A 57,671-nucleotide genomic window follows, 5' to 3' on the forward strand; every position below is an offset into this window, starting at 1 on the left:
ACTTCATAACTCACTGCGGTGTACTCAACGGGAAGCGGATGACAATCAGGAATCATATCCGCTGTACGCTTGGCGGCAAAAAGTCCCGCGACACGGGCGCACTCAAGAACGTCTCCTTTTGGAACAGTTCGATGTTGAATCGCTTGGATCGTTTCGGGCAAACTGACTTTGACTATCGCCTGCGCGATGGCTTTGCGAAGGGTATTACTTTTTGGCGTGATGTTGACCATTTAATTTGGACTTAAACTTTTGGAAGATACCAAATCGTGGATAAAATCCTTTAGATGCTCGATTTCCACATGATCCATCAACACGATTTTTAACCATTGATTGGATTCATCATGTGATTGGGGAACGAGATTATACTTGTGGGCTATTTCGATAGGCACGCACTCAGACCGGATGGTCACGATGTTCATTTCGGGTTCTCGAAAATAGCTTACTCCCAATTGATCCAATTGCTTGCATAGCCAGTTGGTGCGCATCTTGATCACCGAGATTTTTTCATACCACTTATGCGGACCATAGGTCGTCAGAATCACCCACACAGCGACAGCGTTTGCTCCGGACCGGCTACCGCAAAGAGTGAGATCCATGCCTTCCACATACTTGGCTTCGGAGGTAAGTACATTTTCGATTAGCCCTTTTCGACACACAAAAATCCCTGTCCCATAGGGAGCCTGAAGCATTTTGTGTGCATCGATGGTAATGGAAGAGACGTCAGGATTGGTGAAGTTGATCTGATTTTCAAAGTCGCCAAAAGGATAGACAAAACCTCCATAGGCCCCATCTATGTGCAACCGAAAGGGAACCTGATATTCTTTTAGCACATCGGTGTAGACAATAGGATTATCCACCGAACCAAACATCGTCGTTCCCATATTGGATACTATGATGAAATACTTTTTGCCTTTGGATAGACTGGATAGCAGGCCTTGTCTCACTGCATCCGAAGTCAATTCACGGGTGACAGGATCGACGGCAATTTTTTCCCAATCCAGCATCAGCAGATTCGCTGCTTTGGGGATGGAATAGTGGGTATCCTCGGAAGCTAATATGACGATCTCATCCAACTTGGCTCCATGCTTTTTCAGGTATTCATTTCGATAGATCCAGATAGCCTGCACATTGGCTTCTGTGCCACCTGGAGAAATGTATCCATCATATTGACCATCCTCTATTTTAAACAAGTCAACCGCAATCATACTAAGTACTTCCCGCTCGATGGCTTGGGTACCTTTGAAAGCAAACTCCGAAGTTCCGAAAGTATGGCAGCCGATGTGGTTGGGATTGGCAATGTAGGTGCTAAGCACCGGCATTTCTCTGAGGAAAAGGGATTCGTTGGTAAAAACCTTTTCATCCAACTTGGACGCCGGATAGCCGAGACTTGCGTCCTTGGAAAAATCCACATTATCCTTCAATGCCTGCTGCACCCGAGCGAGCCGCTCCTCGGGAGTGAGCTTTTTCCAATATTTCATTTCTATTTTCATTTCAAGGATATTTATCCGGGCTTATTCGGACAAAAATATCGGTTCTTTTTGAGTCAAAGCCTGACCATTGTCATTTTCTATTTTTGCCGCTCATTATTAGGCAAGAAAATCCTGAGAAAAATCACATTTTATTTAGAAAAATATTAAAGGATTTTTTTGTCTTTTATTTGATTTCAAAATAGCTTTGATAAGCTAAAAAACAAGCTGAAAAAGAAATGAAAAGCTGAAATTCAGGACAATTCAATCTCCATCTATCCTTTAATCCCATCCCTATGAAAAAGTTGTTTTATCTCACTAGCTTACTTTTGACGCTGTTCCTCTACTCGTGTGGAGGACAGCCTCAAGAGGGTAATTCCGATGCGACCGCAACCGATCCCGGACCAGGTCAATCTGCAGTACAGGACGATGTATCCAACCCCAACATTGTTCAGGTGGCTGTCGGATCCGTTGATCACAGTACATTGGTGGCTGCCTTGAAGGCCGCAGATTATGTAGATGCCTTAACCAATGTAGGACCTTTCACCGTTTTTGCACCGACCAATTCGGCATTTGATGCCTTGCCAGCCGGCACCTTGGACGATTTGGTCAAACCGGAAAATCAACGAAAACTCCGCGATATTCTTGAGTATCATGTCGTATTGGGGGTGTACAAACCCGTGGATTTTGTAAACGGAAGAAATCTCGGCACTGCCGACGGGCGGTCTGTCACCGTTGCTGTGTCTGAGGACGGGACTGTCACTATCAACGGAGCAAAAATCATAGGCACTGTATCCGCATCCAACGGAATCATTCACGTCGTAGACCAAGTGCTACTGCCTAAATAGTCTTTTAGTTTAAACAAGGTTGTTATGGTTTTTTTCGGAAAGGCCGGAGTTATGTGACTTCCGGCTTTTTTCCTTTCGTAAGAGCCAATTATATTACGGACAAATTTATCCACGATGTTTTCCCAAGCCTCTAAATATGCCATCAAGTCCGTGATTTACATCTGGACTCAAAGTCTCGAAGACCGTAAAGTAGGAGCCAAGGAAATCGGTCATAACATTGGCGCACCTGAGGCATTTACAGCCAAAATCCTCCAAAATCTCACTAAAGCAAAAATTGTGGGTTCGATCAAGGGTCCCAATGGAGGGTTTTTCGCAGATGAATCCCATGCCAAATACACCCTAAAAGATGTGGTCAAAATCGTCGATGGAGATCATCTTTTTTCAGGATGCAGCCTAGGGCTTCCCAAATGCTCAGAGAAAAACCCCTGCCCCCTGCATTTTGAGGTGGTCAAGGTGAGAAAGGAAATCGATCATATGCTCACTTCCAAAAGCCTCAAGCACCTTGCCGTAGAAGTGATCAAAGGTCAAACCAGACTGGCGGATATAGGATCGGGACTTTAACCTACTCTTTTGTTTTTTTAGTCTTTTGCGAAGTGAAGTGATAAACTTATCACTTTAGACTCTACTTCTTTGCCCTATTTTTTAATTCCACCGCACGCTCTTTGCTGATTCCCCAAACCTTCCCCTGTACCGCATCATCTAAGAGCCTGTCAATGTAGCTTTGACTTATCTCCGAACTATCCTTGTATTTCACCCGAAGTGCTTCCAATCGGGCATGAAGGTCTTTTTTCACTGCAGCATAAGCAGGATCGTTGTAGACGTTTTTCAGCTCCTGAGGATCCTTGATGCGGTCGATCAATTCCCATTGATCCTCCACGAAGTAATAGTGAATGAGCTTGTATTCTTGGGTCACGATGGCGTAGTGCCGATTGACCATGTGCTCGGCGGGATATTCGTAATAGTGGTAATACACTGCATCCCTAGTCCATTTTTCGGCATTTCCTGTAAGCAAAGGAATCAAACTTTCACCTTGCATATCCGCAGGGGCAGGTACCCCAGCTGCGTCCAAGAAAGTCTGTGCAAAATCCAGGTTTTGAACCAACGCATCAGAGCGGGTTCCGGCCTTGGTTTTCCCAGGCCATGCCATCAAAAGCGGTGTTTTGAAACTTTCATCATAGACAAATCGCTTGTCATACCAGCCGTGCTCGCCCAGGTAAAACCCTTGGTCGGAAGTGTATACGATGATCGTATTTTCCATCAGTTTATTCGCTTCCAGATAATCCAACAACCTCCCTACATTTTCATCCACGGCTTTGATCGTACCCAAATAGTCCTGCATGTAGCGCTGATATTTCCAGCGCATCTTATCTTCATCACTCATGGAAGGATACTTTTTGATAAATTCTTCATCGATCCGACCATAATATTTTCGGAAGTTTTCAGCTTGGGAGGGAGTAAATCGAGCAAATTCACTTTTGTACCGTATGGTGTCATACCCACCTACATCGGCAATGCCCAGTTGCTTCATGATAGCTGGATGGAGTTTGTTGTCACCCGACCATCCCATGTGCTTGAGAATGTTCATCTCTGCTTCTCCTGCAGGGGAAGTTCGGCCTGAATAATCATCAAAAAGCGTGGACGGTTCAGGGAAGGTTCTCTTGGTAAACTCTTCCATGTGCCGCTCTGCCATCAGCCAGGGCCGGTGAGGTGACTTGTGCAGGTACATCAGCATAAATGGCTGATCGGCTTTTCGTTCATTTTGCAGCCATTCCAAAGTCATGTCTGTCACGATATCGGTCACGTATCCTTCTACTCTGATGTTGCCCTCATTTTTGGTGATAAAGTCCGGATTGTAATAGGAGCCCTGCCCAGGCAAAATCTTAAACTGATCAAAGCCTTTGGGATTGTTGCCAAAGTGAAGTTTGCCAAACATCGCTGTCTGATATCCCGCTTTCTGCAAAAGCTGAGGGAAAGTCACATTGGTGGTATCAAAGGGAAAATGGTTGTCAATCTTACCATTCAAGTGAGAGTGCTTGCCTGTCAAAATCGTCGCCCGACTTGGAGCACAGATGGAATTGGTCACCGAAGCTTGGGTAAAGAGCATGCCCATTTTGGCAATCCGATCGATATTTGGAGTCTCGATGAGTTTGTTATCATAAGCTGAAATAGCCTGATAGGCATGATCATCCGACATGATGAAAATGATATTCGGCCGGTCAGATTTTGGATTGGGTTGAGCCCAAACTGTTAAGGCGAAGGCCAAAAGCCCCAACGTCAAAAAGAGTAATCGATTTACCATCTGCTTATTTTTTATAATTCTTGGGGAAATCATCACTTCGATTTTTTCCTGTTTTCCAGGATTTGTTTGGTCACTTCCTTGTTAGCTCCTCCAAACTGCTGAGTCTGCTCCAAGCGATCCAGGTAGCGATCGATATAGCTTTGTGAAAGTTCTTTGCTGTCCCCATATTTCTCCCTAAGTCCATCAAGTTTGCGATGCAATTCTGCCTTGATTTCGGCGTAGGCAGGATCATCGTACACGTTTTTGAGTTCCTGAGGATCCTTGATTCGGTCAATCAGTTCCCATTCATCCGTGTCAAAATAATAGTGTGTCAGCTTATACTCCTTGGTCACGATGGCGTAATGCCGCTTCACCATGTGTACCGAAGGATACTCGTAATAGTGATAATACACCGCATCTCGAGTCCATTTTTCGGTATTGCCTGTAAGGAGCGGAACCAGACTCTCCCCCTGCATATCTGCTGGGGAAGGGATTCCTGCCGCCTCCAAAAAGGTCTGGGCAAAATCCAGATTCTGTACCATTTCGTCGGTACGGCTTCCGGCTTTTACTTTTCCGGGCCAGGCCACGAGCAAGGGTGTCTTAAAGCTCTCGTCATAGACAAAGCGTTTGTCAAACCACCCATGCTCTCCTAGGTAAAAACCCTGGTCAGAGGTATAGACGATAATCGTATTATCCATCAGATTATTTGCCTCCAGGTAATCAAGGACCCGACCGACATTTTCATCCACGGCCTGAATCGTCCCCAAGTAGTCCTGCATGTAGCGCTGGTAGCGCCACTGCATTTTTTCCTTTTCGGTCATCTTGGGAAAAGCCTTTTTGAATTCCTCATTCATCGGTCCATAGACGGCATCCCAATTGGCCCGCTGGGCAGGATTTAAGCGGCCCACCTCCCGATTAAATGCACCTTTGTCCCAACCGGAAGCATCGGGAATCCCCAGTTCGTCCATGACTTCAGGGTAAATCTTGGAATCCCCGGCCCAGTTCATGTGCTTCAACAGATTCATTTCCGCCTCTTTGGCCGCCCGTCCACGACCGGAATAATCATCAAAAAGCGTGGCAGGCTCCGGAAAAGTGCGTTTGGTGAAATCAGCAATATGACGCTCCGCAGGCAACCACTCGCGATGGGGGGCTTTATGGAGATAGAAAAGCAAGAAAGGCTGATCTTTCTTTCGCTCATTTTGCAGCCAATCCAAGGTCATATCTGTAATGATGTCGGTGACATAGCCTTCGACTTTGATATTCCCCTCGTGTTTGGTAATAAAATCGGGATTGTAATAAGCGCCCTGACCCGGTAAAATCTTAAACTGATCAAAGCCTTTGGGATTATTGCCAAAGTGAAGCTTGCCAAACATAGCTGTCTGGTAACCGGCTTTTTGGAAAAGCTGAGGAAAGGTCACGTTGGTGGTATCGAATGGAAAATCATTGTCAATCTTCCCATTCAAGTGACTGTGCTTACCTGTCAAAATCGTCGCACGACTTGGTGCACAGATCGAATTGGTCACCGTGGCATTGGTGAATAGCATTCCCATCTTGGCAATTCGGTCGATGTTTGGTGTCTCGATCAAGTGATTGCTATAAGCCGATATGGCCTGATAAGCATGATCATCGGACATGATAAAGATGATGTTGGGGCGCTTGTTTTTTTCTTCTTCTACCTTGGCACAGGCAAATGAAACTAATACTATAAAAATCGGAATAAGACGGAAGAATGACTTTTTCATGGACTGGTCTTCAGAAATTAGGCGGGTTTAGGGGTAAGATATCAACTTGATTTTAGAAGGACTAACCAACAATCAAATTTTGTCCTATTGAGGTCTTTCTTTTGCAAAAAGGTCTTTCATGACCTTAATTTTTTTTGGATCCTCCACCAAGGACTGATCCGAAAACATCATGATCCCGGAAGACGGTGCTTTTGACCCCTCGATCATGACTCTTCTGAACTCTTCAGGGCTAACGATCCCGGGATTGTTGTGGGACTGCACAATCGGCCAAATTTGAGTTTTTGAAAGCCTTTCAGGGCCTAGGGTTTGACCCAACCAAGCCACATATTCACCCACCCAAGAAGTAGGCCTTCCCTTCATATGGTGAAAAAGCATCGGGGACAAGACATCCGCTCGCTCAGCCAATGCTACAGGATCCAAGCCCATGGTCCGATACAAGGCCGAATCATAATCAGCCGGATACCAGGCACAGTGAAACACGCCCAGTTTGGCCGTAGGCTGTTGAGACTTGAGGATTTTGCCCATATCCTCTACCCATCCGTTGAGAATTTCTACTCTCCAGGATCTCCATTCCGGATCTGCATTTTCCAAAATCCACTTGGCTTTCTGAGGAATAGTCTCTCCGGGAATAACCTTATTCAAACTTGCACCAAAAGCACCCGTGCAACGATCACAAAAGCAAGTCTCGGGCAAAATAGGCTCCGGGGTCTCAAACTGAGCATGCCAATGCACGTAATCCAGAAAGACTCCGTCCACTTGGTATTCCTTCAACATCTCTCTCAACTGCATTGACCTATATTCCTTAAAACCAGGATGAGTCGGACAAATCCCCATGAACCAATCCGCAGGAGGTGACTTTTCTCCTTTCTCATCAATAGGCCAAGCACCGGGGTGATCGATCAGATATTCTTTTCCATTCAGGGTGGGAAACTCCACAAAAACCTTCGCCCCCTGCACTTTGGACGTCTCATAAAATTCCCGATTGAGTGAAACACTTCTGACAAACACTGCATTCATCCCCAATGAATCAAAGGAATACCCCGCTTTCAACAAGGTACCCGGATTGCCATAGACTCCTTTGACAAACTCTTCAGAGACTTCTTTGGAAGGATTGGGCTTGCATGAGCAAATGCCAATAAGCAAAAGAAACAACAGGAAATTCTTCATAGTCAAAGGGATGATTTGGGCTAGGCTAATCTGTACAAAAGAAACCAATCTTGTTTCAAATTCCCATCCCTTATTTTATCTGAGAAATCCTGTAAGAGAAATTCCGCCCAGGTGATTTGGAAGGGACTCGAATGAAACCAACTTTTTACCGTTGGTACCATCAGAAGATGAGAAAGTTTAGTATGTTATCCTTTGTAATCCCATCACCTTGTACCAAAAATGAAGAATTACCTCTTGCTCTTTTTGGCTTTTCTGGCTTGGTCTTGCCAAGAAAAGAAACCTGTTCAACCCAATATCCTATTTCTTTTTGCAGATGATCAACGGGCAGATGCCTTGGGGATTTCAGGAAACCCATTCCTCCAAACCCCCACAATCGATCATCTAGCTCTAAATGGAGTTCGATTTACCAATACCTATGTCATGGGGGGACATCACGGCGCCATTTGCATGGCTAGCCGGGCTATGCTTTTCAGCGGAAAGCAGCTTTTTCAAGTTTATGACCGCCTTCAAGGACTGGAAACGATGACCATGGATTTTGCCAAAGCGGGTTACACCACCTTTGGCACCGGAAAATGGCACAACGAAAAAGAAGCCTTTGAAACCAGTTTCCAACAGGCAAAAAACGTGTTTCTGGGAGGAATGGCCGATCACTACGCCGTGGCAGTCCGTGATTATGATTCATTGGGCAGACTAGGCAACCCCAAGATCAAAGGTTATTCCACAGACATTTTCACCCAAAGTGCCATTGAATTTATCCAATCACAAAAAGATTCAGACAATCCATTCTTTTGCTATGTGGCCTTTACAGTACCCCACGACCCCTATTCTCCAAAACCGGATCACATAGGAGACTATCCGGATGGAAGCATATCTCTCCCTGCTAACTACCTTCCCCTTCATCCGTTCCAATTTGACGATCTGATCGTGAGAGATGAAAATCTCACAGGTTGGCCACGAAAGCCTGAAGTGATTCAGATGATTCTTTCGGACTATTACAGCATGATCACTGATCTCGACACACAAATCTCCAAAATCATCGCCACACTCAAAGAAACCGGCAAATTTGAAAACACAATCATCGTCTATGCCGCAGATAATGGCCTTGCAGCAGGTAGCCATGGACTTTTGGGCAAACAATCTCTTTATGAACATAGCATCAAAGTGCCACTGATCATCCAAGGTCCTGGGATTCCCAAGAATAAAAGTTTTGACGCTTTTGCCTACATCCATGACATATATCCAACCTTGGCAGAGTTGGCAGGACTTCCTAAGCGAGAAGATTTGGATGGGAAAAGTTTGGTTCCGGTTATTGACGGTGAGCAGGAAGAAATCAGGGAAGTCATGTTCAATGCATACAGACACACGGTAAGATCTGTAAGAAAGGAAAATTGGAAACTGATCCGCTACCCCGAGCGAGATTTCACGCAATTGTTTGACTTGGCCACAGATCCCCAAGAGATGACCAACCTTGCCGACGACCCAAGCTTGGCCGAGACGAAGAATGAGCTAATCAGTCTTCTTGAAAAAAGTCAATCCTCCGCAGGGGACACAATTTCTTTCACCGCAAAAACCATCAAACCTCTCGCTTATAATCCGGATACCTTGGTCAGAAAACCAGACCAATGGCAGCCACCCTACATTTTAAAAAGGTATTTTGACCAATAAAGAGTACAGACCTCAACCCAAGCGCTCCGAATTAGATGAATTTTCGGGGCTTATTTTCCCACAAGTCAGACCAATCTGTTTTCAGAAAACTGATCTGTCGTAAGACGGAAAAATCCCAAACCTCTCATGAAAGAATCAGTCTTGATAATGATTTGATCTGTTTGGGAAAAGAAATAAAAAAACCAGCCCCGCAGATCGAGACTGGTTCCCATTCGCTTGAAACTTGAATTAAAACTTCAGCGCAAAAGTCATATAGAAAGTACGCCCATCGGCAGGCATAATGCCCGGACCGGGATAACCACCCGCTCTTCGGGTAAAGTAGCGCTCATCGGTCAAGTTATTGACACCGGCTTTAAAGGAATGCTGCTTCCAGACATTCCAGCTTGCAGAAAGGTCCTGTACACGATATGCAGGAACCAATCCCACAGTGGCGGCAGCATTGGGCACCTCGGTATTGGAAGCATCAGAATAGGCTTTTCCAATATCACTCATCTGCCAAGTCATAGAGAATTTGCCTAGGGTATAGGTGGCACCGTACCTGTTGATTTTTCTTGGTGCATTTTCTACTTGGTTGCCTTTAAGATTGGTCCGAATGATCTCACCATTGCTGACGGAGGTTACGTCAAAGTCACCATACGTCGCATCAATAAAGGCCAAAGAGGCAAACAGGTGAAGGTATCCCACATTGGAACTTCCAAAGAGTGCTGTAACAGGATCAAATTCCACATAGCCTTCAAATCCTCTGCTGACAGAATTGCCCAAGTTGGTACGGAACTGGTAGATGCTGCCATCTTGTCTCCTTTGGGCAATAGTACCAATTCTATCGGCATAGTTGAGGTGAAAATAGCTTACGTCAAACTTGAGATAGGAAGACAAGGCACCTCGATATCCAAAATCGATATTGTATCCTCTGGAGTCCTGCAAATTAGGATCAATCACGTCTGTGGTCGCAGGTGGAGTTAGATCTGAAATCAACACCGGTCTGTAGGCTTGGGAGAAGTTTGCATAAAACTCAGAGCTTTTGGTCACATGGTACTCCGCCCCTAGGCCAAACAGCGCAAAGGAACGAGTTCGACTGATCTGATCCAGAAGCTGGGGATTGCCATTGACGATGTTAAACTGGCCCTCCATGATGGATCGGATATTTTCCACACGGACACCAGCCGTAATCAAAACTTTGTCTGAGACACGGAAGACGTTTTCTACAAAAGCCGCCAAATTGATATTAGAAAAGTCAAGGTCTCTTCGGTAATCCCCCGCTGCCACGGAGAAATCCATATCGCTTCCTGTCGTACCTACACCAAGCTGCTTTCGGTCGATGTGACCGTTGAAGTACCGGAGTCCTGACATCAAGGTCTGCTCTTTGCCAAAAAGCCGATAGGAAGAACTTAGTCGGATTTCGGAACCATAAGTGGTGTAGTAATCACGGTCCACTTGACGATTTCCCATGTCATCTTCCAGATTGATCGGTCTCATAAACCCGACACTGTTTCGCTCGGCAAAAGTTCCGAAAGCCTTCCAACTCAACTTGGTGTTGGAAGAAATCAAATATTCAGCAGAGAAGGATGGAATAAACCAAGGTGTGCTAAACCAGTTTCTTGCACGTGAACTTTGACGGGAATCTTCTGCAAACTGTGCATCGGTCAATCCTCCCGGCTGTTGACTTTCTGTATCCATGTAGGTCATTTCCATCCCTAGCTTCAGTCGGTTACTAGCCGCATAATTGATCTCCACATGCGCATGATCGGTATTAAAATAGCCGTTTTCTCTCCAGCCATTTCCGACTCTTTTTTGGTAATAGGCCGCGTAATTCCATTTTCCCTCGGTACCTCCCACATAGTTGAAGGAACTGAAAAGACCATTGCTTCCCACAGTATTGATCGTTTCTGCTGTGAAACGGGTAGATTTATCAGGTCTTCTGATCACAAAATTCATTAAGCCACCGAATTGGGAGCCATACTGCAAAGAAGAGGCTCCTCTGACGATTTCGATTTGCTCCACCACTTCCATTGGAGGGGTAAAATAAGCTTCAGGATAGCCCATGGGATCTGGGGTGATATCATATCCGTTCATCCGCACATTGAATTCCCAAGAGCGGTTGGGACTCAAACCTCTGGAAGCAACGCCAAGTTGAATTCCAGAACCGTCATTTTCCCAAATGGTAATCCCGGGGGTTTTGGCAAAAATCTGTCGGCTATTATTCATGGCCAGGTTGGCATTCAGCTCGGCAATTTTGATTACCTCGTTCTTTTTACCTGCATTGATTCGAAAATCCTCAACTTCGGCCAGGTGATCCTGCCCCAGAATTCCCCTGCTTGCAGAAAGCCTAAACTCATCCAACAACACCGCTTGCTCTTTAAGTGTCAAGTTAATTTCCTTGGTTTCTCCGGCTTCGATAGAAAAATCCTGAACCAAGGGTTCAAAACCTACGAGGCTAATTTTTAATTGATAGGTGCCTTTTGGAAAATCCTTGAGTTCATAATTCCCCTTCAAATCCGATTGAACCCCTCTCACTGTTCCGTCCAAGACTACTGAGGCTCCTTGTACAGGCAATTGGTTTTCATCTACGATTTTTCCTTTCAACACATTTTTCTGAGCCAATCCGGGAGCTGCAAGCACGAGAAATAGTCCTACAAACAAGTAAAATGATTTCATCTTTATCTAGACTTAGTATAAATAACGATGCAAACTTAAGCCCCAATCCAAAACCAAGCAATCTTTATTTAGACTTTTTCTAATTAAATTTTTTATGGGCATTCAGAACCTTTAAATCAAGGTTTCAATTACCAGAATTTCAGTGGATTGCACCGGATGCTAAATCCAAAATCAAAAACACCCACAGTCCACCTGAACCCCTTTTTTGTCAAAAGAGACGAAGAAAGTCCCTACTTTTCCGGACCTATTCTTGTACTTTTCTAGAAAATCATCCCACCATGAATCGATTTTTCACCACCATTTCAGCCTTTCTTATCTCCATCTTCAGTCTGGCCCAAGATCTAATACCGGTTTTTGAAGGCGGAAAAGAAGGTCACGCTATCTACCGAATACCTGCCATCATTTCCCTTCCCAATGGGGACCTGCTGGCATTTGCAGAAGGAAGGGTGAATGGAAGCGATGACTTCGGCGACGTTAATTTGGTCATGAAGCGAAGCCAAGATCAGGGAAGGTCATGGTCTGAAATCCAGACTTTGGTGGATTACGACACACTGCAGGCAGGCAATCCGGCTCCCGTGGTGGATCTTTTTGATCCGAATTATCCACAAGGGGTCCTATTTCTCTTTTACAATACCGGCAACAATCATGAGTACGATATCCGCTTAAATAAGGGCGTAAGGGAAGTTTGGCTGATCAAATCGTTTGATTTAGGAAAAACATGGATCGAGCCACAAAACATCACCACACAAGTCCACAGACCCAAGCATCCGAGTTTTAATCCGGCTTATGCTTTTGAAGAAGACTGGAGAAGCTATGCCAATACTCCCGGCCACGCCTTCCAATTCCAGAAAGGACCCTTTGCCGGAAGGATATTTGTTGCAGCCAATCATTCGGCAGGAGCTCCCAAGGAAGAGTTTGCCGAATACCAAGCCCATGGCTTTTTCACCGATGACAGGGGAAAAACCTTTGACATCTCCGAGTCCATCCAATTTCCGGGTAGCAATGAATCTATTGCAGCTGAACTATCCCAAGGTCGAATGATCATGAGTATCCGCAACCAAAAAGGAGATGTAAGACAGAGGATTATAGCTTTTTCCTCAGATGGAGGGAAAACTTGGGACGAACAATACTTCGAACCTCAACTTCCCGACCCCGTCAATCAAGCTTCTATTATAGATATTGGTGAAAAAGACGGAAAAACAATTTTGGCTCACTCCAATGCATCAGATCCGAACGACCGAAATAACCTAACCCTCAAAATCAGCTATGATGAGGGTAAAACTTGGACAAAATCCATCTTGATCGACCGCACCGACGATTCAAACAAACCTTCCTGGACGGCTTATTCTGACCTAGTCAAGCTCAGCGACTCTACCATCGGCATCCTTTACGAGAGAAACAATTATCAGGAGATTGTCTTCAAAACAATTCAATGGAAATGACCCTAGATGTGACCTACCATTTTTACCCTCGAATATGGAGTCTATATGTGACTAAAATCATTTTTTAAGTACCTGAATTTCACTTCCTTCAATACAAATATCCAGTACGACCATGAAGGAGGTGATTCACTTAAAGATGGAAAAACAGCCTTGGGAAGGAGATCTTTACCTTCCCCAAAGCCCAAAAGCTGTTGTCATTTTTGTACATGGAAGTGGAAGCGGGAGGTATAGTGCACGGAATAATTTCTTTGCTCAGTACCTGTTCAAAAATGGGTTTGCCTCTTTCCTTTTTGACCTCACGTTTCAAGCAGAAAAGGAATCCGGCTATTTTGAGGTCAATACTTTTTCGCAGCGACTTTCCCTGTTAACAGAGCAACTGAAACACCATAAAGGCATTTCCCATCTCCCCTTCTTTTTCTTTGGAGGAAGTACAGGTGCCGCAGTGGCCATGGCATCTGCCGCAAATCATCCCCAACTCATTAAAGGAATTATCAGTAGAGGCGGACGCGTGGATTTGGTTGCAGCTATTACTCCAAAAGTCAAATGTCCAGTCCTTCTGATCGTGGGTGAGCTGGACAGGGAAGTGTTGTACTTCAATCAAGTCGTATTCTCAAAGCTTCCCGGAAAAAAGGAATTGAAAATCATCCCGGAGGCAGGTCACCTGTTTGAAGAACCGGGGAAGCTCGAAGAAGCGGCTGTAGCTACTAAAGACTGGCTTTGCTCTCTTCTCCCTTGCGAAGAGCCCTCATTTCACATGAATCTGCATTTTTAAATCCTACTGAAATGTTCAAAGACCGAAAAGATGCCGGCATTCAACTTGGACTTGCGCTGAAAAAATTCAGCAAGGAGAATCCGCTTGTGATTGGAATCCCCAGGGGAGGAATCGAGACGGCTTACTATGTAGCCCAAGTACTTCATGCAGATATGATTCCTGTTATTTCCCGCAAACTTGGCTTTCCCTACAATCCTGAATTTGCCATGGGAGCCATTGCTGAGGATGGCAGTCTTTACCTGTCTACCTTGGCACGGTCTACTGTCAGGGAAGCGGAAATCGAGGAGATAAAAGACAGAGAAATTCAGGAGATCAAACGAAGAATAGATTTGCTAAGAGGAGGAAAACCTCTTCCCGCACTCAAGGACAGGACTGTCATCGTAGTGGATGACGGTATCGCTACCGGAGCGACGCTTTTTGCCACTCTGGAAATGTGCAAAAAACAACAGCCTAAAAAATTGATCGCAGCTGCGCCAATCTCTGGAAATGAAGCTGCTGAGAAGGTAAAATCCATGACTGATGAATCCGTCATTTTAGAAATCCCTTTTGATTTCTATGCGGTATCGCAAGGATATGATTCCTTCTCAAACCTAAGTGACGAAGCCACCATTGAGTTTATAAGAAAGTTTGAAGAGGAAAGAAAAGAAAAATAGCAAGCGCTAGAACCGGGATTAAAAATCTCTTTAATCCTTAAAAAGTAAACGAATCAACACCCAGACTTAACCATCAGATTGACAAGACCATGGAATCTAACGAATCAAAAAAAATCGGACTATGGATGGATCAAAGCCATGCCATTTTTGTAAGCTGCCAAAACAATGAAGCCTATGTAATGGAAGAAATAGAATCACCACTGGAAAGCCATGTGAGATTTCCGGGAGAAGGAAGCGATATGACCCGCTTTGGAACAGCCCTGGGTGGAACCTCAAACAATGAGAATAAAAAGAACAACACCTACACCAATCAGCTAAAAAAGTATTTCAATCAACTGAAAAAAAAAATACCTGCCAAAGGGGAAGTTTTACTAGTGGGGCCAGGCGTCCTTAAAAACCAATTCTTCAAGCAGGTGAGTGAAAATAAAAATCTTTCTTCAGTGAAGATTCATATGAAAGACGTAGACAAGATGACGATTAATCAACTCTGCGCTATGGTAAGGGAGCATTACCATTCCAAAAAATAAGTGGCTTCTTAACTGGGCAAACACGTGGTTTGGGCGGTCCTCAGGCCAGGATAAAGCATCTGCTCCCTCCCGGAGGCCGTCCTAAAAACAGTCACTCCTTTAAGTCCCAACTCCCAGGATTGCCTAAAAATCCGATCCACATCTACAGGCTTGGCAGATGTGGGCAGATTGATTGTTTTTGAAACCGCATTGTCGGTGAATTTCTGAAATGCGGCCTGATGCTTCAGGTGCCAGATCGGATCTATCTCTGTGGCCGTCTGAAGCAAGCGTTTGGTATCCTCATCCAATTCTCCACAGGTTGAACAGGAACCTGTCTCGGTGATTTTTTCGGCTACTTCACCAGACAGCAGACCTTTTGCTTTCAGGAACTCCAAGACTTTGGAGTTTACGCTTTCAAGTGTTTCTTCTCCCAAAACATTTCTTCGCTCAAAGGCCAAGGCAAACAACGGCTCAATAGAAGAAGAGGTATCCGCAAGTACAGAAATGGTGCCGGTAGGCGCAATGCTGTTGACTGTGGCATTTCTCCTGAGGTCATGAGGATAAAACACACTTTGTTCCCAAGCCGGGAAAGCGCCCCTTTCTTCTGCCAATGCTTTGGAGGCTTGCACACAGTTCGCCCGGATAAAACTCATGAGTTTTTCTCCAAGAGCCACCGCCTCCTCACTTGCATAGGGAATCCTCAACTGAAGGAGAAATTCGGCCCATCCCATCACTCCTAGACCTATTTTTCGAGTTTCCAAAGTGGCAGTCTTGATTTTGGAATTGGGAAAATTATTGACCTCAATCACATCATCCAAAAACCGGATAGCCACAGGGATCACCTTCTCCAACCTCTCCCAATCCGGAATTGCACTCTCCTGATTCGACTTTACAAACCGGGAAAGGTTGATAGAACCCAGATTACAGGATTCATAGGGCAAAAGTGGAACTTCTCCGCAGGGATTGGTGCATTGAATTCTACCTGCCCCTGGGATAGGATTGGCCTTGTGAATGGTGTCTAAAAAAACCAGACCCGGATTACCGGACTCCCATGCTCTTTTCACCAGCTCTTTCCATAGGTCTACTGCTTTGATTTGATTCACCGTTTTCCCTGTCCTGGGATTGACCAAGTGCCAATCTTCGCCTTTTTGTAATTGCGTCATAAACTGATCGCTGATTCCGACAGACAAATTGAAATGCCTCAGTCGGTTTTCTTTAGATCCCAATCTCAAGAATTCAAAAATATCGGGATGGTTGGCGTTCAATATCCCCATATTCGCCCCTAGTCTTTTGCCTCCTTGTTTTACGTGGCCAGTAGAAAAATTATAAAGCTCGATGAAGGATACAGGACCGGAAGATGTACCTCCATGAGTACCTACCCGGTCTCCTTTGGGTCTAAGATCTGAAAAATTAAATCCCGTACCTCCTCCCTTTTGCTGAACCATCGCAGCCAGCTTCAATGTATCGTAGATACTGCTTAAGCTATCATTGATCGGCAAGACAAAGCAAGAACTGAGCTGTCCTGATCCTGCACCGGCATTCATTAAGGTGGTAGAATTGGGTAAAAAATCCAGATTGGATATCAGGTCAAAAAATCGTTCCTCCCAGATGCCCCACTCTTTCTTTGTGCCCCAGGTCAGTTCGGCCATGGCTACCGATTTTGCCACCCGGTGAAACATCCCTGCAGGGGTTTCTTTTATCTGCCCCGCCTGATCTCGGATCAAATAGCGGTCATTAAGAATTTTGATGGCATTTGGGCTAAGCTTTTCCATTTTCCCAAAAGTGATTTCCTGAATTTAACTATTCTGCCTGGAAAGTGAGGCATTCCTTTATCGATTTACTGCATAAAAAAAGGAGACCTTCGTCTCCTTTGTTACTTTAACTTTTTTATCCCCTTCAACTCCTCTTTGCTTACTTCTCGAATTCGGATGGCATACCCTCCACCAGGAGCGGAATATTGCTTCAAGACTGAATCAGAATTGACAGCCACTCTTCGGATTTCATAGGCCTGAGGATTGGTCTTATAGTGAGCACTCGCTTGGTCTGCATAGATCTCTGCAAGATAAGTTTTCCCCACCTCAAGGAAATCAAACTTCAGCTGACCGGTTCTACCTTCCATCCCATTGACATTGCCGACAAACCATTCTCCGGTTCCTTTTGCCTTCCTGGCGATGGTCAAATAGTAACCCGGTTCGGCCTCTGGGTAAAGGCTCTTTTCCCAGTCCAAAGCCACGTCTTTGATAAACTGAAATGCATCCGGGAAGCGGTCATAGTTCTCAGGAAAATCCGCTGCCATCTGAAGCGGAGAATACATCGTCACATAAAGTGCCAGCTGATTGGCCAAGGTGCTGTTGACGTGGCTCCCATTGAACACATCCATTTCAAATACTCCCGGAGTATAATCCATCGGGCCTCCAATCTGACGGGTAAAAGGCAGAATGGTCACGTGATTGGCCTTGTTGCCTCCAAATGCCTGGTATTCGGTGCCGCGTGCAGATTCATTGGCTATCAGGTTGGGCCAGGTACGAGCCAAACCGGTCGGGCGAACTGCCTCATGGGCATTGACCATGATTTGATACTCAGCCGCTTTTTCGACGGCGTATTGATAGTGATTGATGAGCCATTGGCTGTAGTGGTATTCGCCTCGGGGAAGCATGTCACCCACATAGCCGCTTTTCACTGCAGGGTAGCCATAATCTTTCATCAGCTGATAGGCTTTATCCATGTGACGCTCGTAGTTGCGGGCAGAGGAAGAGGTCTCGTGGTGCATGATCATCTGTACTCCCTTTTCTTTTGCATAAGCAGAAATCCCCTTCAGGTCAAAGTCTGGATAAGGAGTCACAAAGTCAAAGACGTAATCTTTTGAATTGCCAAACCAATCCTCCCAGCCCACATTCCAGCCCTCAACCAAGACTCCGTCAAAGCCATGCTTGGCAGCGAAGTCAATGTATTTTTTCACATTTTCGGTCGTTGCACCGTGTGTCCCGTTGGGTTTTGCCTTGGTGTAATCGGTCTCTCCGAGTTTGATCGCCTTGTAGTCGTTGGTATAGGACCATGAACTTTTTCCGGTAATCATTTCCCACCACACCCCCACGTATTTCATGGGTTTGACCCAGGATATATCTTCGATTTTGGAAGGTTCGTTGAGGTTGTACGTGATGCGGGAGGCCAGAATTTCTCCGGCATTTTTGCTGGCAATGATGGTTCTCCAAGGAGTTTGGGCAGGAGTGTACAGATAGCCTTTGTCCCCGATCGCATCCGGCGTGAGATGGGAAGTAAACACCATCCGCTGATCATCCAGCTCCAAGTGCATGGCAGGATAATCAATCAAAGCCGCCTCGTGCAGGTTGATGTAAAGTCCATCCGCGGATTTCATCATCAACGCGGTTTGTACGCCAGTATCTGAGAAAGGTGTCTGAGAAGCATTGGGCGTAATGGCAGACTTCATCAGGTCGCGAATTTCACTGAGTTTGGATTCAGTAAAATCATACTCTTGCGTATCGTAATCTCCCGGAATCCAAAAGGCCGTGTGATCTCCTGTCATGGCAAACTGTGTCTTTTCCTCCTTCACCACGAAATAGCCCATCTTTTCCTGCAAAGGAAATTCATAGCGAAAACCCAAACCTTCGTCAAAAGCCCGGAAACGGATGATCATCTTTCTGCCCGTTTTAGCTTGGGTAAGCTCGACCATAAGCTCGTTGTAGTGATTTCGGATTTGACTTTCCTCACCCCAAACTGGAGTCCAGGTTTCATCGAAATAGGAAGTTTCCGTCTTGGATATCTGAAAGCCGTCCAGCAAATCGATGTCGTCATTTTTTAAATCAAAGCCCAGTTTACTGGAAAGGACCACCGGGGTATTTTGCCAATCCATCCGATAGGTCGGCTCTCCTTCCCCCGTAAGGATAAATTCCATTTTCACCGATTTCCCGGGAGATTCCAATACCTGGGAACTGACTTCCCCAAAGACGAGAAGAAAAAACAGAAAAATGAGACTAATTCGCTTCATATATGTTAAACTAGGTTGAAAATAAAGGTCTTGCGACCTATGTGTTTGAACAGGTTTAAATTCTTAGATTTATTCAGTTTCAAATCTAAGATTAATGAGGACCTCTAAAAATTATTTTCTGCCTATCCTTTGGTTAAACCTCGCGATCAGTTTTTCCTTTTTCTCCTGCGGGCAAAAAGCATCCGTTGAATTCATGGAAGAACAAGACTTTGCCATTCCTAAATTCCGCTTAGTCCAGACCGACACTTTCCACTTCAACAACTTTGTGGACTGCAACATGGCTGAAGTGTGGGTGGGTGACACGTTACGGATTTTCCCCGGAAAGTACGGAGAGGACCCGGTTTGGGGCTTTGCAGAGGATCTGAAGTTTGCATCCGGAGCTAATGCAGACGAGGTTTTCAGCACTCCTGCAGAAAAGTATATCGCACCCAGGATGCCTAAAAATGCCCCAGTGGGCCAGCCCGGCCTTCATGGTGCTGTCTGGTTTGAAACCGTCTACCAAGACCAGACGGATTCCTCAGGCCGCACACTTTTTGCCATCTATCACAATGAAAACTATCCCGAAACGCTCCCTTTCAATCCACAAACCGGTGAAGGATATATTGATCAAAACTGGCCTCTAGGACTGACCGAGCGAATTACTCCTGCCGCAGTGCCGAGAATTGGGGTAATGAAATCGACTGACGGAGGCTGGAGCTGGGAAAACAAAGGGCTTTTCTTGGAGGACAAGCAGCCTCGGATGATACTTAAACCTCACAACATTTCGAAAACTTTTGCAGGTGGAGTAGGTGACCCAAGTGCCGTGGCAGTGGATGATTACCTGTATCTTTTCTATGGAGAATACGGCTACCCCGGCGAATACCATCCGGACAACTACTCTCCGGAAACAGAGGCCTCAGGACAGTGCATCAGCGTGGCCCGAATCAAAATCAGTGACCTAGACAATCCCCAAGGTAAAGCCAAGCGTTGGGATGGAAAGGGTTTCAATGCCGACTGGGACGGCATAGGAGCGCCTATTTCAACGCTTCAAATTCCCAAAGAAAAAGGCGGGGGACCCGCTTCCTCTCCTCAGGGAGGATTTCATTGGGGACCATCGGTCAGCTGGAACACCTACCTCGAATGCTGGGTCATGCTCATGGGACATGTGGAAGGCCAATCCTGGGTGGGAGACAAAATCTACATCTCTTTCAATCCTCACCGAAACTTGGGTGAAGGTGCAAATTCCCAATCCTGGACGACTCCACAGCTCCTGGTGCAAAAGCCCGGTCATGTGATTTGGTATCCCTCACTTCAGCCTCTCAACACCCCCGAGGATATCGCTGAGAAAAATACCAGTCTCAAACTGGGCAAAAAGGCAAGGCTATTTTTTAAGTATTCGAACCTGGGCAAATACATGTCGGAATACCTCGTGGAGTTTGAAAAATAAGCATGTTTTAAAACACACTCTTAACTTCTTAACCAAAACTTATCGCTATGAAAAAACAACCGTTTTTGAATTCTCACCTGGGGATTCTTTTAGCCTTTGGGCTACTTTTCACTTTTTCCTGTAAGAGCAAGACAGATCAAGCCCCGGCAGAAACCCGTTCTGCCACGATTCTAAAGGATTACGTTCAGGCTCCCGACAGCACCTTCCGTTACGAAATTGTGCACTCAGTACCGGGAGAGCAATACGATTACCATGTCCTTAAAATGTACACCCAGCATTGGCTAAGTCACGACATTGTGGATAAAACAGAATGGTGGCACTGGGTTTCGATGATCGTTCCAAAAGATGTTCCATTTCAAACAGGCATGCTTTGGATCAGTGGAGGAAACACCAACTCCAAACTTCCCGAAAGCCCCAATGACTTGATTCTCGCCGCCTCTACGCGCACCAATTCCGTCGTGGCTCAAATCCACAACGTGCCATTTCAGCCTATTACTTTTGCCAATGATACCTTCGGAGAGCGCTACGAGGACGAGATCATTTCCTATGGTTGGAGAAAATTCCTCGAAGGCGGAGCCAAAGATGAAGATGCCATCTGGCTCGCCAGACTGCCAATGACCAAATCGGCCAAATTAGCCATGGATGCGGTAACAGATGTAGTCAAAACCAAATACAACAAGGATCTGAATTCATTTGTAGTAGGAGGAGCTTCCAAGCGTGGCTGGACCACCTGGACCACTGCTGCCGTGGACGATCGCGTGATTGCTATTGTACCCGTGGTCATTGACCTGCTCAATCTGGTACCGTCTTTCCAGCATCACTGGAGGAATTACGGATTCTGGGCACCTGCCGTTGGCGACTACGTGCGTGAAGGGGTGATGAATTGGGTGGGTACACCTGAGTTTGACCGGATGATGGAGATCACCGAGCCGTATTCTTTCCGCAAAGATTACGACATGCCCAAATTGATCATCAATGCTGCCGGGGATGAGTTTTTCCAACCTGACAGCTGGAAGTTTTACTGGGACAGTCTACCAGGGGAAAAGCACGTAATGTATGTGCCCAATTCGGGTCATGATGTGGGAGATTCGGATGCCTTACCCAACCTGATTTCTTTTTATAAATCCATTTTGGATCAGGCCAAACGCCCTACCTATGACTGGAAAGTAGAAGGAGAACAAATCAAGGTCACCTTTGACCCAGCCCAAAAACCTGAATCCATCAAACTATGGTCGGCATTCAACCCGCTGGCCAGAGATTTCCGGATAGATGTATTCGGACCCAATTGGACTTCGGAGGATATTGCAGTGCCAGATTCAGGTGAACTGACCGTCAACATGACCACCCCAGAGTCTGGATATCGGGGATATTTTGTGGAATTGACCTACGGAGGAGATCACCCTTTGAAAGTGACTACGGGTATTGATGTCCTTCCTAGGACTTATCCGTTTGAGCCGTTTGTTCCTAAAAAATCAGAGTAAAAACTTCTTCAGGAGGCTATTTAAATGCCTCCTGAAATTTTCCACCCCACTATGAAAAGCTTAGCAGTTCTCCTTGCCTCAATCCTGATTCCACAGATTACCATGTCCCAAACTCAACCCAATTACGACGAAAGCAAAGTCCCTGCCCTCCACCTGCCAGATCCATTTGTCAGTGAAAAAGGAAAACTCATCAGCTCAGTAGAGGATTGGGAAAAGCTGAGAAGACCAGAGATTTTCAGCCTGTTTGAATCTGAAGTATATGGACAGCTTCCAACCGATTTTAATGCGATTTCATTCGAAGTGGTGAAGGAAAACCCAAATCCTTTCCCGGAATTAGCAGATTTGGAGGAAGTAACTATCACCGTCAGTCGAAACGAAAAAAACCACACGATGCGGATCAATTTTTTCCTTCCCAAATCCCAAAAAGGCCCTTTTCCCGTGATTCTCCTGATCAATTACCTTCCCAAATATCCTGATGGCAAACTGGTCGATGAGTCCTTTTGGCCTGTCCGGGAATTGATCCAAAGAGGGTTTGCCACAGCTTCCTTCCATGTAGAGACCGTTGCCCCAGATGATGCCAAGACCTACCAAAACGGAATCATTTCCACTCTTTATCCCGAGCAGATCGGCAAAGCAGATGGTTTGAAGGCATTTGGTGCATGGGGTTGGGCAGCTATGCGGGCAATGGATTACTTTGAGCAACATCCGAGGATCGATTCCAAAAAGTCCATCCTCGTTGGACACTCCAGAACCGGTAAAACTGCCCTTTGGACATCAGCCAACGATCCGCGATGGGCCATTACCTATGCCAATGAGTCAGGCTGCGGGGGTGCAGCACTTTCCAAGCGGAAATTTGGAGAAACCGTGGAAGCCATCAACAACCGCTTCCCACATTGGTTTGCCGACAACTTCCGCAAATACAACGGAAAAGAGGAATCCCTTTCGCTTGATCAACATCTCTTACCGGGATTGATTGCCCCAAGAGCAGTCTATTATTCCAGTGCAAAAGAAGATCAATGGGCTGATCCTAAAGGGGAATATTTGGGAATTCAGCTGGGAAGCCGGGTAGCAAGTGAGATCTACGGGAAAAAGGCTGTTTTCGAAAAAGAGTTTGAGGAGTTGGATGGGCCCGTTCACTTGGAATCTGTAGGCTACCATATCCGCGAAGGGGCGCACGACCTGACTTGGGAGGATTGGAGGATATTTTTGGAGTTTGTAGAAAAGAATCTTTGAAACTCTCCCGCTGACATACAGGTCACTGCCGGATAGTTTTTCCGAAAAGGGTGAAGATCTTATAGTTTTAAAGTAGTTAGAATCCACCTACCCGCTCAACCATGCACTATTTAGTAGTACTTTTTTTCCTCACCTCTTTTTGGGGTGAGGTTTTTTCTTCTGAAAAACCCAACGTTCAAATCCTTGCCTCCGGATTCATCTACCAATCTGCCCCATTTCCTTCCTGCCATGCCTCTACCTTGGTAGAAACTCCGGAGGGAATTCGTGCTGCCTGGTTTGGAGGCACCTACGAAAAACATCCGGATGTAAGCATTTATACCTCGTTACTTCAAAATGGACAATGGTCCACTCCCACTTTGGTCGCTGATGGTGTTGAAAATCAAACCTTCAGAAATCCCACCTGGAATCCCGTTCTCCACCAAAAAGAGGACGGCACTCTTGTTTTATTTTACAAAGAAGGGCCAAATCCAAGAGAATGGTGGGGACTGTATAAAACATCCGTGGATGGAGGTAAAACCTGGTCAAAGGAAATCCAGATTCCGCCGGGTTTTTTGGGTCCTGTCAAAAACAAAGCCGTGGTGCTATCCGATGACCGACTACTTCATCCCAGCAGTTTTGAAGTAAACGGCATATGGAACTCCCATGTAGAGTTTACGGACCAAGAGCTGCAAAACTGGGAAAAAGTAGCCATCCAAGGCCCATTCAGTGCCATCCAGCCTACTGTACTTTTTCATCCGGGAGGCAAACTTCAACTGCTTTTCCGCACCCGAGAAGGCGAAATCGCCACCTCGTGGTCAGAAGATGGCGGCAAATCCTGGAGCACCATGACTGGAACAGGAATAGTACACAACAATTCAGGAATAGATGCTGTAACTCTTAAAAACGGCTATCATCTTCTCCTTTGCAATCCTATATCCAAAGGAAGGAACAAGATTAGTCTTTTTGGCTCATCAGATGGTATTACCTGGGAAGAACTAGTGGTGCTGGAGCAAGCCGAGCAGGGAGAGTTTAGCTATCCGGCAATAATTCAAGCAAATGACGGGACTGTCCACCTCACTTACACCCACCACCGCACCAAAGTGAAATACGTTCACTTGCAACTTTAATCTCTATTCTCTCAAACCTATGAAGACCCCCGCAAGCTTTTACGGAATCATCCCTCCGATGATTACTCCTCTAAACCCGGATTACTCCTTGGATGTGGACCACACGATCGTTATGGTAAACCACCTCCTGGAAGGTGGAGTCCATGGTATTTTCATTTTGGGGACTACCGGAGAGTCGGCGAGCTTGAGCTCTGATGTGAAGAGTGACCTGATCCGACAAGTCTGCCGACAGGTCAATGGCAAGGTTCCGGTACTGGTAGGAATCACGGATTGTTCCTTTGTGGAAAGCCTTGACTTGGCTGCTATCGCAGCGGATTCAGGCGCGTCGGCTTTGGTGGCCGCTCCACCCTTTTACATGAATATCGGACAAGAGGAATTGATCGCCTATTACCGCAAACTGGCGGATTCGGTTTCCCTTCCGCTATTCCTTTACAACATGCCCTCTCATACCAAGATTTTCATCGATATAGCCACAGTAAAAACACTTTCTTCCCATCCCAACATCATAGGAATCAAAGACAGCAGTGGAGATTTGGAAAACTTCGAATCGCTTTGTTTTGCATTTCGGGATCATCAAGACTTCAGAATCTTTGTAGGACCAGAGGAAATCCTTACCCAAACTCTGGAAATGGGCGGGCACGGGGGAGTGACCGGGGGAGCGAACTTGTTTCCTGAATTGTATGTACAAGCTTATGCGGCTTTTCTTTCAGGGGAAAAAAACAGACTAAGAGAACTCCAAAACACTATCCTCTTTCTCAGCAAAAACCTCTACGAAAATCACACCTACAAATCCTGCTATCTCAAAGGACTCAAAGCAGCAATGGCCTTCGAGGGACTTTGCAAAGGAATTTTGGCTCCTCCCCTTTTTGCTTACAGTGAAGAAGAAAAGAAAGTCTTGCATGAAAAATACCTTCGTGTAAAAGAAAAAGTATCCTCAACAGTTACTCCTTAACTTCAACCCAAAGCAAAACCCGCCTTTTTTCCGAAATGCCGATTATCGACTTATCCATTTTCCTGGTGTACATGCTGGCCATTGTAGGATTTGGGATTTCTTTTTCTTTCCGAAAGCGGAGTGCCGCTGACTTTACTACCGGCGGGGGGCGGCTGCCATCCTGGGCGATTGGCATGTCCATCTTTGCCACGTTTGTAAGCAGCATCAGCTTTTTGGCTTTACCGGGTAATGCCTACGGCGGCAATTGGAACGGATTCGTATTCAGCCTCTCGATTCCCCTAGCTGCTTGGGTAGCAGTTTGCTTTTTTGTCCCGCTTTACCGCAAACTCCAAAGTGAATCGGCCTATTTCTACCTCGAACAGCGATTTGGAAGCTGGGCTAGGATCTACGCTTCGCTGTGCTACCTGCTTACCCAATTGGCCAGAATGGGAGCAATCATGTACCTCCTGGCCTTGCCGATGCATGCACTTTTGGGATGGAGCATTCCGATGATCATCATCATTACAGGGGTCAGCGTAGTAGTCTATTCCATGTTTGGAGGCATCGAAGCGGTAGTCTGGACCGATGCTGTACAGGGCATTATCCTGATTGGAGGGGCATTAGCCTGCTTGGGGGTGATCTTTTTAGGGATTCCAGGAGGGCCGAGCGAAGTCATCCGCATCGCTCAGGAGTCGGACAAATTCAGCTTGGGTAGTTTCAACCTGGATTTTACCACTTCCACTTTCTGGATGATTTTGGTCTACGGGCTGTTTATCAACCTGCAGAATTTCGGCATCGACCAAAGCTACGTGCAGCGCTACCTGGCCGCACGCACCGAGCAGGAAGCCCAAAAATCCACCTGGTTGGGGAGCTTGCTTTACCTGCCGGTTTCCTTTGTGTTTTTCTTTATCGGCACGGCTCTTTTTGCCTTTTATCAGGCGCAGCCCGAATTGCTCCCTGAAGGCACTTCCCCTGACAAGGTATTTCCCCATTTCATCGTCCATCAGCTTCCGGTCGGTATTACCGGTTTGTTGATCGCTTCCATTTTCGCAGCAGGTATGAGTACCGTGTCCACGAGTATCAATAGTTCAGCTACGGTCATCCTGTCCGATCATTTCAAAAAGTATATTCACCCCAATCCTTCCGAAAAGCTTTCCCTTCGGGTACTACGGTTTTCCTCCCTCGGGATGGGATTAGCAAGTATTTTGGTGGGTTTAGCCTTCAATGGGGTGACAAGTGCCCTGGATGCTTGGTGGGCACTTTCTTCGATTTTTAGCGGAGGAATTTTGGGATTATTCCTCTTGGGCTTGCTGTCCAAAACCCAAAAACCACAGGCCGTACTCGGAGTCATCTTGGGTGTTTTGGTCATCGCTTGGATGAGCTTGTCCAGCATCTTAGTCAAAAACGGCATGGACCCTTCTCTTGCCAATCCCCTTCACACCAATATGACGATTGTGATCGGCACCGCGGTGGTGTTTTTGGTGGGGTTTGGGTTAGGGAGATTGGTGAAGGGGAAGTAGGCTGGAAAAATGAGCTTTTTTGCACTTCACAGAATAACCACAAAGAGATCTGCGTCTCCTAGTATCCGATTTACTAGACACAAATCTGAAAACCCAATTCTGAAAACTCTCAATCCCTACCCAATCACCCTACTCTCCAAAAAAGGCAACCACTCCTCAGCCTGTCGCTCGGCGTACTCGGAAAGAAAATAGGATAGGGAGGGTTTGAAGGGTTCGCTTCGCAGGATCATGCCGGCTTGTTCGGGAGTCTTATCCCCTTTGCTGACATTGCAGCGGTTGCAGGCGGTGACCAGATTGGTCCAGGAGGTCTTTCCTCCTTTGGATCGGGGCAGCACGTGGTCGATGGTGAGGTGACGCTTACTGCCACAGTATTGGCATTCTCCTTTGTCCCTACGGAAAAGGTTGGCACGGTTGAGCAAGACGCCTTTGAAGGGAATGTTTTTGTATTGGGAAAGCCGGATAACGGCAGGATATTGGAAGCTTCGGGACACCGTGCGGATTTCGAGCAAATCATAGGTAGAGAGCACATTGGCTTTCTCCAAAAGTACCAAGACAATAGCCTTCTGAACCGGTACCACTGCCACCGGTGAATGATCTAAGTTCAACACCAATACCCTCTTTTCCATACGCTTAACTTACGATCGACCGCCAATCCAAAACGACCTGTTCACTGGAATTGTTTCTCAAAAAGTCCTCCCACTCATCCACATCGGAAATCTTCATCCGGTTGTCCATCCAAAGGATTTCTTCGGCCCCTAGGTAAAGCCCGTAGTTCGTTTTTTGGGTTGAAAGGTCTCTAAACACAACTAAATCCCCTGCTTGTACCTCCTCGGGTATCACGCTTTTCCCGGGAATTTTTCCCGAAATCCAGGAATATCCTCCAATAAAAAAGATCAGGGAAAAGGCATGGGCTTCATCCAACCCGAAAATACTTCGTCCCCCTGCCTGAAAGGGAGCATGAAGGTATCGGAGGCCGATTTCGGTAATCTCTTCTCTGGATGCTTTGGAAGCATGTGGCCGGAAGGTCCCTGCAAAACCGATATGGTCCTGCCAGTTGAAGAGTTCGAGTTCGGAAAAATGGAGCCGGCTACCCGGAAGCAGATAGAGATTGGCTCCCAAATACTCAATGGCAGCAATCGGGCTAGTGACAATCTGAAAGTCCTGATTGAGAAATTTCTGGTACTCTTCAGTCGTGATTTCCTTGATCAGCTTGGCCCAAACCCATCCTCCGATGCCAGTATCTTCATGGTAAATCCTGAACCATTGCCTATCAGAGGTCAGTCCGTTGATTTGGTAACATTCTCCGAAAAGCAATTGGGTAACTAGGGCAGAATCAAAAGTCGGCTGGTGATATACCGGGAGGATCGTTTGCCGACATATCCCGTACGCATCAATCAAAGGCCATTCGCTGGAGCTCCCTTTTTGCATCTTTTTCCTTTAGGTCCTGTCGTTTATCGTGAAGTTTTTTACCTCTTGCCAGGGCGATTTCCATTTTGGCTTTGCCGCGGTCATTGATAAATATACGAACCGGAATGATTGCAAGCCCCTTTTCCTGGGACTTAGTTTGGAGCTTTTCCAACTCTTTTTTGCTGAGCAGCAGTTTTCTATCCCTCACCGCTTCATGATTGTAGCTCGCAGCCATGCTGTAAGGTGCGATGTGCATCTGACGGACAAAAAGTTCATCATCCAAAAACATACAGTACGCTTCCGTCAAGGAAACCTTCCCCTCACGGATGGACTTGATCTCGGTGCCTTTGAGCATCAGACCGGCCACATAGGTATCAATGAATTCAAACTCGAAGCTTGCCTTCTTATTCTTGATGTTGACGACCTTTTCGAAGCGATTGGACTTAGTGGACATATCAGAATTTCATTTTGGCCAAAGGAGTCACGTCCATTCCGACGAATTCTCCCTTGAGGTACTTGTAGTGAGCAGCCATGGCGATCATAGCCGCGTTGTCAGTGCAGTATTCGAATTTGGGGATATAGAGGTTCCAGCCTTTTCGACGGGCCAGTTCAGAGAGTGTGGACCTCAAGCCAGAATTGGCAGAGACACCGCCTGCGATAGCAATTTCTTTGACTCCATACTGCTTCACAGCTTCTTTGAGCTTGATAAGCAGCATCTCGATCAGGGTATATTGGATGCTGGCGCAAAGGTCAGGCAGGTTTTCCTCGATAAACTTGGGATTTTCCTGAAGCTGGTCCCGAAGAAAGTAAAGCACGGCAGTTTTGATCCCTGAGAAGGAATAATTCAGTCCCGGCATTCGGGTGATGGGAAACTGGAAAGCTTTGGGGTTTCCCTCCTTGGCGTATTTATCCACCAAAGGTCCTCCCGGGTAAGGCAAACCTAGTAGCTTGGCTGTCTTGTCAAAAGCCTCTCCGACGGCATCATCCTGAGTCTCTCCGATCACCTCCATATCCAAGAAGTCTTTCACCAATACGAGCTGTGTATGGCCTCCACTGACGGTAAGGCAAATGAAGGGGAAGCTAGGCTTGGGATCTTCGATAAAATGGGCAAGCACGTGGGCCTGCATGTGGTTCACATCGATCAAAGGGACATTCAAGGCTCTGGCAAACGCCTTGGCAAAACTCACTCCCACCAGCAGTGAACCCATCAAGCCGGGACCACGGGTAAAAGCTACCGCAGAAAGTTGGTCCTTTGAAACACCGGAAGTGGAAATCGCCTCGTGGATGACGGGAATCAGATTTTCCTGATGGGCACGGGAAGCCAATTCGGGCACTACTCCCCCATATTTTTCATGTACTGATTGTGTGGCCACAATATTATTGAGTACTTTGCCATTTACTATCATGGAGGCGGAAGTCTCGTCACACGAGGACTCAATTGCTAGTATAGAAATATCGTTTGTACCCATTGGAAAAGAAGGCGAAAGTTACGGATTTTTTGCACAAAGCTTTCCGAGTGATTCTTTGGGTTGTCTTTTCTACCCTTCTTCTTCTGATTGGGTTGGCATTAGCTCTCCAGGTTACCGCAGTCCAAAACTGGGCTATCGACAAAGTCGCCGGCTATCTTAACACTCGTACTAGTTTTCGGACGGAGATTGGTTCCATCCGTATTTCTTGGTGGGATGCTCTTTCTGTTGAAAACATCAACATCTATGACCAAAAAGACAGCCTGATGATCGGGGCGGAGAAGGTCTATGCGGATTTTGCACTTCTCTCGTTGATCCCTCCAGGAGATCCGACAATAGATGCCATCCGACTGGAAAAGGCAAATGTCAACCTGATCACTCACCCGGGAGATTCACTGATCAATATCAACCGGTGGATTGAGGAGTTGTCGGATATTTTTGGGTCTGATCAACCAAGCACTTCAGAAACCCGGTTTTTCATCTCAGGCATTGAACTGCGTCAGTCTGAATTTTCCCTTTTAGACTTAAATGCACAGCCTATTACAGAAGGCTTGGACTATACGCGATTGGAGTTTAGGGAAATTACAGCCAATGCTGAAAAATTCAGCTTTAAAGGATCCACCTTAGGTCTCCACATCAAACTGTTGACTGGAGTGGAGGCCAATTCCGGCCTGAAAATCGAGGATCTAAAAACCAACCTGACCTACAGCCCAAAATTCCTGGAACTGGATCAGCTTAATCTTCGCTCAGAAAACAGCCATATCAAAAACTACCTCCGGATGGACCTGACCGGACCGGATGGTTTTTCGGATTTTCTGAATCAAGTCAAGATTACCGCAAGAATGGAAGAGACCAAGCTCCACTTGTCTGACTTAAAGCTTTTTGCCAATTCTCTTCCTGAAATCGAAGATGACATTTACCTCAGCGGTGAAGTCACAGGATACATTTCGGATATGAAATCCGATGAATTCCTTATCAGAATAGGTCAAAAAACGGCCCTGTTCGGCTCCTTTTTGATAGATGGACTTCCTGAAATCGAGAACACCTATTTCAATCTGTCACTAAAAAACTCCGTCATTTCGGCCAATGATCTCGCCCCCTACCTAAGCCCCGAGATCCAAAAACAAATCCGAAAATTCAACACTATCCGATTGGATGCGGATTTCGCAGGATTACTGAGCAGGTTTACTACCAATGGAGACTTCCGAACAGGCATTGGTAACGTCAGCGGTAGGGTCAATTATGATCTAGTCAATGATATTCCCACCCTAGTCTCACGGGTTAAAATCCAAAATCTGGATCTGGGCATTCTGACGGAAGACAAGGAGCTACTGCAAAAAGTTTCTTTGCAGGGAAATGTGAATGTAAAAGGCGCAACAATCGAAACTGCCTTGATCGATCTCAATGCTAACATCAGCGAACTTGGCATCAATCAGTATAACTTCACCAATATCCAGACCGATGCTACCTATGGCTTGAACCTGTTTCGTGGAAACCTGAAAGTAGATGACCCTAACCTGAAAACAACGGTAAGAGGATATGTCAATTTAAAGGAGTCGGTGGATTCTGTCCGACTGAGTGTGCAGTTGGATACCGCTTTTTTGGATCAGATCAACTTGATTGAAACCCCTTCCTTTTTAAGTGGCAACCTCAGTATTGACACCAAGGGAATTACCTTGGATAAAATCCAAGGAATAGCCCGATTTACGGACATCAAGGCTGGCTATGAAGACCGTTTTCTGGATGTGGGTGATTTCTTTTTCCAATCGCTATTTGCAGGAGGTACCCGCACCCTTTCACTCAACTCAGATTACCTGGTTGTGGCTGCATCCGGGCAATTCAATCTGGAACAGATGGGCAAGGATTTGAATATGCTCGGCCAACAATACTTAGCCATTCTTCTCAATGAAGAACAGCCCATTGCTGATTTGGACGAGTATTTTTCTGAGACTTACAATCTGGATCTAAATATCCGAATGCCTAACGTCAATCCATTGATCCAACTTTTTCAACCTGACCTTAAAATCTCGAAAAACAATATTCTGGAGGGGGCTTTTTACCAAACTCCCGAGAATACGGTATTCAATTTCTTCACCTCCATCGATACCATCAGCTTTCAGGGTAATACTGCTTTCGGTACCAATATTGACTTTAACACCTCTAAGATCATCAACAGTAAAGACATCCTAGCCTCATTTTACGTCTATTCCAAAGTGCAAAAAGTGGGAGAAGACCTCAATTTTAAAAATTTGGGTATGGAAGCCATTTGGGATCAGACCAATCTGGACCTGTTGATCAGCTTGGATCAGGATTCCACTCAGAGTAAGGCAAGAATCGAAGCAGAAACCAAGTTTTCCACATCAGGAACCACACTCAAGTTCAAACCTTCTCTGCTAAGGGTCCTCAATAGAGATTGGCAATTTGACCCGGAAAACTCCGTGACACTTTCACAAGGAGAGGTGATGATCAATAAACTCTTTGTATCCAATGAAAACCAATCCTTAGGACTAGACGGTAAGATTAGTCAAAATCCTGACCAAAGCCTGGACTTGACTATACAGCAGGTGGGAGTGGACTTATTGAACACCGTCACACCGTACAAATTCGAAGGACTGGCCGATGGCTCCTTCAAGATCAGCAGTCTTCTGGACCAGGCAAAAGTTGATGGCCGCTTATTTATTGAAGATCTGGAGATCAACGATTTCCCGATCGGGGAAATCAATGCCGAAACCACCCTGGATCAACAAGATCTGGTCCTGAAGATCGAGAATTACCTCAATGGACAAAAGAAAATCGACATTGACGGTGTGGTGGGTATGGAATATCAAAATCTTGATTTGGATGCCCAAATGACCCAAGCCAATCTGGTCATTTTCGAGCCTTTCCTTTCCAAATACATTTCCAACTTAGGCGGCACGGTGAGCGGCAACCTTCAGATGAGGGGTACAATAGGAGTACCGGAAGTATTGGGAACCGGAAGGGTAGAGCAAGGAAAAGTACGGATCAACTATCTCAACACTTCCTATCAAATCGATGGAAGTATTCTTTTTAGACCGACTCAAATCAGTTTTCAGGATATGATCTTCCGGGATGTGAATGGAAACAGAGCCACCTTTACAGGGGGATTGAATCACAGAGGATTTGATAACATATTTTTGGACATCAGCTCCAGACTGACCAATTTTCAAGTCATGAATACCAGCGCAAGGGACAATGAAGTCTTCTACGGGACTGCCTTTGCCACAGGTACCTTGACAGTAAAAGGAAGTACGAGCAACTTGGATGTGACCGCAAGGGCTACCACACAGCCCAACACCCGAATTTTCATCCCGCTGACCAGCTCTAATGAACAATACCAGGAGGATTTTATCCAGATTATCAATGTTCAGGATACGGTTAGAATTCGGGCTTTGGCCGAAGAGGTCAACAGGCTTGAAATTGAAAACATCCGGATGAATTTCATCATGGACATCACACCGGATGCTTTTGCCGAGATTATCATCGATCCCAAAACGGAAGAAAGTATTCAAGGCCGAGGACGTGGGGTGCTCAATATGAACATCGATACGCAAGGTAATTTTTCACTTACCGGCAACTATGAAATCGTGGAAGGCAAATACAATTTCTCCCTTTACAATGTAGTCAAGAGAGAGTTTACCGTACAACCGGGAGGAAGGATTACCTGGTTTGGGGATCCTTACACAGGAATCATGAACCTAAAGGCTGTTTATGAGGAAAGCGTATCCCTCCAACCCTTACTTTCCTCTTCGGCCGCTGCTGAAAACAGTCAAATGCGAAGAAGGTACCCGCTCAAGGTACTGATGGATCTTCAGGGGGAACTCCTTTCCCCTACCTTTAACTTCAGCTTTGATTTTTCTGAATTCCCTTCCAGCGGAGATGTGCAGACGACTATTTCAGCCTTTCAAAGCCGAGTCGCAGCCGATGAACAGGAAATGAACCGACAGGTGTTTTCGGTGATCATGACGCGTAATTTTTCTCCTGAAGGTCAGTTTTCGGGTGTTTCTACCCTTTCTTCCAGCCTTGGAAATCTTCTCTCCTCTCAGTTAAACAGTTTTATCGGCCAAGTAGACAAAAACTTGGAAGTCAATATAGACCTTGCCACTCTGGATCAAAATGCGCTTGAAAACTTCCAGCTCAGCGTAGCTTATACTTTTTTGGATGGCCGACTGAGGGTGTCCCGTGACGGAGGATTTACCGACAATCAGGGCAACGCGAGCGCGGCCTCCGTCATCGGCGACTGGCAAGCGGAATATATGCTTACCGAAGATGGCGTGTACAGATTAAGGATATTCAACAGAAATAACTTCAACACCTTTACTTCCCTGTCCCTCACTCAGAATGTAATTTCCTACGGGGCTTCTATGACTCAAAATGTCTCCTTTAATTCATTTTCAGAGTTATTTAAAAAGATTACCGGCAAAAAAAATGAAACGCTTACCATCCAGGATTCTGATGATTTTTTAAGAAATGAATACAACGATAAAGAAAACTGGACCCCAATCAACCTTGAAAATCTTCCTGAAAGGAAGGAGGAAAATCAGCTGATCCGAATCGAAAAAGTACCTCCCAAGGAAGATTAATAAAACAATTTCTTCTTTCCAGTATTTGTTCTGAAAAACAACACCATGAAAAAGATCACCCTATTTTGGTTTCGAAGAGATCTCAGAACAGACGATAATACCGCTCTCTTTTATGCTTTACAGCAGGAAACGGCCGTACTTCCACTTTTTATTTTTGATCGAAATATCCTCGATATTCTCGAGGACAGAACCGACGCACGAGTTCACTTTATCCACCAAAAAATCACTGAACTGAAAGCCTTTTTTGAACAAAAAGGAAGCTCGATGCTGATCAAATACGGCATACCTGAGGAGGTCTATAAAGATCTCATGAACGAATTTGACATCCAGGCAGTGTACACCAATCGGGACTATGAGCCCTATGCAAAAACAAGGGATGGACAGATCGAAGCGATGCTAAAAGCCAAAAACATCCCCCTTCTCAGTTTCAAGGATCAGGTGATTTTCGAACCTGGAGAAATCCTCAATGGCTCGGGAGAGTTTTACAAAGTATTTACCCCCTTCAGTAAAAACTGGCTGGAAAAATTCAAGCAGACCAAAACTCAGCCCCTTTCCGAACCAAATTGGAAAAATCTGGCGAACACTCATTCCCTGCCCGATATCACTTTAAAAGAAATGGGCTTCGAGCCCTCCTCCATCGAAATCCCATCATCCATCGCCGATCAGGATATCATCCGACACTATGATGAAACCCGAAACTTCCCTGCACAAAAAGGCACAACCCGACTGGGAATCCATCTGAGATTCGGCACCATTTCGGTCAGAAAACTTGCTCTGATCGCCTCCCGACTCAACGATACCTACCTGAACGAGCTGATATGGAGAGAGTTTTACATGATGATCCTTGCCTATAATCCACAGGTAGTCAATAAAGCATTCAAGCCTGCCTACGATCAGATCCCTTGGAGAAATAATGAACAGGAGTTTAAAGCTTGGTGCGAAGGCAAAACAGGGTACCCTATCGTGGATGCCGGCATGCGAGAGCTAAATGCCACCGGATATATGCACAATAGGGTGAGAATGATCGTGGCCTCCTTCCTGACCAAGCATCTACTTATTGACTGGAGATGGGGGGAAGCCTATTTTGCCAAAAAGTTGTTGGATTTTGAGTTGGCCTCCAACAACGGTGGCTGGCAATGGGCAGCAGGTACAGGTACCGATGCTCAGCCTTATTTCCGTGTATTCAATCCCGACTCCCAAACCGAGAAATTTGACAAAGACCTCCGATACATCAAAAAGTGGATTCCTGAATTGGGAACCAATTCTTACCCAAAGCCGATTGTAGATCATAAATTTGCCCGGACAAGAGCAATAGACACTTACAAAAAAGCATTGGAGCAATGAACATTGGAGACAGAGTAAGATTACTGCATGGAAAAGAAGAAGGAATCGTACGAAAAGTATCTTCCGGCGGGAGGATCGAAGTAGAAATCGAAGACGGCTTCATTATTCCCGCGATCAAATCGGAGGTGGTCATCATTGCCGAAGCAGAAAAGAGCTACTTTGGCGAAACTCCGGCATCCACCAAAGAATCTGAATCCCCACTTCCCATTTCTGCTCCAAAAGATCAGGGACTTTATCTGGCTTTCCTCCCGATCAACGATCAGAATCTGAGTCTTTACCTGATCAATGACAGCCACCAGCCCTACTTGGTACACGCATCAGAAGTGTTTGGGGGAAACCACCGGACTCTTTTCGCAGGAACACTGAATGGCGGTGAGCACCGGAAATTTGACGATCGATTAATCAAGGAAATGGACGAGTGGCCTGGATTTTTGCTTCGGTTTATCCCCATTCAGAATAAGCTGGAAAAGGCAATTCCTGCCTTTGAGCGACAGCTGAAGATGAAGCCGACACAGTTTTTCAAGCACCTGAGCAAAGCTCCAATCCTTGGAAAAAATGTGTATCTCTTTGCCATGGAGCGGAACACCAAGGACCTGGATATCCGCAGTCTAAATGCCGAACTCAGCCAAATCCAACCCACTCCAGAACTGCCCAAACCACAAAAACCCTCTAGGTCTGTGGATTTACACATCGAAGCCCTCCATTCTCAGCCCGATACCTTGAGCAATTCTGAAAAGATGAGAATCCAACTGGAAGCTTTTGAGAAAAACCTCAATCAGGCGATTCTATCGGGAATGGACGAAATCACTTTTATCCACGGATTGGGAAATGGAGTTTTGAGAAAAGAAATCCACAAGCGTTTGAGCCAATTGGGAAATATTAAGTACTTTCAAGACACCCAGAAAGACCAGTGGGGATACGGTGCCACACTGGTGAGAATTTCCTAAGCTATGCAGGTCAAGACTTCCCCTGTTTTCCAGATTTTCCTACAACAGCATCAGGAGGCGAAAACTCTTTTTTTGGATTTGGGAAAAGAAATCAAATCCAAAAAGGCAATTCAACTGCTGAGCCATATGGAGTTTTTGGAGCTCTATTCCGATCTGCTTTCCAAAATCCATTTTGAAGATAAAAACTTTGGTCAATCACTTTTCTCCCCACTCAAAAAGCTCAAAAAGTCTCTTAAAAAAATACAGCACCTCAAACTGGTAGAAAAAACGATCAAGCAGCGGGAGGAATCCACAGGACTGAAATTTGAAAGCTTCAAGGCCTATCTCGGAGCCCAAAAACGCATCATGCAAAAGGAAGCATTTGATCTGGTGGTGGGGAGTTCGCTCAAAAACTGGGATGATTTCCTGGACCGCGCTCATCAAGCCAGTAAAGGAATCAAGCCTCTGACGATCAGTACAGCTATCCATCAGCTGGTACAAGAGGAATTAGAACTGGCGACCAATGACGTCAAAAGCCCCATGAGTACGCAAAGCTTTAGAGATCTTTTTGAAAGCTTCCGAAAGGTGATCATGCTGGAAAACATCCTGTTGCACCTGGGATTCAACTCCATTTTTATCCCACAAATCCACCAAGAACTCCAAACTGTCAAAAACGGGCTTAAACCTTGGTACGCCAATCACCTGACTTTTCAGACCATGACCCATTTTCTTTCTGAAAAAGAAGATGTTTCCAAAAAGTACCTCGACTGGGCAAAAGAGCTGAAAGAGGAAAAGAAAAACCTTTCTACCGAAATCGAAAAGCAGGCTTTCGAATTAGTCCGAAAGGTGATTTCCTGATTTTCTTTAAGAAAATTCAAAAACTAAATATTTTTTATTCCGTGTACATTGGGTAACCATTTCTGTACACCATGAATACCCGCCTAATTTTCATTTTCGGCTTAGTTCTACTTTCTTTTACAATGGGGTGCCAGTCGGAGGAAGACCCCCTGCCAAAAGGAGACTTTATCTCTTTCAGGTCAGAAGGCAAAACCTATCTTTTTCGAGAAGTTGAAAACACCTCATGGAATAAATATTTCAGAGGAGAAAGACAAGATCAAATCGGTATTGCGCTACAAAATCAGGATCAGTCCTTATTGGCTGGGATTAACATCATTGATTCGTTTATCTGGCGGGAAGGACTTCCGATGGAAGTATCCGGGCCGATCACTATTCCCATGACCCCGATAGGTGATTTTCAGCTGAAGGACCTGAAAAACCAAACCCCTGTCGACTTTGGACCGGAGGATGATGTGAATTTTGTTGGCACTACTACTTCAGATCAATTCAACTATATTCTTGAAAAATACGAAAACGAGATTTTAGAAGGCAGCTTTTCAGGTACTCTTTACACCCGAACGGGTAGAAGTATGAAAATCGAAGCCGGGAAATTCCGGGTTAGCATTCCGATGGTGATCAATGAATAGCCAGAAAAATTCGAACATAAGAAAGCCCTCCATTTCAGAGGGCTTTGCTTTTATATTTTTGCCAGTGCCTGAGCGATGTCGTTTTTGAGGTCTTCGGCATCTTCTACCCCGACACTCAGTCGGATCAAAGAATCTACCAAACCTACTTTTTCACGTTCCACTTTTGGAATGGAAGCATGAGTCATGGTGGCCGGGTGTCCACAAAGGGATTCCACTCCTCCAAGGGATTCAGCCAGAGAAAACAGGTGCAGGTTTTCCATCACGGTCTTCGCATCTTCCAATTTATTCCCTACCAAGGTAAAGGAAATCATTCCTCCGAAGTCACGCATTTGACTTTTGGCAACCTCGTGATTAGGGTGATCTTCGAAGCCAGGCCAATATACTTTATCCACTTTAGGGTGATTTTTCAGGTAAGCAGCGATTGTCTTCCCGTTTTGGCAGTGTCGCTCCATTCTCAAATGGAGAGTCTTAATCCCTCTGAGTACCAAAAAACAGTCCTGAGGTCCTGGAGTAGCTCCACAGGCATTTTGTAAAAAAACAAGTCTAGAAGCCAATTCATCGTCATTGACTACCAAGGCACCCATGACTACATCGGAGTGGCCTCCTAGGTATTTGGTTACCGAATGCATGACGATATCCGCACCAAAATCCAAGGGATTCTGAAGAAAAGGAGAGGCAAATGTATTATCCACAGCCAACAGAAGCCCGTGCTTTTTGGCAAAAGACGCCATGGCCTTTAAGTCGATGATATTCATCATCGGATTGGTTGGAGTCTCTACCCACACCATTTTGGTATGCTCGTTGACATAGGACGACAGCTTTTCCGGCTCGTTCATAGGAACGAAATGGAACTTGATGCCGTATCGCTCAAAGACTTTGGTAAACAAGCGATAAGTTCCACCATACAAATCATTGGTAGATATGATCTCATCTCCTGGATTAAATAATTTGACTACTGCATCGATGGCTCCCAAGCCTGAAGAAAAACAGACGCCATGCTTCCCGTTTTCAAGGGCCGCAATGCTGTTTTGCAAAGCAGTTCGGGTAGGGTTATGCGTTCTGCTGTATTCATATCCGAGGTGATCACCCGGAGACTTTTGCACATACGTGGAAGTCTGGAATATCGGAGTCATGATAGCACCTGTAGATGGGTCTGGACTTACTCCTGCATGTATGGCTTTGGTACCAAATTTCATAAATCAATGGGCCGTTATATGGTGGGTTTAAGTTTCTTCAAAACATTGAAGATTGAAATGGGCAATATTCCAATCCTTGGTGGTAAACTTGTCGGCTTTTTTACCTCAAAAGCGTGCCAAAGATGACAAAAAAGGCCAGTATTTTCAAGGTTTTAGTGGAGTACTTCCGTTTCCATCCCTTAGCGGTAGCAGGATGGATATGGATTGGAATCGTTCCGATATTGGGATCTTTGGTCTTGGCCTCTCAGTACTCTTTTCTTGGAAAAATCAATCTCAATGAACTTTGGGATCACCTTTTTTTGACTTTGGGGCTTTCCATCATTTTGGGGCTGGCATTTTTGCCCACCACGCTTACCGCATTGGCGTGTGGTTTTTTCTGGGGCTGGATAGCTTTTCCTGATTTGATCATCGGCTATATCTTAGCCAATGTGATTGGATATAAGCTGGGCAAAGTCCTTAATACCGACTTCAGGAATATCCTTTATTTGAGAAATCCGGAATTAGAGAAAGAAATAGAATCTCGTTTGGGGCATCCTGCCGGACTGATTTTCTTTATCAGAATCAGTCCGGTAATACCCTTTGCCATCTCCAACTTCCTTTTTGCAAGTTTAGACATTCCTCTGAAAAAGGTACTGGTCTATGGCGTCCCAGGAATGCTTCCCCGCACTTTACTGGCCTTTGCCACAGGCATAGTTGCTAACTCATTTTTAGGAGCCAAAGAATCCCTCAACCATCCCATCCAATGGTCAATTCTTGTATTTCTTTTGGCTTTAAGCGCTTGGGGAATCTACAGGAGCTGGAAAAAAGCCGGCAGAAATTAGCGCAGCAAGTACATTTTTCCATACCCCTTGGTAAAGCCCTTATCTCCAGCAGTGGGTCTATGCTCCATAAATTGACCGTTTTTCCTCACCAAAACCCGGTAGATATAGACACCATTTGCCAGCTGATCTCCAAATTCATCTCTTCCATCCCAAGCATATTCGGTCATATTGTTACCGATCCGTATTGGGCCTAATTCGCTCTGAAGAATTTCCCTGACTACTTTTCCGGTCACTGTCATGATCTGTATTTTGATTTCGTCCGGGACTTCCGAACCTGTCACCGTAAACACAAACCGGACTGAGGTACTGAATGGATTGGGATAGGGATAAAAATTGGTGATTTGGGACTCATTCACTACTTCAAAAGTAATTTCATAGGGTTGCTGAGAGTCCTCGTTGGTAATTCTGAGCGTATAAATCCCATCTTCCAATGGCCCTGGGATAAAAGAAACCCGGAAATTGGTTCCTTCACTCGCAGGTGTCCATGAAAGATTAGGATCAGAGAAATTGACTTTTTTGAATTGGCATCCTTCACAATTTCTCTTCAGGAATATTTCCATACCTACCGTATCTTTTTTGTACAGCAAAGTCTGATCATTGACCAGCTGGGCGACGATCATCACATTGGGTGACACCAAATCTCCATCCATGATATAGATCCCGTCGAAATTGACATCCAAAAGCGAAGTGGAATTATCCGCCTCTACGACAAAGGCTACTCCAAGGTCTATACGGTTGTTTCGATAGGTCTGCTCTTGAAGAATCTGGGGATTGGCATATACTTCAAGCTGTGTTTCTCCAGCTCTACCAATACTGTTGAAATCGAGTGAAAACTCCAGCGCTTCTCCAGCTTTTACCGGGGGTATTTTTTTGGAGAAATTCTCGGTTTTCTGCGTTGCGACATGGGTCCATTTAAAGTCTACCCGAATCGAATCAGAGAAGTCGTAAATAGAGGCATTTTTAAAAGAAAAATCTACACGACCCATTTGCCCTTCTCTTAATCTTTGTGGCTGAGCGGGATTTTTTTGAAGCAAAACTCCCTCAGGAACACCCTCAAAGTTCACTTGCCAACGGTTCAGTTGGGCCGGTGCCGTTGAGTTAGGGTCATCCATGCTATACCTCAGTCTTAAGTAAGGATAACTGGCTGGATTGACAAAAGAAAGATCCAGCTCTGTTTCAAGTCGATTGCCTGCCAGCAATTGTTCCTCTCCTTCGGGAGTCACTCCGATGATATCGAAATAGGTAAATTGTTCCTCATCGATCCAAGTTCTCGGATTTACCTGTTGGAAAAAGCGTTCCCAAGAGGATGCCGGGCCAATTTTGGGAGTTATGATGACCCCATTGGTGAAATACCCGTCCAAATCTGTCTCAAAACTTAAGGTTTGCTGACGGGAAGGGACTTGAAAATTAGGATTACCGACTATTTCTATGGCTTCCCCGGGTTTCATTCCTTTTCGGCCATAGAGGATATAGGGATCACCGGTCTGCAAGTTTCTCAGGGTAGCCTCATTAGCTCCAAACTCCCTGAGACTCTGATAAGCCCGCTCAGGCCATGCATCAAACGTCACATTGCCCACTGAAAAAATCACCACATAATCCCCCTCTTTTACTCCTCTGACATAATCCTGAAGAGTATTGTTTCCAGGTGTTGTAATCCAGGCATTTTGAATACTCTGTATCATCTGAGGCACACGGCCACATGCCCTCGAATCCAAAATATCAAATCCCGGTACCGGAATGGCGAGGTAGGGAAGCAGGGTTTTTTGATCTATTGCCACTAGTCCCAAAGAGCCATTTGGACAAAGTCGGCTATTGGCATTGTTGACGTTGTCTATGATTTGAGGGACTTGATTGAGATAAAACTGGGTATTTCGGAAGGTCAACGTATCCACTCCTGCACCCACCGTAAAAACTTCTATTCCGATTTGCTGCTTGAGATACTTCCATGTTTTGTCCAGCTCAAGGTTTTCCATCTGAGTCTGCTTCAGTTGTCCCTCCACACGCTGGGTCCATCCGTTGGTAGAATTTGGGATATAAGAGAAACTGGAAGTAACCCAATTGTCTGATTCACCGGGAAGAGGATCTTGGTATTTGGATCTCCAGAAGTAGGTTGAGGAATCACTTCCCGCCAAGAGGTTAACCGACCACTCAGCCAACCCTGAGGTGGTGATTCGGGTTTCTTTTCTAAACGCCGAATTAAACCTTGAAGTGGTATCCATTTGAATGATCAAGGTTCGATTTTCCGCTACTTTCCCTGGCGCTTGTGCGAGCAATTTCAATTCTTTTTCCCTGACAATTCCAAAATCTGCCGGAAACAGGTTTATAGTTCCGCTTAGCGGGATAAATGCCGAAAAATTCACCGAATTGTTGGCAAAAGTCATTTCTGAAACCACCCGGTCATCGTTGACAGAAAGTGTAAAGATATTTTCACCAGCGGCTTCCACCTGAAAATTAGGAACGGAAAAGACCAAGGTATCCAATCTGAAGATAGATGGAATACGCACCGAGTCAAAACTGATTTGAGTTCCATCGGGCAGTTTACGATCAATTCTATAACGGATCGAGTCTGTATTTGTAATTCCTAGATTACGAACAACAAAGGAAAGTTTAAGACTGTCTGAAATGGCTGTAAGAGGAGACCCGTCAAATGTTTCCAGTTTGATTTCCTCTGCCTTTACGCTGTAATCCGGTTTATTCGCCGGAAAAATTCTTGCTGCAGGATCACCAAGCATGATCATTTGCTCCATATGGGAATAATTGAGCGGGCTGATCCCGTAGGTATTTACAAAAAACTCTTCTGCTCTCCGCTTCACTTCTCCTACCGTTTGATAGATGGAAGTGCTGTCAGAAAAGGCAAATTGATAAAAAGCCTCCGAATACCTTCTCAGGATCACATCCACCCCAATGGAAGAATTGGCCATTATATTGGAAGCGCCCTTCTCAGGTGTAATGATCCAATCTTCTCCCTGAGTGTAAGTCGTTCCGTAAGCGCTACCGTAGTCACACCCATTAAAAAGCATGACAGGGTACTTTCCTCTATTGGCATATCCCAAGGTAGGGTCAGATGCAAATCCGATTTCGATATCGATAATGGTAGGGGAACCATGTCCAAAAAATGTCAAAAGTGATCTTCCTTCATTTAAATCCCCCGAGATATCGATTACCTCTATCACCGAATTGGATCGTTTTCGGTAAGTGGTCACATTACCTCCCAAATATGGTCCTTGAGCGATGGACTTGAACCCGTTGAGAAAGTTGAAATACCGCTCAAGCTCAAACTCGGTAACCCCTCCACTCAAGTGTATCAACTCTTTCTGCCAGGGTTCTGAGGCCCCGACCAGGTCTTTTTCAATGGCTTTCTCCAAATAATCCGAAAGCTGTTGGGAGTTTTTTGCAGGAATCCTTCCCACAGCCATTGCAGGAATCAGTGGTTTTTGGGGATCCAACTCCAAAGCATACACGTTGTCTGAAAAAGGATACCCCCCGACTGGCACCAAATCCTGAAAAGGGAATGCCTGAGGTGCATTTCGGTAATAGACATTGACATTCCCAAGCCTGCCTTGAGAATAAATGGCCAAAGACCTTGCTGCCAAAAGCATGTGTGAAGGACGGTGAACAGGCCAATACGCTTTTAAAAATTCATAAAGAGCGACAGGTGATTTTTCACCATACGCATATTGGTCATAAATCTCCTCCATTCGAATCGTAAGGGTATCAAATCCCCCGCCTTGTGGAGAGGCTCTATGCTCGGCATAACTCTTCAGCGGATTTTGGTGCTTATTGCTCGGCTTTTCCAATTCCCTATGACCCACAAGAATAAAATCTGCCGATTGTGAAAGGTAATTTCGAAACCTTACCGGATTCATTCTCTGCACCGGATTGACTGTTTTCTCCTGCTGAATCCAAATTTTACTAGGCTTGCCTGACACAGCCGCCTGAAAGCTCATCGTATTTCCGGCTTTCTCTATGGCCACTTTTTGGGGCGAAAAAATATCTTGGATATCATAAGCCACATAGGTTTCCTGGGTCAAATTGATCACAGCCCGCTGATTTCCTTCCGGAAAAATCATAGTACGGGAGCTAAAATCGCCCTGCTCAATAGGTTTTCTAAACCTGATTTTTGCATAGGCTATAGAAATATTATCTGTGGATTGAGAACCTTGCGGATTGACTCGGACCACCAATGACCCATTGGGATTGAAATCCGTCATTTGAAGCGGGAGGCTAAGCTGAGGATATTCAAATCCATTAAACGTCGACGTAGTCAATACTCTTTGAGAAGTGCCAAGAGGTCCCACGCTGATCACGGCTGCATGAGAATTTTCAGATCGACCCACCAAGCCAATCTCCAAGGTGGCAGAACCCGAATTTATCAGTGCTCCTAGATTCGAGAATGGGATATCCCTTGGTGCTCCTTTGGTGATGACGGTCCCCATCCATCCTTGCCCCAGATCATAAGTAGATTTTCTGAATCCCAGCGTATAAGCCACCCCGAGTGAGTATTGGTCGGCAAACACTTGAAGTGATTCTGTTTCATAACCCGACGCTGAGGGAACCGTAATATTCGGAATCCCTCTTACTTGCATTCGTTTACCCTGTACCCCCGGCGTAATGGTCAGGAAAAAAGCCGTTGTATCCGTGTAGGTGTTGAAATAGGGATTGGGAATGGTCTCAAATCCCTGATAAAGCTTTTTATCCAGCTCTGCGTCATTTCTTCTTCCGTAAAAATCTATGTAATCTGTAGGATCAATTTTGCCGTCGTTTTCTCCTACCACATGAATAGCTACTTCTTTTCCCCTGTGAAAGACTCGGATAGTTCGGGGATCCAAATTTTGGATGTTGATTCCAGAAGAAGAAAGTACCTCTGGAGTGATTCGATATACTCCATCTCTCGCAGTAGGTATTTTATAATAGGTCAGCGAGTAGTCATACCAAATGGGATCCTGTGCCTGAATTTGAATCCAAGAGGCAAAAATTAAACACAGACCTAATGCAAATTTCACCCAACTCATTTTTCCCAACCTTTAAATTTCCGAAAACCAGAACCAAGCTTTTCCAAACTCACCTTTACACTGAAAATATGTGAATAAGGGCTTTCGGATACATCCCCCAAATCTGAAAGAGCGTAGTCAATCTGAAACCGTTCACTGACAACCACACCCAATCCAGCACTGGGTAAAAAATTTAGAGTTTCCTCTCCCTGAAAATCTTTGATGTACTGGAAATTACTCATTCCTGCCCTCAAAAATGCCATTTTCTTAAATCCTAACTCCAGACCAAACCTAGGATCAATACTCAAGACATCTGTGGAAATCAGGGAGTTTCTTGGCCCATCAAAGGTTGTCTCCAAATCCACTGAAGTAATCAGTGTAAATTGAGCACCAAATTTCCAATCATAGGCCAAGCTTCCAATAGCCCGTGGAAGGGTGATCTCGACCGTATTGACAGGTATTTCATTGTCGGTTTGGGAATAAATGTCTCTCACCAGATCGGCATCATGAGTCCATGCATTGTAGGTAGTAGTGATGTCCCTCAGCATTAAGCCTGCGGTCAAATTCCCGGTCCGATAGATTCCCCCGATATCAAGGCCAAACCCCCAAGCTTGGGCAAATTTTCCCACATTACGGTGGATTACCTTAGCATTGGCTCCCAGTTTGATTTTATCCGAAATATCCCTCGCAAAACTCAGCAAAAGAGCATAATCAGCCGCATTGAAGAATTGTATGTTGTTATAATTCAACGCTCCATTGGCATCATAGAGAAAACGGGTATCCGGGATATCATCCACGCCAAAGCGGATCAAGGAGACAGCCACTTGGTTTTGATTGCCTACAGGAGTGGTAAATCCCAAGTAATCGTATTGCGCAATCCCTGCAAAATACTCCGCATGCATTAAGGAAAATTCGTACTTATGCTGGACCGAGGTTAAAGCAGCTGGATTCCAATAGGAGGCAGTGACATCTCGGACAGAAGCCACCTGAGTCCCCCCCATTCCCAATGCTCTTGCTCCCACTCCAATGCTCAAAAATTCATTGGAATACTTAGGCGTCAAGTTCTGTGAAAAAACAGGTTGAACTGCCAAAGCAATCAGTACAGGGATAACTAAAAGGACTAAAAATCTCACATTCTTTAATTTCACCTTGACAAATTAATCCAAAAATAAAAATACCCTAATCTTTGACAGTTTTTTAATATAACTACATGTATCAAAATGTACATGATCGGACACTTTACTGTCCTGAAGATGAACATGGATTAGTCTTTAAATCGAATGGAGAAGAAATAGCCAATGGAAATTGAAAATTCTTCATTATTGAAAAATAGCCTTTTTCTGTCTAAAAATGAGGATTTTTCTTCCACAAAACTCAAAGGTTGATTCTTTTTGGCAAGGAATCAGGTAATACAAGGTAGCTTGGAAAAGATTGGTATTACTTTTTCTTTTCAAGCTGTATGAGAATGAAAATTCATTCTTAATTCCACTTCAAAACAAGCCACCATGAATGTCGCCAACACCCAGATACAAATGCGTAAAGGACTCCTGGAGTTTTGCGTGTTGCATATTATTTCCAGAGGCGAGGTGTACACTTCCGACCTGATCGAAGAGCTGACCCAAGCACAAATGATCGTGGTAGAAGGCACCCTGTATCCTCTGCTCAACCGTCTCAAATCAGCCGAATTGGTTTCTTATCGATGGGTCGAATCAGAAGCCGGGCCACCAAGAAAATACTATTCGATCACCGAGGAAGGAAAAAAATTTCTGGAGACCCTTTCTGAAACCTGGACAGCCTTGGTCAATTCCACACTTCAAATCACCTCAAAGAATTGATCAGGAAAGACTAAAACACGAATAAAAATGAAAAAGACGATAAGCATCAACATCAGTGGTATCCTCTTCCACATCGAAGAAGACGGCTACGACACCTTAAGAAAATACCTTGACTCAATCAACTCGCACTTCTCAGGGTATAAGGATAGCAAGGAAATCATCTCCGATATCGAAAATCGGATAGCGGAGATTTTCCTTTCCAACCTAAAAAACAACAAGCAGGTCATCACCGCTGAAAATGTGGATAAACTCATTGAAAAGATGGGAACCATCGCAGATTTCAGCAATGTGGAAGACGAAGTCGAGGAAAAAGAGGAAGAATCAGCAAAAGATGATTTCTACAAGTATGTCACTCCCCCTCAAAATGAGCGCGGTGGCTACAAGAAACTCATGCGGATGGAAAACAAAAAAATTCTCGGAGGAGTCTGCGCCGGTATTGCTCATTACTTTTCCTTAGACCCGCTTTGGACCAGGCTGATTGCTATCCTCCTGCTTTTTAGTGGAAATATCAACCTAAGACCGGGGTTCTTAGACATCACTCCTTTTGACAACTTCAGAATCAATTTCAGCTTTGGCTTCTTTGCTTTGGTTGCCTACATCGTACTATGGATTATTCTGCCTGTATCCTATGAGGTAGTGGAAGACAAAAACATCAAAAAACTGTTCAGAAACCCAGATGATAAAGTTTTGGGAGGAGTAGCGAGTGGCTTGTCAGCCTATTTTGGGGTAGAAGTCCTTTATGTGCGATTGGCTTTTGTGATTCTGACCTTTGCAGGAGGATCCGGTTTGTTGATATACTTGATCCTGTGGATTATTACCCCCGTGGCAAGCTCTATTACAGAACGTATCAAGATGAAAGGAGGAGAAATCACCTTGGACAGCATTGATTCGACCATCAAGGAAACAATCAATCCGATCCCTCCACAGCCTGAGTCTACAGCCAAGAAGATTCTGATGACTCCATTTCGGATTTTGGGAAAAATCATTGATGCCATTGGTTCTGCCTTAGGGCCACTTGGGAGGTTTATCGCTCACGTGATCCGGGTCATTTTCGGCTTGATAATTTTCTTTATTGGTTTAGGCCTGACCATTACACCTCTGATAGCATTGGCAGTATACTTCGGAGTCACAGATACTGACTACAGGACTTTCATAGACAATTTCCCAATCGAACTGTTTACTGACCTGGTGCCGGTTTGGTTGGTGGTCGCATCATTGGGATTGGTATTTATCCCAGGGATTGTAATCCTGCTGCTAGGGTTGAGTGTATTGGCCCAAAAGAATTTGATTGGCAGCAGATTTGGCTTGGTTGCTTTGGCACTTTGGCTTTTGTGCATCGGTATCGCAGGGTTCCAGATTCCCAAAATCGTAGCCCAGTTTAAAGAAGAAAACAAGGTAGAAACCAAAACAGTACTACCTGTGACTACTGGCACCTTGATCCTAAAAGCAAATGATTTGGAAGATGAGGAACTATTCAATAAGGCCAACCTTCAACTGATTGGTAGCGCAGACTCTGTAGTTTCCTTGACCCAAGAGATTTCAGCAAGGGGAAAAACCAAGCAAGAAGCGTTGGAAAATGCCCAAAAGCTGGCATATTCCTACAGCGTAATGGACTCCATTGTGACATTTGAGGAAGGCTATGATCTGAGAAACTTAGAATCATTCAGAGATCAACGGATCAACCTAACCCTTGATATCCCTTATGACAGACCTTTTATTATGGAAAGGTCTCTTCTAGAAATATTGAGAAATACCATTTACAACAACGGGTACCGTTCTTCGGATGTACGTCCAGAGGCAGTATGGGTATTCAATGAAGCTGGCTTGATATGCCTAACCTGTCCTGGCACCAAAGGAGACAGACGTTCTTGGGAGGATTGGGAAGAGGAAAAAACCGAGATAGATTCTCTTACCAAGGCTAAACTGGACAGTACCAGCAGGGTCAAATTCAAGGATTCTTATTTCATGAAGCAATAAAATAGGCTTCGTATGCATAAAAATTAAAGAGACGCCCCCGAGGTGTCTCTTTTTTTGTAACTTATTTTTTAAACCCAAAACCCATGAACGTAACAGCCAAATTTCTTGGAGGTTCTGGAGTAGTTACCGGATCCAAATACCTGATAGACCTTGGAGATTTCGAATTTTTGGTTGATTGTGGCCTTTTTCAAGGCCCCAAAGCATTGAGAGAGCGAAATTGGGACAAATTCCCCATGCCCGTAGCCGACCTGGAAGCCATAGTGCTCACGCATGCTCATCTTGACCATATCGGATATCTCCCCAAATTGGTCAAGCAAGGATTTAACGGACCCATCTATTGCACAGAAGCTACTGCCGAATTGGCGAAAATTCTACTGCTAGATTCCGGAAAGCTTCAGGAGGAAGAAGCAGAATATGCCAGAAAAAAGGGGTATTCCCGTCACGAAAACCCTCAACCCCTCTACACTATGGAAGATGCGGAGGCGGTTTTCCCTCTATTCGTACCCAAGCCCTTTGAGTCCCCTTTTGAAATTCATCCGAGTGTAACGGTCACCTATTTTCATGCAGGGCATATCCTTGGTGCGTCAATTGTAAAAGTTGTAATAAAAGGTGAACTGCAAACCAAAAAGTTGGTTTTCTCAGGCGACTTGGGCAGGTATCATGATCCCATTCTTTACCCTCCGACCAGAATACCAAAGGCAGATATTCTATGGATAGAATCAACCTACGGCGATCGCAAGGCCCCCACTGAAAAGCCTGAGGCGGAATTAGCAAGAGCCATCCGGGATACCTTTGACAGGGGAGGTCTGGTCATTATTCCCGCATTTGCAGTGGGAAGGACACAGCTTTTGATGTATCATTTATTCCAATTGATGGAAAAGGGCAAAATCCCTAAAGTGCCGATCTTTGTTGATAGCCCGATGGCCATAGATGCGACCAAATTGTACCTGGATTTTCATTCAGACCACCGCTTGACGGCTATGCTGGAAGAAGATCAACACCCTTTCAAGCATTCCCATCTTCGCTACTTCCAAAAACAAGAGCAATCCATGTCCCTCAACGAATACCGTGGAAACGCAATCATTATATCTGCCAGCGGAATGGCTACCGGGGGAAGGGTGCTTCATCATCTTTACCACCATCTACCCAATGAAAAAAACGGAATCATAATGGTCGGATACCAAGCCGAAGAAACCCGTGGCAGAAGGATCTTAGACGGTGAACCCACCGTAAGAATCTATGGCTATGATATTCCTGTCAAAGCAAAAGTCTACCAAATCGAAGGGCTTTCTGCACATGCGGACCAAGAGGAATTAATGGACTGGGCGGAAGGATTTTGCGACAAACCCAAAATGACTTTTGTGGTGCACGGGGAAAAAGAAAGTGCGGAAGCCCTGGCCTTCAAGCTGAAGGAGGAATTGGGATGGAATACTGTCATCCCTCAGTATTTGGAGTCATTTGTGTTGTTTGAAGGAATATGATAGGTCAATATGCTTTGACAGGCTCAATTTTAGAGATCATAAAAACATGGATTTGATTGACTCAATTTCGACTAATACCAAAAAACAAGCATTCGTTTCACCAAATAGAAAAAGCCCTGGAATCTTTCGCTTCCAGGGCTTTTTGTATACATAAGCTAGAGGATTAATCTGCTTTTTCCTTTTTCTTGACAGAGATAGTCAACTCAGAACCTTCGCCGGAATAATCTGCCGTAATGACATCCCCTTCGGAAAGGTCACCCTTCAGGATTTCCTCGGCAATGGCATCTTCCAAATACTTCTGAATCGCGCGATTGAGCGGCCTGGCACCATATTGCTGATCGTACCCCTTCTCCGCCAAGAAATCCTTGGCCTTGTCGGTGAGTTCAATCTTATAACCCAATTCAGTAATTCTGCGGAAGAGTTTACCCAAGCTGATGTCGATGATTTTGAAGATATCTTCTTTGGTCAGCGAATTGAATACCACCACGTCGTCCAATCGGTTGAGGAATTCCGGACTAAAGGCCTTTTTCAAGGCAGATTGAATGGTAGCCTTCATGATTTCATCCATGTTTTCCTGCTTGGCCCGGTTGGCAAAGCCGATCCCTGCACCGAAGTCTTTCAGGTCACGAACACCGATATTGGAAGTCATGATGATGATGGTATTTCTGAAGTCCACTCTTCTCCCCAATCCATCCGTGAGGATACCGTCATCCAATACCTGTAGCAGGATATTGAATACATCCGGGTGAGCTTTTTCAATCTCGTCAAGCAAAACCACTGAGTAAGGCTTTCTTCTGACTTTTTCAGTCAATTGCCCCCCTTCTTCATATCCGACATAGCCTGGAGGTGCTCCTACCAATCGGGATACAGAGAACTTCTCCATGTATTCTGACATGTCGATTCGGATCAATGCGTCCTCCTTGTCGAACAAATACGTAGCAAGGGTCTTGGCCAATTCAGTTTTACCCACACCGGTAGGTCCAAGGAAAATAAAGGAACCAATTGGCTTTTTAGGGTCTTTCAACCCCACACGGGTTCTTTGAATGGCTTTTGTGAGTTTTTTAATTGCTTCTTCTTGTCCGATAACTTTTCCTTTGAGCTCTTCACCCATATTGAGAAGCTTATTGCCTTCGTTTTGGGCAATTCGCTTGGCAGGGATACCGGTCATCATAGCAATAACCTCTGCCACATGGTCTTCGTCCACAGTGAAGCGTTTGGATTTGCTTTCATCCTCCCACCTGGCTTTGGCAGATTCGAGCTGCTCGAGAAGTTTCTTTTCCTTGTCTCTCAGCTGAGCTGCTTCTTCGTATTTCTGGGATTTAACCACACGGTTTTTCTCCGCCTTGATGTTTTCTACCTCTGCCTCCAGCTTAAGGATATCTTCAGGGACATGGATATTGTTGATGTGAACCCTGGCCCCAGCTTCATCCAAAATGTCAATCGCCTTGTCAGGTAAGAAACGATCCGAAATATATCTATCTGAAAGCTTCACACAGGCCTCGATCGCAGCTGGTGTATAAATCACATTGTGGTGATCTTCATACTTATCCTTGATGTTGTTCAGGATCTGAATAGTTTCTTCAGGGGAAGTAGCATCCACCATGACCATCTGGAATCGACGTGCCAATGCACCGTCTTTTTCGATGTATTGACGGTATTCGTCCAAGGTGGTCGCCCCAATGCATTGGATCTCTCCTCTTGCAAGGGCAGGCTTGAACATATTGGAAGCATCCAACGACCCGGAGGCGCCACCGGCACCTACGATAGTATGTAATTCATCAATGAAGAGAATCACGTTTGGAGATTTTTCCAGCTCATTCATGACCGCTTTCATCCGCTCCTCAAACTGACCTCTGTACTTGGTACCAGCTACCAAGGAAGCTAAATCAAGAGTAACTACTCTCTTGTTAAACAAGACGCGGGACACTTTTTTCTGAACGATTCGAAGTGCAAGACCTTCGGCGATCGCTGTCTTACCTACACCGGGTTCACCGATCAGAATCGGGTTATTTTTCTTTCTTCTGGATAGAATCTGAGCGACACGCTCGATTTCTTTTTCTCTACCAATAATGGGGTCAAGTTTGTCCTCTTCAGCCATCTTGGTGAGATCCCGTCCGAAGTTGTCCAAAACAGGTGTTCTGGATTTTTCGGCACCCGGTTTTGAAGCTGCTCCACCTCCACCCGGATTGGATGAACCGAAAAGCTTAGAGCCGTCGTCATCTCCATCCTCTGCCTCTGCACGCGCCTTGGGAGCTGTGCCTGCATCAGACTGCATTTCCAGCATTTCCTTGATGGTATCGTAGTTTACTTCAAACTTATTGAGAATTTGAGTTGCGATATTGTCCTCATCACGAAGGATAGACAGAAGCAAATGCTCGGTTCCGATCAGTTGGCTTTTGAATATTTTGGCTTCCAGATAAGTGATCTTCAACACTTTCTCAGACTGACGGGTAAGGGGAATGTTGGCCATGTTTTTCACATTGTGATTGGCCGTACCCTTGACTGCCCGTTCGATGGCATTTCGCAATTCATCCAGCGGAATGCCCAACTTTTTAAGAATGGAAACAGCTACACCTTCTCCCTCTCGGATCATCCCAAGCAAGAGGTGCTCTGTGCCTATGTAATCATGTCCCAGACGAAGGGCTTCTTCGCGGCTGAGAGAGATCACCTCTTTGACTCTGTTCGAAAATTTTGCTTCCATTTAAATCCTTTCTGATTGTATAATAAATCTGTACGTATGTTACCGAATTTGTTTTAAAAACACAATCCTTTTAACGATTGTTCATGGTTTTTTTAGGGATTGCTTCAGAACCTTTTCTGATTCAGGACCTACGCAAAACAACAAATCCAGAATGCTGAGGTTGGGCTCAAAGTCTACGCCAAAAACCTGGGGATAGGGTATAGCCTGATAATAATTTCTTTCCGAAAAAGGCCTTCTGGGCTCAATTTGGCCTCTTATATCCAGCACCTTTCCTAAAATCTCCTCTTTCTCTATTACGGCTAGTTTGACAGGCCAACGCAGGAGTTTAAGACAGATTGTCAGCAATTTGAAATTCAAATCCCAAAGGTATTCTTCCTGACTTCCCAAAACCTGCTCAAAATAAGGAAAAAAATACTCGAAGAAAGGAGCTTTCCCGTAGGCACTTTGAATCCCCCTTAGATGAATGGCCTGCCAATTTTGGGAATAATCAATCTTAACTTGGCTCAAGGGTATTCTCGGTCTTCTTCCCTGAATGGGGATACTCAAGGTTTCCACTTTGTTTGCCAGCAGAATTCGGGTTCGATTTAGAAAAGACTGTCTCTGATAAAGATCATTCGGACAAAGCAAAAGTTCATCAGCGCCGTAAATAGCGGCAAAAAACTCCAGAGTAGGAAGGTAGTGAAGGTCAATGGCTATGCGCTCCAAGGGAAAAAGGGGTTAAGGGTTTGGCGTTCGATGTTCAGTATTCTTCGTTCGATCATCGAAATTTCAAAACATCGAATATTGACCGCCAAGTGATGAATATCGAAGTTAAATCTTGCTTCTTGTCTCTAGCTTCTAGAATCCTTCAAAGAATTTCTTCCAACTGCCCCAATCCTTCACGGACTACTACTACTTCATATCCCGTGCAATCCAAAATCGTGGAAGGCACGTTGGAACCATAGCCTCCGTCGATGACGATGTCTACCTGATTTTGATATTTTTCAAAAATGAGCTCAGGATCGGTGCTGTATTCGATGATTTCATCTTCATCACGAATGGAGGTGGAAAGTATGGGTTGCCCCAGTTCCTCCACTATGGCTCTTGGCACTCCGTGATTGGGAACACGGATTCCTACCGTTTTTTTATTGCTATGCAAGATCTTGGGCACATGGGAACTGGCTTCCAAAATAAAGGTAAAAGGACCGGGAAGCCCCTTTTTCATCATTTTGAATACCGGCTTGGTGATCACCCTAGTGTAGTGAGAGATATTACTGAGGTCGGCGCAGACAAAAGAAAAATTGTGCTTTTTGGGATTGATTCCTTTGATTCTGCAAATTTTTTCCACCGCTTTTTGATTGGTGATATCGCAACCCATCCCATAGACCGTATCGGTCGGGTAGATAATTACTCCCCCGTTTCTTAGTACCTCCACAATCTGACGTACCCTTCGTGGATCGGGATTTTCCTCGTACAATCTGATAAATTCAGCCATGGCTCACCTTTCTTTTGGTACTGCAAGGTTAACCCATTTTTCTGTCAATTCGTGCAAAATCGGAACATCTGCAGGCGCCAAATCCAAAGAAAAAAGCTGATTTTGATCATACCAGCCATATTGTTCATGCTCAGCGAGTACAATATCCCCTCCCCTCCATTCAGCAACCCATGGAATCAGCCTAATGGTCTTGGATGGATATGAAAAAAGCACTGGAGTCAATTCTGATTTCACCCTGATTTCAATACCTAGCTCCTCCCTGATTTCCCGGATTAGGCAGTCTTTAGGATCTTCCCCTTTTTCCACTTTTCCCCCTGGAAACTCCCACTTACCCGGCAAATCCATCTTTACCGAGCGCTGAGCCAACAGGACTTTCCCCTCATGGATGATGATGGCACAGGTGACAGGGATGATTTTCATAAACTTGACAGCCAAAATTAATCTTACCTGCAAAAATAGAAATGTAGTAGAAACAGGGTGGAGATATAACTCGCTTTGCTCGTTGAAATACCGAAATACAATACTCTCGCTGGTTGAAATTCGATCAAAACAACTCCGGTCGCTTCTTGAAATTAGATAGGTTTTAGGTTATTTCACCTCCGCAGGAGATTTCATTTCTATTTTCTATTGAAATGACTAGTTCTTTCTAAAACGCCTTCTCTCAATTGCTTTCGGTTTTTATCTTAGAATTCAACATTTGGATCAGCTCATCCGAATACCCTTCGTTTACCACTTCAATATTGCCTTTTTCATCTATCAGGTAAAAAGTAGGATAACCCTTGACCCCATACGCTTGTCCCACTTCCTTGGCGTCAATCAAGACAGGGAAAGGTATCCCAATTCTGGATTCGTATTTTTCCATTTTCCCCAGCTCATCAACCGGATTGATGTATAGAGGAACTACATTTTCGGCAAATGAAAAGGAGGACTTTTTGAACTCATCGATGGCGATTTTGCACCAGCCACAATGAATCATAGAAAAATCCAACAATACTTTTTTACCCCTAAAATCACTCAAATTGACCCATTTGCCTTTCAAATCCCTTAGTCTAAAATCGGGCGCTTTTTCTCCAATCGCCAGAAGCTTTGATTCGCTGATCTCCACTCCATCAGCTTTGGAAACATAGCCTTGAGGTATTTTGGGCTCCAGCGGCTCACTAACTGGATCAAATGAATAATTGGAATAAAAGACCTCGATCAGCTGATTTCTTTTCCCATCATGGTATAGCCTTCTGGAAAGAAACTCAGGCAGAAAATTGGCAGGATTGATAAATAAGTGATTTTCGAGATATACTTTCTTTTCAGAAATTATGGTATCCATTTCCACCCAGACAAAATCCATCAAAGACTTGCCATCCACCACCGTGTCCTGCTTGTAGATCAAAGGCTCCTGGGCCAGTAAATGAATAGGACTAAATGAACGATAAGAATTCCCTCGGAGTCGATCTGGCTTATTTTCCCAAACCATCACCTCTTTTCGATCATGATCGACCAAATAAGAAACATTTGAAACAAACCAAAACTCCCCTTCTCCTCTTTTCCCAAAAAAATCATAACCCAAATCAGCATTTGGATTCTTTTGAAAAAGGGACTCATATCGGAAGGTATCTATTTCCCCAAGGTTAGGATCTTCCCAAAGCATGGTTTGATGAAACCCAATTTGACCTGCCTCAAGGATTTTCTCTTTTGAGTTCTTTAAAATCACCTCAGGAGAAATCGGAGCCTCACATGAAAAACTCGACGCAGCGATGCCTAAGGCAAAAATGATCTTCTTCACAGTTCTGTAAGCTATTAAAACAAAAACGAATGCTTAAGATAATCGGAGAGAGTAAGATAAAAAATATAAATTGGTGTTTCTTCGATTATGAATTCTCAGAAAGGAAAGGTCAGATATTTTCAAGTTATGCTAAAGCAAGATAGGATCCCGTAAAAAGACAAGGATCGGAGTTCCTTTGGAAGTCGTAAATCCAAAATCGTACATCGTAAATTTCTTCAAGGCATTACCCTTTCACCTACCCCCAAAATTTATTTCCTATTTTTGCCCTCTATGCAACTCGAAAAGCGCAAAAAAATCACGCTGGTTCTCCTGATTTCGATCTCGGTACTGGCTATTTCCATGACCTTTTACTTTTATCAGGTCTTCTTCAGTCCTAATACCCTGGTGGAATCCGATCAGCCCTATATGCTGAAAATCCCCACCAATTCAGTTTTCAAAAATGTCGCCGATAAGCTTTACAATGACAAGGTAATCAACGATGCCTTGAGTTTCGGCTTTGTATCCAAGGTCTTGGGCTATCAGGAGGCTGTCAAGCCCGGACTCTATAAAATCGATCCTAAGATGAACAACCTTCAGTTGGTCCGAATGCTGAGGTCTGGAGCTCAGGTCCCGGTGAAGGTGACTTTTAACAATGTGCGAACCAAAGAGGACTTGGCCGAAAAAATCACGGCCAATCTGGAAGTGACCGAAGAGCAGTTTCTCGGGTTAATTCAGGACTCTGTGTATATCCGAAAGTTTGATTTTGAGGAGGAAACCATCATGAGCATGTTTATTCCCAACACCTATGAGTTTTGGTGGAACACCAGCCCTGAGGCACTTTTTGACAGAATGTATAAGGAATATCAGGCTTTTTGGACCGAGGAGCGAAAGCAAAAAGCACAGGCTTTGGGATTGAGCCAAAAGGAAGTCAGTACACTTGCCTCGATTGTACAGGCTGAAAGCCAAAAAGCTGATGAACGACCAAAAATCGCCGGAGTATATCTCAATCGCCTGAAAATCGGCATGGCACTTCAGGCGGACCCCACCTTGGTGTATGCCACAGGAGACTTTACGCTAAAGCGAATCCTCAACATTCACAAGGAAATCGACAGCCCTTACAACACCTACAAAAACACTGGACTTCCTCCAGGCCCGATCAATCTTCCTGACATCAACTCTCTCAATGCGGTCTTGAATGCCGAGAAACACAACTACATGTATTTTTGCGCCAAGGAGGATTTCTCTGGATACCATGCCTTTGCTGTCACCTACAATGAGCATCTAACTAATGCCCGTCGATACCAGGCAGCACTC

Annotated in this window: 43 protein-coding genes (2 of these 43 running past the window's edge); 23 read left to right on the forward strand and 20 right to left on the reverse strand. The window is 45.0% G+C overall.

Annotation, left to right across the window (positions count from 1 at the left end; translation table 11 throughout):
- Both moaCB and DDT91_RS08590 read right to left on the reverse strand, forming a co-directional pair.
- Positions 1-230, reverse strand: partial view of a bifunctional molybdenum cofactor biosynthesis protein MoaC/MoaB gene (gene moaCB, locus DDT91_RS08585; protein ID WP_187175762.1) — the beginning only. It extends 682 nt beyond the left edge of the window; only the first 230 of its 912 coding nucleotides appear in the window; its start codon is at positions 228-230; its stop codon lies beyond the left edge, outside the window.
- A complete protein-coding gene (locus tag DDT91_RS08590) occupies positions 231-1,490 on the reverse strand; it encodes a pyridoxal-dependent decarboxylase (RefSeq protein ID WP_255502057.1) in 1,260 nt (419 codons plus the stop codon). It abuts the gene before it with no gap.
- A gap of 272 nt (positions 1,491-1,762) precedes the next feature.
- Between DDT91_RS08590 and DDT91_RS08595 the strand changes: the two genes are divergently transcribed.
- Both DDT91_RS08595 and DDT91_RS08600 read left to right on the forward strand, forming a co-directional pair.
- The gene (locus tag DDT91_RS08595; RefSeq protein WP_187175763.1) at positions 1,763-2,314 is read left to right on the forward strand and encodes a fasciclin domain-containing protein; all 552 of its coding nucleotides are present in this window, start codon (positions 1,763-1,765) and stop codon (positions 2,312-2,314) included.
- A gap of 114 nt (positions 2,315-2,428) precedes the next feature.
- Positions 2,429-2,875 (forward strand): Rrf2 family transcriptional regulator, encoded by a 447-nt coding sequence (locus DDT91_RS08600; protein ID WP_187175764.1) that lies wholly within the window; start codon positions 2,429-2,431, stop codon positions 2,873-2,875.
- 61 nt (positions 2,876-2,936) lie between these two features.
- Here DDT91_RS08600 and DDT91_RS08605 read toward each other — a convergent pair whose 3' ends face one another.
- From DDT91_RS08605 to DDT91_RS08615, 3 genes are all read right to left on the reverse strand, one after another.
- Entirely contained in the window at positions 2,937-4,613 is a 1,677-nt protein-coding gene (locus DDT91_RS08605) for a sulfatase (RefSeq protein ID WP_187175765.1), read from the reverse strand.
- Between the two features lie 32 nt (positions 4,614-4,645).
- Positions 4,646-6,334 carry a sulfatase gene (locus DDT91_RS08610; protein ID WP_187175766.1) on the reverse strand — a complete coding sequence of 563 codons (1,689 nt, stop codon included), beginning with the start codon at positions 6,332-6,334 and terminating at the stop codon, positions 4,646-4,648.
- 84 nt (positions 6,335-6,418) lie between these two features.
- Complete coding sequence (locus DDT91_RS08615) at positions 6,419-7,501, reverse strand: hypothetical protein (RefSeq protein WP_187175767.1); 1,083 nt, start codon at positions 7,499-7,501, stop codon at positions 6,419-6,421.
- Between the two features lie 219 nt (positions 7,502-7,720).
- Here DDT91_RS08615 and DDT91_RS08620 point away from each other — a divergent pair, with 219 nt between their 5' ends.
- Positions 7,721-9,166 (forward strand): sulfatase-like hydrolase/transferase, encoded by a 1,446-nt coding sequence (locus tag DDT91_RS08620; RefSeq protein WP_187175768.1) that lies wholly within the window; start codon positions 7,721-7,723, stop codon positions 9,164-9,166.
- 228 nt (positions 9,167-9,394) lie between these two features.
- On the opposite strand, the gene DDT91_RS08625 is transcribed toward DDT91_RS08620, so the two are convergent.
- A complete protein-coding gene (locus DDT91_RS08625) occupies positions 9,395-11,821 on the reverse strand; it encodes a TonB-dependent receptor (RefSeq protein WP_187175769.1) in 2,427 nt (808 codons plus the stop codon).
- A 278-nt stretch (positions 11,822-12,099) separates the two neighbouring features.
- Here DDT91_RS08625 and DDT91_RS08630 point away from each other — a divergent pair, with 278 nt between their 5' ends.
- The 4 genes from DDT91_RS08630 (at position 12,100) to DDT91_RS08645 (ending at position 15,215) form a co-directional block, all read left to right on the forward strand.
- Positions 12,100-13,263, forward strand: a complete 1,164-nt coding sequence (locus DDT91_RS08630; RefSeq protein ID WP_187175770.1) for an exo-alpha-sialidase — start codon at positions 12,100-12,102, stop codon at positions 13,261-13,263.
- Positions 13,264-13,375: 112 nt separating this feature from the next.
- Positions 13,376-14,035 (forward strand): alpha/beta hydrolase, encoded by a 660-nt coding sequence (locus tag DDT91_RS08635; protein ID WP_187175771.1) that lies wholly within the window; start codon positions 13,376-13,378, stop codon positions 14,033-14,035.
- Positions 14,036-14,046: 11 nt separating this feature from the next.
- Positions 14,047-14,688 carry a phosphoribosyltransferase gene (locus tag DDT91_RS08640; protein ID WP_187175772.1) on the forward strand — a complete coding sequence of 214 codons (642 nt, stop codon included), beginning with the start codon at positions 14,047-14,049 and terminating at the stop codon, positions 14,686-14,688.
- An 89-nt stretch (positions 14,689-14,777) separates the two neighbouring features.
- On the forward strand, positions 14,778-15,215 hold the full coding sequence (locus DDT91_RS08645) for a hypothetical protein (protein WP_187175773.1): 438 nt from the start codon (positions 14,778-14,780) through the stop codon (positions 15,213-15,215).
- A gap of 8 nt (positions 15,216-15,223) precedes the next feature.
- Here the strand turns inward: DDT91_RS08645 and DDT91_RS08650 are convergent, their stop codons facing one another.
- Positions 15,224-16,966 (reverse strand): adenosylcobalamin-dependent ribonucleoside-diphosphate reductase, encoded by a 1,743-nt coding sequence (locus DDT91_RS08650; protein WP_187175774.1) that lies wholly within the window; start codon positions 16,964-16,966, stop codon positions 15,224-15,226.
- A 101-nt stretch (positions 16,967-17,067) separates the two neighbouring features.
- Positions 17,068-19,200, reverse strand: a complete 2,133-nt coding sequence (locus tag DDT91_RS08655; RefSeq protein ID WP_187175775.1) for a glycoside hydrolase family 97 protein — start codon at positions 19,198-19,200, stop codon at positions 17,068-17,070.
- Between the two features lie 94 nt (positions 19,201-19,294).
- Between DDT91_RS08655 and DDT91_RS08660 the strand changes: the two genes are divergently transcribed.
- The 6 genes from DDT91_RS08660 to DDT91_RS08685 all read left to right on the forward strand — a co-directional run bounded on the left by DDT91_RS08660 (position 19,295) and on the right by DDT91_RS08685 (position 26,897).
- On the forward strand, positions 19,295-20,626 hold the full coding sequence (locus tag DDT91_RS08660; protein ID WP_255502058.1) for a hypothetical protein: 1,332 nt from the start codon (positions 19,295-19,297) through the stop codon (positions 20,624-20,626).
- Between the two features lie 47 nt (positions 20,627-20,673).
- Positions 20,674-22,107 carry a PhoPQ-activated pathogenicity-related family protein gene (locus tag DDT91_RS08665; protein ID WP_187175776.1) on the forward strand — a complete coding sequence of 478 codons (1,434 nt, stop codon included), beginning with the start codon at positions 20,674-20,676 and terminating at the stop codon, positions 22,105-22,107.
- A gap of 51 nt (positions 22,108-22,158) precedes the next feature.
- Positions 22,159-23,340, forward strand: a complete 1,182-nt coding sequence (locus DDT91_RS08670; RefSeq protein WP_187175777.1) for an acetylxylan esterase — start codon at positions 22,159-22,161, stop codon at positions 23,338-23,340.
- A 101-nt stretch (positions 23,341-23,441) separates the two neighbouring features.
- Positions 23,442-24,446 (forward strand): exo-alpha-sialidase, encoded by a 1,005-nt coding sequence (locus DDT91_RS08675; protein ID WP_187175778.1) that lies wholly within the window; start codon positions 23,442-23,444, stop codon positions 24,444-24,446.
- 19 nt (positions 24,447-24,465) lie between these two features.
- A complete protein-coding gene (locus DDT91_RS08680; protein WP_187175779.1) occupies positions 24,466-25,398 on the forward strand; it encodes a dihydrodipicolinate synthase family protein in 933 nt (310 codons plus the stop codon).
- A gap of 35 nt (positions 25,399-25,433) precedes the next feature.
- Positions 25,434-26,897, forward strand: a complete 1,464-nt coding sequence (locus tag DDT91_RS08685; protein ID WP_187175780.1) for a sodium:solute symporter — start codon at positions 25,434-25,436, stop codon at positions 26,895-26,897.
- Between the two features lie 116 nt (positions 26,898-27,013).
- Here the strand turns inward: DDT91_RS08685 and DDT91_RS08690 are convergent, their stop codons facing one another.
- Genes DDT91_RS08690 through tsaD form a run of 4 tightly spaced genes read right to left on the reverse strand, consistent with a single transcriptional unit; the run spans position 27,014 to position 29,773 of the window.
- Positions 27,014-27,523, reverse strand: a complete 510-nt coding sequence (locus DDT91_RS08690; RefSeq protein WP_187175781.1) for an HNH endonuclease — start codon at positions 27,521-27,523, stop codon at positions 27,014-27,016.
- A 4-nt stretch (positions 27,524-27,527) separates the two neighbouring features.
- A complete protein-coding gene (locus DDT91_RS08695; protein WP_187175782.1) occupies positions 27,528-28,325 on the reverse strand; it encodes a hypothetical protein in 798 nt (265 codons plus the stop codon).
- A complete protein-coding gene (gene smpB / locus DDT91_RS08700; RefSeq protein ID WP_187175783.1) occupies positions 28,288-28,758 on the reverse strand; it encodes an SsrA-binding protein SmpB in 471 nt (156 codons plus the stop codon). Before smpB ends, DDT91_RS08695 begins: the two co-directional genes overlap by 38 nt.
- Before the next feature lies 1 nt (position 28,759).
- A complete protein-coding gene (gene tsaD / locus DDT91_RS08705) occupies positions 28,760-29,773 on the reverse strand; it encodes a tRNA (adenosine(37)-N6)-threonylcarbamoyltransferase complex transferase subunit TsaD (RefSeq protein ID WP_187175784.1) in 1,014 nt (337 codons plus the stop codon).
- Positions 29,774-29,802: 29 nt separating this feature from the next.
- Between tsaD and DDT91_RS08710 the strand changes: the two genes are divergently transcribed.
- The 5 genes from DDT91_RS08710 (at position 29,803) to DDT91_RS08730 (ending at position 38,125) form a co-directional block, all read left to right on the forward strand.
- The gene (locus DDT91_RS08710; RefSeq protein ID WP_255502059.1) at positions 29,803-34,371 is read left to right on the forward strand and encodes a translocation/assembly module TamB domain-containing protein; all 4,569 of its coding nucleotides are present in this window, start codon (positions 29,803-29,805) and stop codon (positions 34,369-34,371) included.
- Between the two features lie 45 nt (positions 34,372-34,416).
- A complete protein-coding gene (locus tag DDT91_RS08715) occupies positions 34,417-35,715 on the forward strand; it encodes a deoxyribodipyrimidine photo-lyase (protein ID WP_187175786.1) in 1,299 nt (432 codons plus the stop codon).
- Positions 35,712-36,662 (forward strand): Smr/MutS family protein, encoded by a 951-nt coding sequence (locus DDT91_RS08720; RefSeq protein ID WP_187175787.1) that lies wholly within the window; start codon positions 35,712-35,714, stop codon positions 36,660-36,662. Before DDT91_RS08715 ends, DDT91_RS08720 begins: the two co-directional genes overlap by 4 nt.
- A gap of 3 nt (positions 36,663-36,665) precedes the next feature.
- On the forward strand, positions 36,666-37,499 hold the full coding sequence (locus DDT91_RS08725) for a hypothetical protein (protein ID WP_187175788.1): 834 nt from the start codon (positions 36,666-36,668) through the stop codon (positions 37,497-37,499).
- A gap of 71 nt (positions 37,500-37,570) precedes the next feature.
- Entirely contained in the window at positions 37,571-38,125 is a 555-nt protein-coding gene (locus DDT91_RS08730; RefSeq protein WP_187175789.1) for a hypothetical protein, read from the forward strand.
- A gap of 50 nt (positions 38,126-38,175) precedes the next feature.
- Here the strand turns inward: DDT91_RS08730 and DDT91_RS08735 are convergent, their stop codons facing one another.
- A complete protein-coding gene (locus DDT91_RS08735) occupies positions 38,176-39,321 on the reverse strand; it encodes a cystathionine gamma-synthase (RefSeq protein WP_187175790.1) in 1,146 nt (381 codons plus the stop codon).
- A 122-nt stretch (positions 39,322-39,443) separates the two neighbouring features.
- On the opposite strand from DDT91_RS08735, the gene DDT91_RS08740 reads away from it, so the two are divergent.
- Positions 39,444-40,142 carry a VTT domain-containing protein gene (locus DDT91_RS08740; protein WP_187175791.1) on the forward strand — a complete coding sequence of 233 codons (699 nt, stop codon included), beginning with the start codon at positions 39,444-39,446 and terminating at the stop codon, positions 40,140-40,142.
- Here DDT91_RS08740 and DDT91_RS08745 read toward each other — a convergent pair.
- Together DDT91_RS08745 and DDT91_RS08750 are read right to left on the reverse strand one after the other, a co-directional pair.
- On the reverse strand, positions 40,139-45,154 hold the full coding sequence (locus DDT91_RS08745) for a C25 family cysteine peptidase (RefSeq protein WP_187175792.1): 5,016 nt from the start codon (positions 45,152-45,154) through the stop codon (positions 40,139-40,141). The genes DDT91_RS08740 and DDT91_RS08745 overlap by 4 nt on opposite strands.
- Complete coding sequence (locus DDT91_RS08750; RefSeq protein WP_370539303.1) at positions 45,151-46,266, reverse strand: PorV/PorQ family protein; 1,116 nt, start codon at positions 46,264-46,266, stop codon at positions 45,151-45,153. Before DDT91_RS08750 ends, DDT91_RS08745 begins: the two co-directional genes overlap by 4 nt.
- Before the next feature lie 372 nt (positions 46,267-46,638).
- Between DDT91_RS08750 and DDT91_RS08755 the strand changes: the two genes are divergently transcribed.
- The 3 genes from DDT91_RS08755 to DDT91_RS08765 all read left to right on the forward strand — a co-directional run bounded on the left by DDT91_RS08755 (position 46,639) and on the right by DDT91_RS08765 (position 50,426).
- Positions 46,639-46,968 carry a PadR family transcriptional regulator gene (locus DDT91_RS08755; RefSeq protein WP_187175794.1) on the forward strand — a complete coding sequence of 110 codons (330 nt, stop codon included), beginning with the start codon at positions 46,639-46,641 and terminating at the stop codon, positions 46,966-46,968.
- Between the two features lie 27 nt (positions 46,969-46,995).
- Positions 46,996-48,945, forward strand: coding sequence for a PspC domain-containing protein (locus DDT91_RS08760; RefSeq protein WP_187175795.1), 1,950 nt, complete (start codon positions 46,996-46,998; stop codon positions 48,943-48,945).
- 83 nt (positions 48,946-49,028) lie between these two features.
- Positions 49,029-50,426: an MBL fold metallo-hydrolase RNA specificity domain-containing protein gene (locus DDT91_RS08765; protein ID WP_187175796.1), complete on the forward strand. Its 1,398-nt coding sequence runs from the start codon at positions 49,029-49,031 to the stop codon at positions 50,424-50,426.
- A gap of 163 nt (positions 50,427-50,589) precedes the next feature.
- Here DDT91_RS08765 and DDT91_RS08770 read toward each other — a convergent pair whose 3' ends face one another.
- The 5 genes from DDT91_RS08770 to DDT91_RS20795 all read right to left on the reverse strand — a co-directional run bounded on the left by DDT91_RS08770 (position 50,590) and on the right by DDT91_RS20795 (position 56,378).
- Positions 50,590-53,127 carry an ATP-dependent Clp protease ATP-binding subunit gene (locus DDT91_RS08770; RefSeq protein WP_187175797.1) on the reverse strand — a complete coding sequence of 846 codons (2,538 nt, stop codon included), beginning with the start codon at positions 53,125-53,127 and terminating at the stop codon, positions 50,590-50,592.
- An 81-nt stretch (positions 53,128-53,208) separates the two neighbouring features.
- On the reverse strand, positions 53,209-53,832 hold the full coding sequence (locus DDT91_RS08775; RefSeq protein ID WP_187175798.1) for a WbqC family protein: 624 nt from the start codon (positions 53,830-53,832) through the stop codon (positions 53,209-53,211).
- 142 nt (positions 53,833-53,974) lie between these two features.
- Positions 53,975-54,601 (reverse strand): L-threonylcarbamoyladenylate synthase, encoded by a 627-nt coding sequence (locus DDT91_RS08780; protein WP_187175799.1) that lies wholly within the window; start codon positions 54,599-54,601, stop codon positions 53,975-53,977.
- Positions 54,602-54,604: 3 nt separating this feature from the next.
- Positions 54,605-55,021 (reverse strand): (deoxy)nucleoside triphosphate pyrophosphohydrolase, encoded by a 417-nt coding sequence (locus DDT91_RS08785; RefSeq protein WP_187175800.1) that lies wholly within the window; start codon positions 55,019-55,021, stop codon positions 54,605-54,607.
- Between the two features lie 241 nt (positions 55,022-55,262).
- A complete protein-coding gene (locus tag DDT91_RS20795) occupies positions 55,263-56,378 on the reverse strand; it encodes a peroxiredoxin family protein (RefSeq protein WP_187175801.1) in 1,116 nt (371 codons plus the stop codon).
- A 270-nt stretch (positions 56,379-56,648) separates the two neighbouring features.
- Between DDT91_RS20795 and mltG the strand changes: the two genes are divergently transcribed.
- Positions 56,649-57,671 carry the 5' portion of an endolytic transglycosylase MltG gene (mltG, locus tag DDT91_RS08795; protein ID WP_187175802.1) on the forward strand. The gene runs 21 nt beyond the window's last position, so only the first 1,023 of its 1,044 coding nucleotides appear in the window; its start codon is at positions 56,649-56,651; the stop codon falls past the right edge of the window.

It is taken from the genome of Algoriphagus sp. AK58 (genome assembly GCF_014324365.1).
Classification (GTDB): Bacteria; Bacteroidota; Bacteroidia; order Cytophagales; family Cyclobacteriaceae; genus Algoriphagus.

What these genes read in the sequence shown, in the direction of transcription:
- DDT91_RS08715 (WP_187175786.1), top strand. Translation starts at nt 34,417, where the DNA reads ATGAAAAAGATCACCCTATTTTGGTTTCGAAGAGATCTCAGAACAGAC.
- DDT91_RS08735 (WP_187175790.1), bottom strand. Translation starts at nt 39,321, where the DNA reads ATGAAATTTGGTACCAAAGCCATACATGCAGGAGTAAGTCCAGACCCA.
- DDT91_RS08655 (WP_187175775.1), bottom strand. Translation starts at nt 19,200, where the DNA reads ATGAAGCGAATTAGTCTCATTTTTCTGTTTTTTCTTCTCGTCTTTGGG.
- DDT91_RS08685 (WP_187175780.1), top strand. Translation starts at nt 25,434, where the DNA reads ATGCCGATTATCGACTTATCCATTTTCCTGGTGTACATGCTGGCCATT.
- DDT91_RS08725 (WP_187175788.1), top strand. Translation starts at nt 36,666, where the DNA reads ATGCAGGTCAAGACTTCCCCTGTTTTCCAGATTTTCCTACAACAGCAT.
- DDT91_RS08625 (WP_187175769.1), bottom strand. Translation starts at nt 11,821, where the DNA reads ATGAAATCATTTTACTTGTTTGTAGGACTATTTCTCGTGCTTGCAGCT.
- DDT91_RS08680 (WP_187175779.1), top strand. Translation starts at nt 24,466, where the DNA reads ATGAAGACCCCCGCAAGCTTTTACGGAATCATCCCTCCGATGATTACT.
- DDT91_RS08690 (WP_187175781.1), bottom strand. Translation starts at nt 27,523, where the DNA reads ATGGAAAAGAGGGTATTGGTGTTGAACTTAGATCATTCACCGGTGGCA.
- DDT91_RS08755 (WP_187175794.1), top strand. Translation starts at nt 46,639, where the DNA reads ATGAATGTCGCCAACACCCAGATACAAATGCGTAAAGGACTCCTGGAG.
- DDT91_RS08760 (WP_187175795.1), top strand. Translation starts at nt 46,996, where the DNA reads ATGAAAAAGACGATAAGCATCAACATCAGTGGTATCCTCTTCCACATC.
- DDT91_RS08590 (WP_255502057.1), bottom strand. Translation starts at nt 1,490, where the DNA reads ATGAAAATAGAAATGAAATATTGGAAAAAGCTCACTCCCGAGGAGCGG.
- DDT91_RS08740 (WP_187175791.1), top strand. Translation starts at nt 39,444, where the DNA reads ATGACAAAAAAGGCCAGTATTTTCAAGGTTTTAGTGGAGTACTTCCGT.
- DDT91_RS08770 (WP_187175797.1), bottom strand. Translation starts at nt 53,127, where the DNA reads ATGGAAGCAAAATTTTCGAACAGAGTCAAAGAGGTGATCTCTCTCAGC.
- DDT91_RS08765 (WP_187175796.1), top strand. Translation starts at nt 49,029, where the DNA reads ATGAACGTAACAGCCAAATTTCTTGGAGGTTCTGGAGTAGTTACCGGA.
- DDT91_RS08660 (WP_255502058.1), top strand. Translation starts at nt 19,295, where the DNA reads ATGAGGACCTCTAAAAATTATTTTCTGCCTATCCTTTGGTTAAACCTC.
- DDT91_RS08780 (WP_187175799.1), bottom strand. Translation starts at nt 54,601, where the DNA reads ATGGCTGAATTTATCAGATTGTACGAGGAAAATCCCGATCCACGAAGG.
- DDT91_RS08670 (WP_187175777.1), top strand. Translation starts at nt 22,159, where the DNA reads ATGAAAAGCTTAGCAGTTCTCCTTGCCTCAATCCTGATTCCACAGATT.
- DDT91_RS08595 (WP_187175763.1), top strand. Translation starts at nt 1,763, where the DNA reads ATGAAAAAGTTGTTTTATCTCACTAGCTTACTTTTGACGCTGTTCCTC.
- DDT91_RS08620 (WP_187175768.1), top strand. Translation starts at nt 7,721, where the DNA reads ATGAAGAATTACCTCTTGCTCTTTTTGGCTTTTCTGGCTTGGTCTTGC.
- DDT91_RS08720 (WP_187175787.1), top strand. Translation starts at nt 35,712, where the DNA reads ATGAACATTGGAGACAGAGTAAGATTACTGCATGGAAAAGAAGAAGGA.
- DDT91_RS08650 (WP_187175774.1), bottom strand. Translation starts at nt 16,966, where the DNA reads ATGGAAAAGCTTAGCCCAAATGCCATCAAAATTCTTAATGACCGCTAT.
- DDT91_RS08630 (WP_187175770.1), top strand. Translation starts at nt 12,100, where the DNA reads ATGAATCGATTTTTCACCACCATTTCAGCCTTTCTTATCTCCATCTTC.
- tsaD (WP_187175784.1), bottom strand. Translation starts at nt 29,773, where the DNA reads ATGGGTACAAACGATATTTCTATACTAGCAATTGAGTCCTCGTGTGAC.
- DDT91_RS08645 (WP_187175773.1), top strand. Translation starts at nt 14,778, where the DNA reads ATGGAATCTAACGAATCAAAAAAAATCGGACTATGGATGGATCAAAGC.
- DDT91_RS08605 (WP_187175765.1), bottom strand. Translation starts at nt 4,613, where the DNA reads ATGGTAAATCGATTACTCTTTTTGACGTTGGGGCTTTTGGCCTTCGCC.
- DDT91_RS08675 (WP_187175778.1), top strand. Translation starts at nt 23,442, where the DNA reads ATGCACTATTTAGTAGTACTTTTTTTCCTCACCTCTTTTTGGGGTGAG.
- DDT91_RS08600 (WP_187175764.1), top strand. Translation starts at nt 2,429, where the DNA reads ATGTTTTCCCAAGCCTCTAAATATGCCATCAAGTCCGTGATTTACATC.
- DDT91_RS08665 (WP_187175776.1), top strand. Translation starts at nt 20,674, where the DNA reads ATGAAAAAACAACCGTTTTTGAATTCTCACCTGGGGATTCTTTTAGCC.
- DDT91_RS08745 (WP_187175792.1), bottom strand. Translation starts at nt 45,154, where the DNA reads ATGAGTTGGGTGAAATTTGCATTAGGTCTGTGTTTAATTTTTGCCTCT.
- DDT91_RS08640 (WP_187175772.1), top strand. Translation starts at nt 14,047, where the DNA reads ATGTTCAAAGACCGAAAAGATGCCGGCATTCAACTTGGACTTGCGCTG.
- DDT91_RS08785 (WP_187175800.1), bottom strand. Translation starts at nt 55,021, where the DNA reads ATGAAAATCATCCCTGTCACCTGTGCCATCATCATCCATGAGGGGAAA.
- DDT91_RS08610 (WP_187175766.1), bottom strand. Translation starts at nt 6,334, where the DNA reads ATGAAAAAGTCATTCTTCCGTCTTATTCCGATTTTTATAGTATTAGTT.
- smpB (WP_187175783.1), bottom strand. Translation starts at nt 28,758, where the DNA reads ATGTCCACTAAGTCCAATCGCTTCGAAAAGGTCGTCAACATCAAGAAT.
- DDT91_RS08615 (WP_187175767.1), bottom strand. Translation starts at nt 7,501, where the DNA reads ATGAAGAATTTCCTGTTGTTTCTTTTGCTTATTGGCATTTGCTCATGC.
- DDT91_RS08695 (WP_187175782.1), bottom strand. Translation starts at nt 28,325, where the DNA reads ATGCAAAAAGGGAGCTCCAGCGAATGGCCTTTGATTGATGCGTACGGG.
- DDT91_RS08635 (WP_187175771.1), top strand. Translation starts at nt 13,376, where the DNA reads ATGAAGGAGGTGATTCACTTAAAGATGGAAAAACAGCCTTGGGAAGGA.
- DDT91_RS08730 (WP_187175789.1), top strand. Translation starts at nt 37,571, where the DNA reads ATGAATACCCGCCTAATTTTCATTTTCGGCTTAGTTCTACTTTCTTTT.